The sequence below is a fragment of the Sphingobium lactosutens DS20 genome, from assembly GCF_000445105.1.
GTDB lineage: Bacteria > Pseudomonadota > Alphaproteobacteria > Sphingomonadales > Sphingomonadaceae > Sphingobium > Sphingobium lactosutens.
The window spans coordinates 1-57,097 of the sequence record NZ_ATDP01000036.1; the positions used below are offsets into that span (position 1 = coordinate 1).

52 protein-coding genes (1 of these 52 cut by a window edge) are annotated in these 57,097 nt (G+C 63.0%); 13 read left to right on the forward strand and 39 right to left on the reverse strand.

Annotated features, from left to right (window positions below; genetic code table 11):
- Nucleotides 1-126: 126 nt before the first annotated feature.
- The 4 genes from RLDS_RS29995 to RLDS_RS30010 all read left to right on the forward strand — a co-directional run bounded on the left by RLDS_RS29995 (nt 127) and on the right by RLDS_RS30010 (nt 3,825).
- Nucleotides 127-687, forward strand: coding sequence for a plasmid mobilization protein (locus RLDS_RS29995; RefSeq protein WP_021224351.1), 561 nt, complete (start codon nt 127-129; stop codon nt 685-687).
- Nucleotides 680-1,801: a relaxase/mobilization nuclease domain-containing protein gene (locus tag RLDS_RS30000; RefSeq protein ID WP_031297234.1), complete on the forward strand. Its 1,122-nt coding sequence runs from the start codon at nt 680-682 to the stop codon at nt 1,799-1,801. The genes RLDS_RS29995 and RLDS_RS30000 overlap by 8 nt, the downstream gene beginning before the upstream one ends.
- A gap of 157 nt (nt 1,802-1,958) precedes the next feature.
- Entirely contained in the window at nt 1,959-2,567 is a 609-nt protein-coding gene (locus RLDS_RS30005; protein WP_031297236.1) for a DUF6088 family protein, read from the forward strand.
- A gap of 82 nt (nt 2,568-2,649) precedes the next feature.
- Entirely contained in the window at nt 2,650-3,825 is a 1,176-nt protein-coding gene (locus RLDS_RS30010; protein ID WP_031297237.1) for an AAA family ATPase, read from the forward strand.
- Between the two features lie 134 nt (nt 3,826-3,959).
- Here RLDS_RS30010 and dpdD read toward each other — a convergent pair whose 3' ends face one another.
- From dpdD to RLDS_RS30165, 33 genes are all read right to left on the reverse strand, one after another.
- Nucleotides 3,960-6,092 carry a protein DpdD gene (dpdD, locus tag RLDS_RS30015; RefSeq protein WP_021224355.1) on the reverse strand — a complete coding sequence of 711 codons (2,133 nt, stop codon included), beginning with the start codon at nt 6,090-6,092 and terminating at the stop codon, nt 3,960-3,962.
- Nucleotides 6,089-6,616: a phospholipase D-like domain-containing protein DpdK gene (dpdK, locus tag RLDS_RS30020; protein ID WP_021224356.1), complete on the reverse strand. Its 528-nt coding sequence runs from the start codon at nt 6,614-6,616 to the stop codon at nt 6,089-6,091. The genes dpdD and dpdK overlap by 4 nt, the downstream gene beginning before the upstream one ends.
- Nucleotides 6,616-11,196 (reverse strand): protein DpdJ, encoded by a 4,581-nt coding sequence (gene dpdJ, locus RLDS_RS30025; protein ID WP_021224357.1) that lies wholly within the window; start codon nt 11,194-11,196, stop codon nt 6,616-6,618. The genes dpdK and dpdJ overlap by 1 nt, the downstream gene beginning before the upstream one ends.
- An 8-nt stretch (nt 11,197-11,204) precedes the next feature.
- A complete protein-coding gene (locus RLDS_RS30030) occupies nt 11,205-11,933 on the reverse strand; it encodes a hypothetical protein (protein WP_021224358.1) in 729 nt (242 codons plus the stop codon).
- The gene (gene dpdH, locus RLDS_RS30035) at nt 11,908-14,943 is read right to left on the reverse strand and encodes a protein DpdH (protein WP_021224359.1); all 3,036 of its coding nucleotides are present in this window, start codon (nt 14,941-14,943) and stop codon (nt 11,908-11,910) included. Before dpdH ends, RLDS_RS30030 begins: the two co-directional genes overlap by 26 nt.
- Nucleotides 14,943-15,821, reverse strand: a complete 879-nt coding sequence (dpdG, locus tag RLDS_RS30040) for a protein DpdG (protein WP_021224360.1) — start codon at nt 15,819-15,821, stop codon at nt 14,943-14,945. Before dpdG ends, dpdH begins: the two co-directional genes overlap by 1 nt.
- A gap of 35 nt (nt 15,822-15,856) precedes the next feature.
- The gene (dpdF, locus tag RLDS_RS54395; protein WP_021224361.1) at nt 15,857-18,352 is read right to left on the reverse strand and encodes a protein DpdF; all 2,496 of its coding nucleotides are present in this window, start codon (nt 18,350-18,352) and stop codon (nt 15,857-15,859) included.
- Nucleotides 18,345-21,479, reverse strand: a complete 3,135-nt coding sequence (dpdE, locus tag RLDS_RS30045; RefSeq protein ID WP_084514618.1) for a protein DpdE — start codon at nt 21,477-21,479, stop codon at nt 18,345-18,347. The genes dpdF and dpdE overlap by 8 nt, the downstream gene beginning before the upstream one ends.
- 100 nt (nt 21,480-21,579) lie before the next feature.
- A complete protein-coding gene (gene queC, locus RLDS_RS30050; RefSeq protein ID WP_021224363.1) occupies nt 21,580-22,293 on the reverse strand; it encodes a 7-cyano-7-deazaguanine synthase QueC in 714 nt (237 codons plus the stop codon).
- On the reverse strand, nt 22,290-22,664 hold the full coding sequence (locus tag RLDS_RS30055; RefSeq protein ID WP_021224364.1) for a 6-pyruvoyl trahydropterin synthase family protein: 375 nt from the start codon (nt 22,662-22,664) through the stop codon (nt 22,290-22,292). Before RLDS_RS30055 ends, queC begins: the two co-directional genes overlap by 4 nt.
- Nucleotides 22,664-23,296, reverse strand: a complete 633-nt coding sequence (gene queE, locus RLDS_RS30060) for a 7-carboxy-7-deazaguanine synthase (protein WP_021224365.1) — start codon at nt 23,294-23,296, stop codon at nt 22,664-22,666. The genes RLDS_RS30055 and queE overlap by 1 nt, the downstream gene beginning before the upstream one ends.
- On the reverse strand, nt 23,296-24,399 hold the full coding sequence (gene dbpB, locus RLDS_RS30065) for a DGQHR domain-containing protein DpdB (protein WP_021224366.1): 1,104 nt from the start codon (nt 24,397-24,399) through the stop codon (nt 23,296-23,298). Before dbpB (RLDS_RS30065) ends, queE begins: the two co-directional genes overlap by 1 nt.
- A complete protein-coding gene (gene dpdA, locus RLDS_RS30070) occupies nt 24,386-25,675 on the reverse strand; it encodes a tRNA-guanine transglycosylase DpdA (RefSeq protein ID WP_021224367.1) in 1,290 nt (429 codons plus the stop codon). Before dpdA ends, dbpB (RLDS_RS30065) begins: the two co-directional genes overlap by 14 nt.
- Nucleotides 25,672-26,793 (reverse strand): DGQHR domain-containing protein DpdB, encoded by a 1,122-nt coding sequence (gene dbpB / locus RLDS_RS30075; RefSeq protein WP_021224368.1) that lies wholly within the window; start codon nt 26,791-26,793, stop codon nt 25,672-25,674. Before dbpB (RLDS_RS30075) ends, dpdA begins: the two co-directional genes overlap by 4 nt.
- A complete protein-coding gene (locus RLDS_RS30080) occupies nt 26,790-27,710 on the reverse strand; it encodes a hypothetical protein (RefSeq protein WP_021224369.1) in 921 nt (306 codons plus the stop codon). The genes dbpB (RLDS_RS30075) and RLDS_RS30080 overlap by 4 nt, the downstream gene beginning before the upstream one ends.
- A 232-nt stretch (nt 27,711-27,942) precedes the next feature.
- The gene (locus RLDS_RS30085; protein WP_021224370.1) at nt 27,943-28,827 is read right to left on the reverse strand and encodes an LPD7 domain-containing protein; all 885 of its coding nucleotides are present in this window, start codon (nt 28,825-28,827) and stop codon (nt 27,943-27,945) included.
- On the reverse strand, nt 28,817-30,781 hold the full coding sequence (locus tag RLDS_RS30090) for a type IV secretory system conjugative DNA transfer family protein (RefSeq protein ID WP_021224371.1): 1,965 nt from the start codon (nt 30,779-30,781) through the stop codon (nt 28,817-28,819). The genes RLDS_RS30085 and RLDS_RS30090 overlap by 11 nt, the downstream gene beginning before the upstream one ends.
- Nucleotides 30,765-31,769 carry a P-type DNA transfer ATPase VirB11 gene (virB11, locus tag RLDS_RS30095; protein ID WP_021224372.1) on the reverse strand — a complete coding sequence of 335 codons (1,005 nt, stop codon included), beginning with the start codon at nt 31,767-31,769 and terminating at the stop codon, nt 30,765-30,767. Before virB11 ends, RLDS_RS30090 begins: the two co-directional genes overlap by 17 nt.
- Nucleotides 31,770-31,772: 3 nt before the next feature.
- On the reverse strand, nt 31,773-33,002 hold the full coding sequence (virB10, locus tag RLDS_RS30100; protein WP_021224373.1) for a type IV secretion system protein VirB10: 1,230 nt from the start codon (nt 33,000-33,002) through the stop codon (nt 31,773-31,775).
- Between the two features lie 3 nt (nt 33,003-33,005).
- On the reverse strand, nt 33,006-33,863 hold the full coding sequence (gene virB9, locus RLDS_RS30105; RefSeq protein WP_021224374.1) for a P-type conjugative transfer protein VirB9: 858 nt from the start codon (nt 33,861-33,863) through the stop codon (nt 33,006-33,008).
- On the reverse strand, nt 33,860-34,558 hold the full coding sequence (locus tag RLDS_RS30110; protein WP_021224375.1) for a virB8 family protein: 699 nt from the start codon (nt 34,556-34,558) through the stop codon (nt 33,860-33,862). The genes virB9 and RLDS_RS30110 overlap by 4 nt, the downstream gene beginning before the upstream one ends.
- Before the next feature lie 336 nt (nt 34,559-34,894).
- Nucleotides 34,895-35,839, reverse strand: coding sequence for a type IV secretion system protein (locus RLDS_RS30115; protein WP_021224376.1), 945 nt, complete (start codon nt 35,837-35,839; stop codon nt 34,895-34,897).
- 21 nt (nt 35,840-35,860) lie between these two features.
- Nucleotides 35,861-36,079, reverse strand: a complete 219-nt coding sequence (locus tag RLDS_RS57345) for an EexN family lipoprotein (RefSeq protein ID WP_021224377.1) — start codon at nt 36,077-36,079, stop codon at nt 35,861-35,863.
- Nucleotides 36,076-36,789 (reverse strand): type IV secretion system protein, encoded by a 714-nt coding sequence (locus RLDS_RS30120; protein ID WP_007683402.1) that lies wholly within the window; start codon nt 36,787-36,789, stop codon nt 36,076-36,078. Before RLDS_RS30120 ends, RLDS_RS57345 begins: the two co-directional genes overlap by 4 nt.
- Before the next feature lie 3 nt (nt 36,790-36,792).
- On the reverse strand, nt 36,793-39,204 hold the full coding sequence (locus tag RLDS_RS30125; protein ID WP_021224378.1) for a VirB4 family type IV secretion/conjugal transfer ATPase: 2,412 nt from the start codon (nt 39,202-39,204) through the stop codon (nt 36,793-36,795).
- Nucleotides 39,197-39,547, reverse strand: coding sequence for a type IV secretion system protein VirB3 (locus tag RLDS_RS30130; RefSeq protein ID WP_009823962.1), 351 nt, complete (start codon nt 39,545-39,547; stop codon nt 39,197-39,199). The genes RLDS_RS30125 and RLDS_RS30130 overlap by 8 nt, the downstream gene beginning before the upstream one ends.
- On the reverse strand, nt 39,544-39,882 hold the full coding sequence (locus tag RLDS_RS30135) for a TrbC/VirB2 family protein (RefSeq protein ID WP_021224380.1): 339 nt from the start codon (nt 39,880-39,882) through the stop codon (nt 39,544-39,546). The genes RLDS_RS30130 and RLDS_RS30135 overlap by 4 nt, the downstream gene beginning before the upstream one ends.
- Nucleotides 39,879-40,544 (reverse strand): lytic transglycosylase domain-containing protein, encoded by a 666-nt coding sequence (locus RLDS_RS30140; protein ID WP_021224381.1) that lies wholly within the window; start codon nt 40,542-40,544, stop codon nt 39,879-39,881. The genes RLDS_RS30135 and RLDS_RS30140 overlap by 4 nt, the downstream gene beginning before the upstream one ends.
- Complete coding sequence (locus RLDS_RS30145) at nt 40,541-40,879, reverse strand: hypothetical protein (RefSeq protein ID WP_009823965.1); 339 nt, start codon at nt 40,877-40,879, stop codon at nt 40,541-40,543. The genes RLDS_RS30140 and RLDS_RS30145 overlap by 4 nt, the downstream gene beginning before the upstream one ends.
- A 49-nt stretch (nt 40,880-40,928) precedes the next feature.
- Nucleotides 40,929-41,873: a phytanoyl-CoA dioxygenase family protein gene (locus tag RLDS_RS30150; RefSeq protein WP_021224382.1), complete on the reverse strand. Its 945-nt coding sequence runs from the start codon at nt 41,871-41,873 to the stop codon at nt 40,929-40,931.
- Nucleotides 41,874-41,884: 11 nt separating this feature from the next.
- Complete coding sequence (locus tag RLDS_RS30155; protein ID WP_007683387.1) at nt 41,885-42,496, reverse strand: acyl-homoserine-lactone synthase; 612 nt, start codon at nt 42,494-42,496, stop codon at nt 41,885-41,887.
- Between the two features lie 74 nt (nt 42,497-42,570).
- Complete coding sequence (locus tag RLDS_RS30160; protein WP_007683385.1) at nt 42,571-43,317, reverse strand: LuxR family transcriptional regulator; 747 nt, start codon at nt 43,315-43,317, stop codon at nt 42,571-42,573.
- Between the two features lie 13 nt (nt 43,318-43,330).
- Entirely contained in the window at nt 43,331-44,092 is a 762-nt protein-coding gene (locus RLDS_RS30165) for a helix-turn-helix transcriptional regulator (protein WP_007683383.1), read from the reverse strand.
- Between RLDS_RS30165 and RLDS_RS56445 the strand changes: the two genes are divergently transcribed.
- Entirely contained in the window at nt 44,000-44,242 is a 243-nt protein-coding gene (locus RLDS_RS56445; protein WP_169534101.1) for a hypothetical protein, read from the forward strand. The two genes, RLDS_RS30165 and RLDS_RS56445, sit on opposite strands and share 93 nt — an antisense overlap.
- Before the next feature lie 71 nt (nt 44,243-44,313).
- Entirely contained in the window at nt 44,314-44,883 is a 570-nt protein-coding gene (locus RLDS_RS30170) for a hypothetical protein (RefSeq protein ID WP_009823967.1), read from the forward strand.
- On the opposite strand, the gene RLDS_RS30175 is transcribed toward RLDS_RS30170, so the two are convergent.
- Together RLDS_RS30175 and RLDS_RS30180 are read right to left on the reverse strand one after the other, a co-directional pair.
- Nucleotides 44,875-45,672: a methyltransferase family protein gene (locus RLDS_RS30175; protein WP_009823968.1), complete on the reverse strand. Its 798-nt coding sequence runs from the start codon at nt 45,670-45,672 to the stop codon at nt 44,875-44,877. The two genes, RLDS_RS30170 and RLDS_RS30175, sit on opposite strands and share 9 nt — an antisense overlap.
- On the reverse strand, nt 45,669-45,932 hold the full coding sequence (locus tag RLDS_RS30180) for a DUF2933 domain-containing protein (protein ID WP_007683380.1): 264 nt from the start codon (nt 45,930-45,932) through the stop codon (nt 45,669-45,671). The genes RLDS_RS30175 and RLDS_RS30180 overlap by 4 nt, the downstream gene beginning before the upstream one ends.
- Before the next feature lie 252 nt (nt 45,933-46,184).
- On the opposite strand from RLDS_RS30180, the gene RLDS_RS30185 reads away from it, so the two are divergent.
- The 4 genes from RLDS_RS30185 to RLDS_RS30200 all read left to right on the forward strand — a co-directional run bounded on the left by RLDS_RS30185 (nt 46,185) and on the right by RLDS_RS30200 (nt 51,271).
- Nucleotides 46,185-47,633, forward strand: a complete 1,449-nt coding sequence (locus RLDS_RS30185; RefSeq protein WP_013849921.1) for an MBL fold/beta-CASP domain-containing RNA metallo-hydrolase — start codon at nt 46,185-46,187, stop codon at nt 47,631-47,633.
- Nucleotides 47,630-49,168, forward strand: coding sequence for a thymidine phosphorylase family protein (locus tag RLDS_RS30190; protein WP_007683378.1), 1,539 nt, complete (start codon nt 47,630-47,632; stop codon nt 49,166-49,168). The genes RLDS_RS30185 and RLDS_RS30190 overlap by 4 nt, the downstream gene beginning before the upstream one ends.
- Nucleotides 49,165-50,073: a ribose-phosphate pyrophosphokinase gene (locus tag RLDS_RS30195; protein WP_009823969.1), complete on the forward strand. Its 909-nt coding sequence runs from the start codon at nt 49,165-49,167 to the stop codon at nt 50,071-50,073. Before RLDS_RS30190 ends, RLDS_RS30195 begins: the two co-directional genes overlap by 4 nt.
- A 562-nt stretch (nt 50,074-50,635) precedes the next feature.
- Entirely contained in the window at nt 50,636-51,271 is a 636-nt protein-coding gene (locus RLDS_RS30200; RefSeq protein WP_007683376.1) for a response regulator transcription factor, read from the forward strand.
- A gap of 26 nt (nt 51,272-51,297) precedes the next feature.
- Here the strand turns inward: RLDS_RS30200 and cueR are convergent, their stop codons facing one another.
- The 4 genes from cueR to copC all read right to left on the reverse strand — a co-directional run bounded on the left by cueR (nt 51,298) and on the right by copC (nt 55,771).
- Nucleotides 51,298-51,696 (reverse strand): Cu(I)-responsive transcriptional regulator, encoded by a 399-nt coding sequence (gene cueR / locus RLDS_RS30205; protein WP_004212744.1) that lies wholly within the window; start codon nt 51,694-51,696, stop codon nt 51,298-51,300.
- Nucleotides 51,693-54,050: a heavy metal translocating P-type ATPase gene (locus RLDS_RS30210; protein ID WP_007683374.1), complete on the reverse strand. Its 2,358-nt coding sequence runs from the start codon at nt 54,048-54,050 to the stop codon at nt 51,693-51,695. The genes cueR and RLDS_RS30210 overlap by 4 nt, the downstream gene beginning before the upstream one ends.
- 394 nt (nt 54,051-54,444) lie before the next feature.
- On the reverse strand, nt 54,445-55,389 hold the full coding sequence (gene copD / locus RLDS_RS30215; protein WP_021224383.1) for a copper homeostasis membrane protein CopD: 945 nt from the start codon (nt 55,387-55,389) through the stop codon (nt 54,445-54,447).
- Nucleotides 55,390-55,393: 4 nt separating this feature from the next.
- Complete coding sequence (gene copC / locus RLDS_RS30220) at nt 55,394-55,771, reverse strand: copper homeostasis periplasmic binding protein CopC (protein WP_007683372.1); 378 nt, start codon at nt 55,769-55,771, stop codon at nt 55,394-55,396.
- A 133-nt stretch (nt 55,772-55,904) separates the two neighbouring features.
- Between copC and RLDS_RS30225 the strand changes: the two genes are divergently transcribed.
- The 3 genes in view from RLDS_RS30225 to RLDS_RS30235 are tightly spaced (each overlapping or abutting the next) and all read left to right on the forward strand, a layout consistent with a single transcriptional unit that may run on beyond the window.
- Entirely contained in the window at nt 55,905-56,177 is a 273-nt protein-coding gene (locus tag RLDS_RS30225) for a hypothetical protein (protein ID WP_007683370.1), read from the forward strand.
- Complete coding sequence (locus RLDS_RS30230) at nt 56,177-56,617, forward strand: periplasmic heavy metal sensor (protein WP_007683368.1); 441 nt, start codon at nt 56,177-56,179, stop codon at nt 56,615-56,617. Before RLDS_RS30225 ends, RLDS_RS30230 begins: the two co-directional genes overlap by 1 nt.
- Nucleotides 56,614-57,097, forward strand: partial view of an RNA polymerase sigma factor gene (locus RLDS_RS30235; RefSeq protein ID WP_007683367.1) — the 5' portion only. Its footprint extends 83 nt past the window's final position; the window shows 484 of its 567 coding nt (coding positions 1-484); its start codon is at nt 56,614-56,616; the stop codon falls past the right edge of the window. The genes RLDS_RS30230 and RLDS_RS30235 overlap by 4 nt, the downstream gene beginning before the upstream one ends.

The following is a 57,097-nucleotide window of genomic DNA, read 5'->3' on the forward strand; positions in this document are numbered from 1 at the left end:
CGCCGCCCCTTGCTGCGGACGATCGGTGTTCGAGAGGGGTTCGCTGGCCGAAGAACAATAGTCTGCCCAAGCAGACTATAAGATGAGTTGAGTAAAGATGAGGGCCGGATAGGCTTGGCGCCGGGGATGTATGACAATAGCGTTGGGGACATGCCCGTCCTCACCTTTCGGCTCGACGATGATGTCGCCCAGCGCTTCGCCGCGCTCGCGGCGGTATCGGGCGGCCGCTCGGCGCTGCTGCGCCGCTTGATCGGTGACGCCTTGGCCATGGAGGCGGGGGAGGGGCATCAGGCGCCGCGCGCCCGCCAGCGCGCAACCTGCCGGGTCGAGGTTCGGCTGATCCCGGAAGAGATCGCCGCGCTCGACCGCGCGGCGGATGTGCTGGGGATGAAGCGTACCGACTGGATCACCACGTTGCTGGCGCGGCGCTTGCGTGCAAACGCGCCCTTGCCGCGCGAGGAGCGGGCGGCCATCGCGCAGGCGTGGCGCGAGCTCAATCGGATCGGGATCAACCTCAACCAGGCGACCCGCGCGCTCAACGCCTCGGTGATGGTCGAATCCGGCCTCGACGTCGCGCGGGAAGCGGCCAGGGTCGCAAGCTTTAGGTCCGAGATCGTCGATGCGCTCGCCGGTCTCGGGGCCGCGCTCAAGGGCGATCTTCGCTACTGGGACACGGCCGATGCGTGAGGAGGAGGGGGTTCTCCCGCTTCCCAGCCTGATGGAGGCCTGGCGGTCGCCGGCAGGCGGCAAGCGGACCCTGCGCGGCGCTTATGTTCGGATCAAACCGGGCGGAAGCGGGGGCGGGGCCGCCCGGCCGATGTCGATGGACCAGGCCGAGGCGCGCGCCAAGCTCGAGCGGATCGTGCGCAAGGCGCCCGAGGTGATGGTGAAGGTCTCCGGCAAGCAATATGGCGCTCATCATGTCGCCGAGCATTTCGGCTATGTGGCGCGCCACGGGAAGCTCGCCGTCCGATCGAGCGAGGGCGAGATTGTCACCGAGCCGGATCGGCTCAAGGCCATCGCTCAGGACTGGGCGATGCTCGACGAGGCCATGAACGAACATGGCCGGGAGCGGCCGACGTCGATGTCGCTCGTGCTCTCGATGCCCGGGGGATCGACCGACGCTGAGACGCTTCATGATGCGGCGCAGGCATTCGCGCGGATCCTGTTCGAGGGGAACCATGCCTATATGCTGGCACTCCATACCGACACCGATCATCCCCACGTCCATCTGACGGTGGCGACCGAAGGGGCGGACGGAACCCGCTTCAATCCGCGCAAGGCGGATCTCCATCATATGCGTGAGACCTTCGCGCATGAGCTGCGCGCGCGCGGTGTCGCGGCCGAAGCCACCCCCCGGCGCGCGCGCGGCCATGTCCAGAAGCGGGTCCGTTCGTCCGCGCTCCATCTCGATGCCCGGCTTGGGGGCGAGGGGCGCAGGCTCAATCTCGCGCAGCTCAACGAACTGCGAGCGCAAAGCTTCGTGCGTGCGGCCGACCAGGAGCGCCGGGCAGAAGATGTCATGGCGCTTTCGCGCCAGAAGCAGATCCGCGGCGCCTATGCCGAGGCAGCGGTCGCGCTCGCCGGCACCGGGAAACCGGAAGATCGTGCCTTGGGGCAGGAAATCGCCGGCTTTCTGGCGGCGATGCCGCCGGCGGTGTCGCGGCGGCTCGCGCGCGCACGGGAGATACTGCAATCCGAACGGCCGCCGCAGGAGCGCCGAAACGAGCCGGAGGGCGTTTCGCCGCCCACAGGTGCGGACGAGGGGCGGCCATCGCCTCACCGGGATCGGGAACGATGATGGCCGGCGCTGTCGGCCGGCTTGCCTGTGCGGCTTGGGCATCCTATGTGGATGAAATGTCAAAATACCGCGAAAAATAGCTGATTTAGGCGCTGATGCGCGCTTCTGGCTTGTTAGAAAAAAGCGTGCTATTATCTAACGGGTAGGAGCACAGTCAATGTCTGCGGTAGCCGCTCGGATCATGAAGCGCGTGCGCGGCAAGGGCCGTGGCTGGGTGTTCACGCCCAAGAGCTTCGTCGACTTCGGGACGCGTGGGTCGGTCGACATGGCGCTGTCGCGCCTCGCGACCGCCGGCGACATCCGGCGCATCGGCCGGGGTCTTTATGACTATCCGCGCCAGCATGACAAGCTCGGTGCGCTCAGTCCCGATCCCGCCAATGTCGCCAAGGCCCTCTCGACGCAGAGCGGGGACAAGCTCGCGCCGTCGGGCGCGGCGGCGGCGAACAGGCTCGGGCTATCGACCCAGGTTCCCGCCCGGGCCAGCTATGCCACGACCGGGCGGACCCGGGTCCGACAAGCGGGCGGGCGCAGCCTGACGCTCAAGCACAGCCGCGCACCGGTGCTCGACAATGCGCCTGACTCGGTCAACGCGGTTCTGCAGGCGCTCGCGCATCTGGGGAAGGACAATATCGACAGCGACAAGATCCGGCACTTCGCCGCCCGCCTCGATGATCGCGACATGCGGATGCTCGCCCAGGCCCGGGCCGAGATGCCCGGATGGATGGGCGACCTCGTCTTAAAGATCGGCGCCGCCCGTAATGGATGAGTTCGCGCGCAGACCGGCCGAGGAAGATATCAAGAGAGATTAGTAAGTTTACAGAAAAAACATAAACTGCCATAACCTCGCTATGGACGCTCGTAGGAACCCCTTCGCGCCAGGCGCAGGCACGCCGCCGCCTGAACTCGCGGGACGCGGTGCATTGCTGGAACGCAACGCCGTAGCTCTTGACCGGATCCGCATGGCGCGCGCAGCCCGACCGAGCATCCTGTACGGTTTGCGAGGGGTAGGAAAAACCGTTCTTCTCGCCACCATGCGGGATGCTGCGGAGCGCGAAGGGATGGCCGTAGTCGCGATAGAAGCTCCTGAAAACCGATCGTTGCCGGGGATATTGGTTCCTGCGTTACGGGCGGCGCTGCTGCGCCTCGATCGGTTAAAACAAGCTTCGGCCGGCGTGAAGCGCGCTCTGCAGGCGCTGGCGGGATTCGCGAAGCTCAAGGTCAAATATGATGACCTTGAGGTCGCGCTGGATTTCGAACCCGAGCCGGGCCTTGCGGATAGTGGCGACCTCGAGGCGGACTTGGCCGATCTGATTGTCGCCGTGGGAGAGGCCGCCCAGGAACGAAAAACTGCGGTCGTCCTGGTGATCGACGAATTGCAATATGTGCCAGAGGAACAGCTCGCGGCATTGATTAGCGCGCTCCATCGAGCCAGTCAGAGACAGCTACCGGTAACCATGCTGGCAGCTGGCTTGCCTCAGCTTCTGGGGCAAATGGGGCGAGCAAAATCCTATGCAGAGCGTCTGTTTGAATTCATCGCCGTAGGTCCGCTGGATGACGAGGCGGCGCGGGACGCCATCCGTCTGCCAATCGCGCGCGAAAAGGAGTCCATCGAAAATGCGGCTTTGGATGCAATTTTGGCGCAAACCCAGGGGTATCCGTATTTCCTTCAGGAGTGGGGAAAGCATGGGTGGGATGTTGCTGATGCTTCACCGATCACCGCCGCCGATATCGCAGTTGCTACAAAAAGCGCACTGGCTGAACTGGACGCGAGCTTCTTCCGTGTGCGATTTGACAGGCTGACGCCGGCAGAAAAGCGATATCTTCGCGCCATGGCAAGCTTGGGTCCTGGTCCGCATCGATCAGGCGATGTCGCTGAAGCTATGGGGGTGAAAGTCTCGAGCGTCGCACCGACCCGCAACAGTCTGATTGCAAAGGGGATGCTCTATAGTCCTGCTCATGGGGACACGGCGTTCACAGTGCCGTTATTCGATACCTACATGAAAAGAGTGATGCCTGAAGCTTAGTCTTGGCAGATGATGGCTACCTGCTTGTGGAGGTGCGGCCATAAGTGATTGTTATACAACGATAAAAATCTGATAATAAGGATTATGTTAAATCGTAAGTGATATGAACTCTGGGTTGTCAGCGCGGGCGCTCATCACGAGCGGAGAAAATCCTCAATTGCTCGAAGCATGCTCGAGAAGCCTTTACCCTGTGAGTAGATCAATGGCCGATTGCCGCGATGCGTGCGTATGAAATCGGTGGCGGCGTGCTTCGCCGACAACCATGTCATCACAAACAGATCGCTGTTTTCCGCAAGCGCACGCAATCGGGCGCTGCCGCTATGGTCGGCATTGATATCGACCGTCACGGACGACGAGATTTCCTCGAGCGCTGCCTTGGCCTGTCGGCTCGAAGACTCTGTCAGCGAATAAATAGTTATGCGCATGCCAGCCAATCGACTCGCGAGACCATCGTCCGTCGGCGCGACATCGCTTGTCGGCGATACCGGCAATTCCCAGCCAAGCTCGCGCGACAACAGGGTGACGGCGATCCGCTGCAGGCGGGTCAAACGCCCGATTATGGGCGCGATGCGGGCTAGGATACGGTGAAGGAATGCCTCGCGCGCGTCCGCATCAGGCGTCGCGGAATTCATGAAGTTCTCGACGAGTTCTAGGACCCAATAGATCATGTCAACGCCGAAGCCGTCGCCCGCGATCTCGTCGGTGTCGGCAATCAGGTCACGATAGGCCTTTTGGTCAAGTCCACCCGCGAGAAGCGCTCCGACCAGCACCTGGCTCGATTCATAGACGGTCGCGCCTCGCGCGCTGCCAAGCGCAAACAGGGTTAGCAATTCGCCATAGATCGGTGACAGCGCAGCGCATGGGAAGTCCTTGTCGCGCTGCAGCCAAGCGACAAGGTATGGCAGGGCTTGGGTCGTGCGCTCTGCGGCGAGCGGATCGCCTTGCACTTTCTCGAGTGCTGCGACGAGGGTGTGTACCGCGACCGGGTCAGCCGTCGAAGCCCCGATCGCCCATTCGTCCTTTCCGCGCCGCGCGATCTCGAGTGCATCAGCGAACGCCGGTTCGGCCGTGCGGTCGAGCCACGCCACCCAAGAAGTTGGCGGCGCGATGCTGGCCAGGTTGTCGGTTACCTGCACGATTGGCCGGAACGGCATCGTTTCGCGTAGAAGCTCAAGTTCTTCAGGACTGAGGCGCGCCATCGCCGCCATTGCATCCGCCAGAAGGTCGACGCTGTCGACCGCCCCCGCTTGGATCAACGCGCCTCGAGCGACATCGATCGGCGCCGCGACCTCTACCTGTTGCGGCTCGATGGAGGCTTGAACCGGCAGAAGGTCTGCTATCCAGCCAAGGTCCGGCGCCTGGTCTGATAAGGCGGCGCGCCAGTCCTGACGGCCGGGATCGTCAAGGATCTCCAGACCAAGCAGGCGCCATCCCCCCGCCCCCAACGCTGGTGGCGGCGCAGTAATTCCCATCGACTGTACGAAGCCCTGAACGTCTCGCGTATATGACGTGCGCGTACCTGTGGCATCTCCATTGTCGAATGGACCAGCAATGTAAGTTCGATACAGCGCCTCGAGGAGTATCGCTGTGATCGCTGGGGTGCGCCGTGCGACGCATAAACTCGGAAATTCAGGAAGTGCGACGATCGACCTCCAATCCTCGAACGCCGCGAGCAATTGGACTTCGAGGAATTTAACGTTGAGCGCATCAAGTCGGAGTTCGCTGCGCAGCCGTTCGAGTATCCCGGTGGCACCGTCGCGGCGTCCGACATTGAGAAAATCTTGGAACCGTGCCAGCAGCCAAGAGGTAGGGACTGGGGCTGAGCGCTGTAATTCGGGAGCACGGGCCAGCGTATCGCGTGCGCGTAAGACGGCACGCAAGGCCGCAACGCGAGCACGGTCATCGCCCGGCAGGCGCATGATTGCGGTGACGGCTGGCGCGGCAAGTTGAAGACGGGCACCTACGGGATCGGAGGCGGCAAACGATTCCGGCAAGCCGTCGAACCCGGTGAGCGTCGGCCCGGCAAAGGCCAGCAGGACTGGCTTAAGCCGGCGCCAGTCCGACATGGTCGCCGCCGCAACGTCAATCTGCATTGCCCCGGCGCTATCGATGACGGGAACCAATGCACCGGGGAACGTCTCGGATATCACTGACTGGGATACATCCGCGCAAAGCGCCGCAATGTCCGAAGGCACGCCCGCGCATGGCCGAAGCGCGGTCAGATCTTCAAGCACGGTCCGCGCCGCATCAAGGTCCGTGCCGATCATGCCATCTGGCCTTCCCAGCGCGTCTCGAGTTCGATCGATTGCTCGGCGATCGCTGCCGGGTCCGTCCTCAACACAAGATGCTCGCCATTGATCGAGATGCCATTGAGGGTGAGGTTCATCGAACCGCTTAGGAAATAGTCGGCGCCGAGCAGACCCTTAGCGTGGAAGCTCTTCTCAACGGTCCATTTGATCTGGTCGCCGTAGCGCGCCTTAAGCATCTGAAGGCGGGCGATAAAATAGTCGTTGTGGCCATCCGCGCGGATCACCAGCCGAATCTCGACACCGCGCGCGAGTAGGGCACGCAAGGCTTGAGACAAGCGGATCGGCGCGGCCGGCCAGTCGGGTTCGAGTGCCGCGAACTCTCGCGCCGAATTGTCGATGATCTCGACATCGCTGATCCAGGCAAAGAAAAGCCACAGCTTCGGACTGGGATGGATGAGTTCGGCAACGAACAGACTCTGAAACAGGTCGCGGACCGCGCGCGACTGCGCTGGACCATGAAGATCGCGTGAGGGATAATGCATCAGACCTGCTCCCTCAGTGTCAGCGTAGCGAAGATTCTGCCGTCGGCGCGTTCGACGCGCTCGATGGCGGGAAAAAATTGGAGGACGCCGACACTAACGGGTGCCGCCGAAAGCCTGACGAGTGCCGCGCGGAACAGTCGTGCCTCGCCGGCATCGGCGACAAGCCGGGCTGTCCCCTGGGCTTCAAACGCGGTCGCAAGCTGCCTTTCCCAATCGGGATCGCCAAAGGCAATTGTCGCAATTGCCCGGCAAAGCAGTAGATGACGCACGACCGCAGGATCGGTCGAGCGTGTCTGGCGGAACGGATTGTAAGACTGAAGGACGCGTTGGCGTACTTCGTTGGCGCGGGGCCACATCAGGCTGGTAATCGCCGACAGGACTGTCACATGCGCGATCGCGGCCGCAGGTAGCGTCGCGGCAAGGAACGCGCGAACGGCGCTGGACAAAGTTGCGTCGCAACTCGCGATATAGGCATATTCGCGCAATCCGATGGCGATGCCGAACCGGCCCTGGGTCGCGTCCCAATGAGTCTGCAGGTCGAGCAGCAACTGATCGAGTTGGGGGCCGGAACCGGCGCGAAGCAAGCGATTGTTGAGTGAAACTGAAAGCGCGTGGCTCAGATCGATGCCGCCGCGCTGTGCGAGGCTGTGCGACAGTGCCCGCCATAAGGCCGCACGCTCGCTGTGCGAGCTTGTCGCACGCAGTAGCGCGACTTGGTCACCGATCGCGACATCGTTGATGCTGAGCGCCAGGATCTCGCGCAAACTACTGTCGACGAGTTCGAGGTCGCTGGGCGCCAACGCCGCATCGAGGGCGGAAAAAAACAGGCGTGGTTCGGAAGCAAAGCGGTCGGCAAAGGCTTCGAGCACACCAGCGCCGCCTAGCGTCGTTTCGCTGATCCAGACGCTTGCAACATCGGAAGTCGCATCATCGCGGATATCAACGAGGAGCGTCTCGACGGTCGCTTGCTTCGGTGCCGCTGCAATGCATGCCTGCAGCATCGCCTCACCGAGCGTTTCAAGGATCAGGCGCCGAAGCCACAGGCTGAACATCGCGGGATCCACCGCGACCAGTTGCGCGGCGAGTGCGCGCAATCGGTCCCGGACGATTGGACGGCCGATCTGCTGGAGCAGCGCTTGCTGCAAGCGCCCTCCCCCGGTTGCACCACCCGCGCCAACCGGCCCCCCGGAAGGGTACCCGCCATCGGCAACGTCGTCGGCATCGCTGTCTTGGGTATCATCGCTATCGGGCTGCGTCGGGGGCATCGCACCGAACACCTCGTCCATGACAGCACGGAACACGCCTTCGATCCGGTCGTCGTCGAGCAGATCGGCAATCGTCTCGGCAAGCGGCCGATCGTGGGCCGCGGCATCAGCCAGCAACGCCGACAACAGGAACTGGACCAGCCACTCACGCTGAAACTGGTTCAGGTCGTCGGGCAGTTCCGGGTCGAGTCGGATCTGATCGCGAATATAAGCCAGCCTGTTGGCGGCTAGGACATCGGGAGGCAAGCGGTCGCCGCTCAGCATTTCTGCTTGCGGCAGGGCGAGATCGAGCCGGAAACCGTCAACCTCGAGTTCGAACCCGACTGCGGCAGGTCGATCGTCGTCGCTAGTGAATGCCAGCTTGACGGGAAAATCGTCCTGCAGCGTTCGGATATTCGCCTGAGCGATCCCGGCAAAGCGGCGCACGCTGACGCTCGAGCGAAACCGGTGCAGATGAAAGTCGATCGCGCGGACGTAGTGGCGCCACTCCGATCGCGTCGGGACCGGCACGCCCAGCGCATCGCCATTGGCGATGATGTCGGATTGCCAGAGGAGTCGGGCATTGCTGCTCGGTAGCGCTTCGGTTCGGGTGGCGCGCTCGAGGCGAACGGCCCAAGGTCGAAAGACTAGCAGCGGCGGTCCGCCGACATGATCATTGAGGCTGCCGGAAAAGACGCCGACGAACTCATGCTCGAGCGCATAGTCGCTGATACGACGGTCCTGCTCCGGAAGAGCCGGATCGACCGGAATCCAGTGCGACAGCGCGCCACGTTCATGCGCGAAGCGGCGGGTCACGCGCCCCGGCGCGAACTGATTAAGCGCCTGGAGGATCGGCATTTGCTCGACCCGTTCCTCGTGATTTACCGTCGCAGGCGGAATGATGACCCGCACTTCGGGTAGACTCAGGTCGCTGAACAGGTTGCGTGGGACGAAGTCTGGCAGCGGGTGATGATCGACCTGCAGATCGAGTGTCGCGCCGGCGTTGGGAATTGCAAGTTGCCAGCCCCGGAACAGCCGCCGGACCAAGGTCGGCACCGCCTCGAGTAGAAGCGAGCGCGGGGCTTCCCACAACAATGTCTCAGCCGCCGAGTGATCGATCCCGAGCGCGCCCATGAGGTAGTTGCGCAGGTCGTCGATGGTCGCGGCGTCGCCCTGCACCAGTTGGGTCAGCTTGGCTCGGGTGCGGTCGAGGACGGCGCGCTCGGCGGGGCTTGCCTGCGGCAACGGACGGCTCAGCAAATTCCACTGCCAGGCCTTTTCATAGCCGGCGGTGGTCGCCGCGAGCCAGTCGAAGAGCGCGAACACTGCCTGAATCTTCATCACATAGGGATTGCGGATCGGGAGATATTGCGGCTCGAGCGATGGATCGAACAGGTGCTCGAACGCCTGGTAGAAGGCGCGGTCGCGGCCATAATCCGACAGGACGGTCAGCGTGATCGGGCGCATCGCGCGGTCGCGGCCGGCACGTCCCTTGCGTTGCAGGAACGATGCCATGCCGCGCGGTGCCTTGTGCTGGATGACCGCACCGACGAGCGGATCGTTGAACCCGACCTCAAGCGCCGCGGTCGCAACCACGATATTGGCAGATTGATTGACGCCGGCATCCTGCGAGGTCGTACGACCAACGATCAGGCGGCGATCGAGCGGATGGCCGATATCCTCGCAGATCCGCCACCGCTGGCCTTCGACATCGCGAACCGCGGCGTCGGGCCCGGCACGACGAATATTCGCCAGCGGCATGCGCGCCGCATCGGGCCGACCAAAAATCGTGAAGGCCTCGGCGTCGCGCAGATCGTCATAGAGGCGATTGGTGACATCGAGGTCGTCGGTGAATAGGAAGGCGCGTCGGCCGAAGGTGCCGGACGCGTTGCTCGCGCCGGGCGGATCGAGCAGCCGGGGCAGTAGCATCGAGGTCTGGATCGTGGTCGAGAGTAGCGACGCGCGCGACGCCGGATCACCGCGGAGCAGGATCTGATATTCAGCGCCTTGTTCCTCGAACTCCTCGATCGTTGGCGTGATCTCGACTACATCGTCGAGCGCTGCACCGGTGAGATCCGAGAAGAAGCGCGCGGCATCGCCGAGCGTGGCCGAAAGGCCTACCCAGGAGATCGGCGCCGCCAGCAAGTGCCGCCACCGGCGTAGGGTGAGCGCAGCTTGCGCGCCTGTTCCGCCCTCATAGGTGTGCACTTCGTCGAGCAGGGCGAGCAAGGGTTTGCGCGCCGCCGTGACCCCGACGCCGAACAGGGCGCGCATCCAGTGATCGGACAGGCGTTGGTTCAAGATCTCGGTCGTGGTGAACAGGATGTCGGGCGGATTGCGCTGTAGCCGGGTCCGGGTCAGCACGATCAGGTCGTCGCCGATGGTCTGGCCGCAGCTTGGTTGGACGCAGGCAAGCCGTTCGGTGCCCGACGCGATATCGGCACCGCGCCAGACGAGTTCACCCTCGCAGCGCGGACAGCGCATCCACGGGCAGACGAAGTCCTCACCGCGTCGAACCCAACTCTTTTCTGTCAATTCCTGGCGGGTCGCACGGGTCGGTGTCTTTCCGAACAAAGCGCCGATGATCAGCGGCCGGCGCCCATGCGCGGCAAGTGTCTGATCGATTGTTCGCGCCATGCGAAACGCTTCAGCGAACTGGTCCTTGAGCAGTTCGATTCGCGGGTAGATCGCGATCGCCTTGACCCAATGATCGGCGCCGATCGCTTCGCCGATACGGATCATGCCGGGCAGGTAGAAGGCGATGGTCTTGCCGCTGCCGGTGCCCGCGGTGACGATCGTGCCGCCATCGTCGGTTGCGGCCGACAGACGCAGCGCGGCGCGCTCCTGAAAGCCTGCGAGTTTCATGCCGTCGCGCGAGGTCAATGCCCGCCACAAGTCCAGGCGCAGTTGTGACCCGCCCAGTGCCGACGCATGCTCGGCGAGGATATCGGCGGGCAAACGCTGTCGTTTGGGGAAGCGTCGCGGTCGGCAGTCGACTCGAAAGTCGGCGACGAGCGACGGCGCACCTTGCCAGGGCTTGTTGGGGAAGAGTTGACGGTTGGCAGCCAGGAGCCGCATCATTTCGGCAAAGCGCGACCGGATCCGGACGTCGCCGCCGACGCTGGCCATCTCGAAGATCAGCTTGGCATCGATGAGTTCCTCGACGAGGTCCTGCCCGTCAGTGCTACTGACTCCTGCCGCAGCGCATACCTGATCGCCGAGTTCGAAGGCTTCATCCTCGCTCAGCGAGCCATCGGTGAATCCCCATTCGAGGGAGCGCATTTCAATGGCTTCGATGCGGTCGAGCACCGCGAGGGCGTGGTTAGACACGGGCATGTTTGTGCCTACCTCAGCTTGATGCGGAACGCGCCCAGCAAATTGCGGCTTTCGAGCCACGTCTGCACTTCGGACGTATAAGCACTTAAGAGAGCCTCGCTATTGGCTGCGGAGCGAATGAAAGCGACGACGCTTGAGGGGATATCGGACGCCGCCAGGGTGTTCCATGCCGCCTCGTGCTGACTGACGAGCGCGTCGAGACTGGTAATCGCCGCCTTGGGGTCCGCGGGCAGGCTAGCACCAGAGGCTGCTACCTCGCTTCGAATCTGCCGTATCTTGGCGACGCTCATCCGGAACTGCGGAACCTGGCCGAGAGCGCTCAAGACATCATCGGCGCCAAAGGCAGCGCGCTTGTCGACATAGGTTTTCCACGCAGCGCTCGCGGCTTTGTGACCTGCGCTGGCGATACCGTTGAGGCGGTCGGTAAAGGCGTGTTTGATGTCGAACGGCGGATCGTTGACCTTTGCCGGATCCTCCTTGATCGCTTCGCGCAATGTGCGCGCCTTGTCGGCATAGCCGAGACCGTCGCTTGGTTCGAAATCGACCGGAACACCGGCTTCCGCTAGGGCGGTCAGTGTCTCGCGCAGTCCAGCTATGAGCAGCGATGCGGTCTCGAACTGCTTCGCGCGCGTAGCGAACAGTTCGGCTTCGGCGGCGCTGTTCTTGAGCTTCTGATAGGTGTTGATCTTGGTCGTGAGCGTGGCGGCGCGGTCAAGCAGCATCGGCTTGCTCCCCATCAGTTGTCGCCATCGCGGTCAAATCAGCTTCGATCGCGGTCAGCGAACTGTCGATCTGATCGAGACTGGTCGCCACCGCGCCCTGCTTGGCGTCCAGACTCTGACTGGTCGCGCCGATATTGTCGTCAACGGTATCGAGAAAGGCCTGCGCCGCGGCGACCAGAGCGGTCCCCGCATCGACCGCGCCGCGTCGACCTCGACCAAAGTGGGGAAGCGCGGCAACCGCATCGCCTTCGCTGCCAAGTGCCCGTGCGGCAGCTAGCGAATCATCGAAATAGACGGTCCTGAAGCGGTCGAGCGCTTCGACCAAAATGCGTCCCGTGGAACTGGTGCCAATGCCAGCGTCAGCCACGGCCTGCCGCGCTGCATCAAGCGCTGTTATGATAGCGGCGCGCGTCGCGTTCGGGCCGAACGCATCTTGCATCGTATCGAGCCAGGATTTGCGGGCTGCCATCTCCGAGCCCGCAGCCGTGGGGAGCGCAGCCCCGACCTCCCGATAGAGCTTGGCGGGCTCTTGAGCCTCACCATCGGGGGGCTCCAAGCGCAACTGCCATTTCGCCTGACGAAATTCGCGGATAGGCCCGATGATGCGGCCGGGATTGAGCATCGCACCAGCGCGGCCGCCCTTCATGCTCGACATCTGAGATTGCGCGATCCCCACCAGCTTTTCGCGTTGCCTTATCAGCTTGTCGTACAGCGCCTTCATCTCAGGCGCCGTGCTTGCGCACTCGCTTGACCATTGAGAGCTGAACGCTGCGTCGATCATGTCGGCGATCTTCGCATCGGGTTTGATCTTGCCCCCGATCGCCGCGCCGACACAGAGGAGTTCGACCGCAGCCGCTGCCTGATTCCATTGTGGCGTCGGCTGGCAGATGCCGCGCAATTGCGCCTCGACGTCCTTTGCCCAGATCTCGACGCAATCGAGGAAGGCTCCCAACATCTTCTCGCCGTTGGGGAACTCCCAGCGGAACTGATCTTTGCTGGCGCGCAACACGCCCTGGAGAGCCGCTGCTGCTGTTTCAGGCTGCACTAGGTTGCCTGGGATGACGAGCTTGACCTGCAGGTCGGCACGCACCTGCGTCGTTTGCCGATCGAAGCTGATGCTCGCAGTCTGGAACGCTTTACCGGTTCGACCGACGAAACTCGCCTTGGCCAGTCCGACCATGTCCCAATCGATGGCATTGGAGACGGCCGAAAAGACCAGCAACCTGAGATTGTTTGCAACGGATTGGTCGAGTCCCTGACCGCTGATCCATTGCTCGATCAGGAGATCTTCCTTGCTGGCAGTGTTACGCGGCGGTTCGGGCGTCGGCGTGTCGGTGGTTGGCTCGCTCGGCTTTGCCGCGTCGGCACCCGGTATCTCCGGGACCTCGAACGCCGCGCGAAGGCGATCGTCGAGATTAGCGATCGTGCCGGTGCCGTCATAGAGTTCGAGAAAAGCTGCCCAACGCTGGTAATTTTGGGGATTACGGTTGCGCAGTTCGGCTTGAGCGACGGCCGGCAGCGCTGTGATGCCGCCGAGTTTCTCAAGCAGCTTGAACGGCGGGAATGTACCGGTCGCGATCTCCGGCCCGAAGTTATCGAGTACTTCGACTAGGAGGTCGTTCTGAAGGACGCGGGGGTTGAGCCGTTCCGGCATCGAAGCATCGGCGCGCGACGCCGCGTTCCACAAGGCCTGCGAGGTGAACGGATACAAGCCATAGCCGTCGACCTCGCCGAATATGGCGTGGCACTCGGTCTGGTGGATGCAGGTGTCGCATTTGGAGAGCGGATTGTCGCCGGGCGCCGCGGCATCGCTCCACTGGATGATGCCGTCACGGCCAAGTCGTACAGCGTTTAGGTAGCGCGCGGTGAACTGATTGAGCGAGGTCTTGGTGACCGACCGGCCCTCGGCCCTGCCGGCGGACCGATTCATATCGACGATATGGGTCGTGCGCATATAGGCGGTCTCGGCCACGCTCTGGAAAAAACCCGTGGTGACAGCGATCGCCGTGCGCATCTTGCACTGGCGCTCGTCGCCCTGCGAGGTAATCGCCTGCAGCAGTGCCCGATCGATGCCCTGCAGACGCGCGAATTCCTCGACGAGCAGGATGAGTTCCTGACCCTGCGACTTAAGGTAAGTGCGCAGGCGGGTCATCAACTCCTCGATCCGGTCGCCAGAGAAACTCAAGGTGCGCGCGACGGCGCGATCGAGATTGCGGTTGATAATCCGTATCGCGAGTGGAAGGTGAACTGCCGGGTCCAGTTCGATGAGGTCGATCGCATCGCGCGCGAGGCGCGAGGCGTGCGCGAAGTCCATGCCGCCAAGGGGCAAGTCGCCCTCGACGAACACGCGGCGCTTATCGGGACGATCCTTGGCGTTGGACGGCGCGAAGATGTGATCGACAATCTCGGCGATGACGGTGTTGTCGCCCAGGAAATGCGCTTTGCGCATATGTGGATCTTGGAACAGGTCGGGCAGGCTGCTCGCGAGCCCTTCCTCGATCTCGTCGGCGTCGGTCGGCAGGACCTCCTCGCGGATCACCTGCGCAAGGTCGTTGAGCAATTGCTGCTTCTGGTCTTCCCGGCTCTGCGTGCCATCGCCCGCCGATTGCAGCGTTTCGAGAAAACTCGCCTGCTGTTCGGTGGGCAATTCGGCGATGATCATTTTGACGATGTTGCGCAGAGAGGTGCCCGACTTGCGCACCACCAGGACGACGCGATCCTTCGTCGGCTTGATGTTGAGCCGCATCCAGTGAACGAGATGCGATTTGCCCGAGCCAGTCTCGCCAAGAATCGCCGCCAGGGCATGCGGTCGGTCCTCGCGCAGGAAATCCGAGAGAAACGCCGAGGGCGTCATGTCGGCCCACGAGGCCTCGCCGATCTCCTGGAACGACTTGCCGACCTGCGGGCTGACCTTGAGATCCCAGTCGCTATGAACCGCACGGAACAGGCTGTCGCTGATATGCTCGGCAAACGGATTGATCACCTGGCGGACGGCACCGGGGTCCCAGCAGAGAACGTTGCGCATTATGCCGCCTCTCGCAGCGCGATACGACTGACGCGACCTTCGCGCGGTCCAAAATCGAGGATGCGGCCGGGTGCGTCAGCGACGCTCGCCATGCTCAGGCGCTGGCGGTCAACAAGCCGCTGTAGCGCGAGGCTCGTGGTGATCGACAGTCGCTTATCGCTGTCCGTCACCGGGGTGAGCTGCATAGCCTCATAGTCCTGGCGAACGCTGCCGGTCTCGAAGACTGGAAAGATTGCTGCCAATCGCGTCATGAATTGCTCGATCGGCATGTCATTGCTTTCGGAAAAGACGGCGGGGAGCGCGCTTTCGATGGCCTTGACCGGATCGGGAATCACGCGGCGCGAGGTGAGGTCCTCGGCATCGCTACCGCCACCGACGATGGTCGCGAAGCCGAGATAGCGGGCCCAGTACAGGAAGTTCTGGTAGCGATTTAGCGAGGTCAATTCGGTTTTCGACGCGTGGTCGCCGATCTGCGCTTTCAGACTGTTTTGAGGCGGCTCGGAGAAATTCATCGGCCGGAGCGGGCTCGAACTCAGAAACCAGGACAGGGCAACCATGAAGCCGGCTTGTTGGGTTTCGGCGGCTCGCGTCGGATCGAATAGGGTGCGCCGCATGAACGCCAAGAAGAACATCTCGCTGCCCTTGCCCTTTTTCCCGCCGCCGCGCGCATCGGTAGTCAAACGCAACTTGTCCTCAATCTCTTCGACCAGACCGATCCGCCGTGCTTCGGCAAGCGTGTTGCTGAACAATGTTGTGGTTGACTCGCCATCATCATCGCCGCCGCGGCCGTTGAGCGACGGCGGCGTTGCCCAGGCCTCGATCCGGTCTTTAACTTCGCCATTCTCGCTGTCGAACAAGGCCGCGTAGATCGCGAACAATCGGCTTGGAACAGCTTGGGCAGTTGTAACTATACTCATTGCGCTACTCTTGCATTAAACTCGTCGAGCGTCAGCGTTCGACCACCAAATACATCTTTCAACCTGCGTCCATCGGGGGCCAGCTGGCCGATCGGTGTCAGGAAGATACGGGGATTGTCGGCGCGCGGCGCGAGGTTCTGCGGCTCCAGCGTTTGCTTGTCGCCGACCATCACAAGTTCGGGACCGCGCGGTAGGCGCGACAACGCAAGCGACGATAGATCACTGACGAAGAATGCGCACTTTTCCGCGAATTTGAGCACTCGACTCATGTCAAACGGTTGCGGGCCCATCGTGATCAGTTTGGCGAGACGCGCTTGTGCCAAACGTTGCAGTGTGTCGCCGAGACGGCGCGACGCGTTGCGGGCGAGGTCGCCTGGGTCGTAGCTGACTAGCAGCCGGAGATCGCGGTCGAGAAGATTCGCGACCAGCGGATGGAGATCCTCGGTCCACGGTCCCCGCGGTTCGCCGACCGCCACACTGTTAAGGCGGCACGTGTCGTCCGAACGGCATCGACTGCATCGGCTGCAGGTTCGTCCGACCCTGTTCGCGCCATAGAGTTCCTCAAGGATCGCGGCCGGACAGCGATCGTTGCGCAGATACTCGCGCATGAGATCGAGATTGCGCTTGGCGGCAAGCCAACCGACCCGGCGCACGGGTTCGACACGCGACCGCCAGAGCTCCAAGTCGAGATGGTGGTCGTCGATGATCTCGATCTCGAGCCAGTCCCCCTCCTGTTCGATCCGTGGATAGGGTGTGCCGAGCAGCCGCAAAATGCCCGCACGCGCCATCAGGGCGACGGTGCGCAAGTTCCAGTCGGTATTGGCATCGCCGAACATGTCGATGTCGCGTTCATCAGTGCCGGGCCGGCCGTCAATCCGTACGGCGAAGCGCCCGTTTCCGAGGCTGGTCTTGCGGGCGAACATCGTGGACCAGCGATGGTAGCCGCGATCGATGCTGATGACCTGCTGGGCGTTGATGCGTTCGGCGATCCCCATGTCCTTGCCTGTCGGCACGATCAGCGAAAGCGCGGCCTTGCCGTCACGCCCGCCGCGCCCGACCTCTTGATAGAAGCGATCGAGCGTCTCGGGGACGCAGGCATGGATCACGCTGCGGGCATGGCCATAATCGATGCCGAGCCCGAACGCCGAGGTTCCGACGACGATATCAAGAGCGCCGTCGCGCCGCTGGCCGACAATCTCTTCGCGCTCGGCTCGGCCGGTCTTGCCGTGAAGCTTGCGCACCCGGTGAAATCCCGCCTCGATTAGTCGCGCATACCAGGCGTTGGCGGCTGCAACTTCGGTGACATAAAGCACCGCCGGCCGGGGCACGTGATGAAGCGCCTCGAGAACTTGGGCCACGCGGTTGGCCTCGTTTGTCGACGGCGCTATCCAATAGTCCGGTTCGGGCCGCAGTTGGACCGCCGCAAGGCTTTCGAAATTGCTTTCGGCGCCGAACAGCGAGCGCAACGTTTCGAGCGAGGAGTCGGTAAGTGTCGCCGACAACATGATGGTGCGCAGCGCCTGGCCAGGAGGAGCCGCCGACAGCAGTTCGCGCCGCAGGCCGCTCAATTCCTGGAACTCGGTCCGGAAGCCCGTGCCCCATTGATCGACGAGATGAGCTTCGTCGATCACCAGCGCGCGCAGCAGACCAGCTTCTGCCGCGCGGCGCAAGGGATCGCGTAGACGATTGCACGCCGCCTCGGGCGACACAAAGCACAGGCCCTGGGTGCCGTCGGCGATCCGCTCGGCAATGATATTGTTCTGGACGTCGTTGCCGCCCTGGAACGCGAGCGGTGGCGATAGGCCGCAAACATCGACCGCTTCGCGTTCGTGATTGACCCCGAGCGCGACAGTCGGAACGATCACCAGGGTGACGCCGCGGTTTTCCGCTTGATCGGCCCCGACAAAGCCGACCGTCTGGATCAACTGGAAGATCATGCTCTTGCCCTCGCCGGTGGGCAAAGCAACGACGAGGCTACCGCCGGCAGGGGTCGAGAGTGCGGCACGCACGGCGGCGCGCTGCCCGCGGCTACGATAGGAGGTCCGCCCAACAGCGGCGAGCAAGGGATCCCCTTGGCAGTCGGCGCTATTGAACTCGCGGCGCGTCCTCTCAGAAGCGGCGAAAGCATCGACGCTGTCGCTAATGCCGGAGAGCCATGTCGGTTTCCAAGGCTGGAGCGTTACCAAACGCGCTTCACCGGCAGCGGTGCTGCGCAGTCCAACGGCATCCCATCCGGCAAACCCGTCGAAGCGCGGGTGCGACACGGGCACCGCAGGCGACACCATCGCGCCGCGTCGAACATGTTCGTGGCTCATTGCCTGACGGAGCAGGACTGCCAGATCGAGACCACTCGCCTGGCGAGCAGGGTCGACCAGCGCTTTGCGCAACCGTTCGATCGCAGGTGACCGGGCTCGCCAGTCTGCCCCGCTATCGGTGCGGTCGAGCAAATGGCCCAGTGCTACAAAGGCATCATGGCCATCCCGGTCAGCCATGAACGGTCCTGGTGATTGCCGGACCGAGGATGAAACATCCCATGGCGTCGAGCCGGATCGTGGGGGATTCGATGCTGGGTAGGATCGATTCAATTAGCGCGATATCCTCGCGGGCCATCGTATCACCGGCCGATTGGCGGCGCTGGAGGCGGTTCCGGCGTCGCTGCAGGTCGCTTGCGGCAAGGGTCGTGGCCGCGGTGATCGCGTCAAGTACCGCGGGTTGCTCGGATAGGGTTTGCCGTGCACCGTCCCGCACGCGGCGGCATACCACTGGGAACACAGAGGGATCGATGTAGTCGGCGAGGATGTGCGGCCGACTCCCTAGATTGATGTCGGCGCTCGGGCCTTTCCCATGGCTGTTATAGGGTTTGGACAGCACGGCGAGCAGGGCAGGATCGGTGACCGCCTCGCCATTGATGTCGAGGAACAAGGTCTGCTCGCTTTGCGCGAAATAGCGCTGTGCGCGGCGTGACGCGGCAAGCTCGGCGCGTGACGGCGCGAGCAGATCGGCCATGTCGAGACTGGGCTCGATCGTAAAGCAGAGCTTGAACCCGATCCACGCATCGCCCTGCCAGTCTGAAACGGGGCGATAAGTAACAAAGGCGGTCCCGCGATCGTCCCAGCGGGTGAATCGCGTCAGCACGTCGATAAGCGGCGTGCCCGGACGCAGCAAAGTTACAGCGGTGCGTCGTGTCGCGATCCGGCGTTTCCAACTCAGCGGCTGGCTATCGTCCAGTTCGAGTTGCTGCTGCCACGGCAAGCGCGGGATCAAGGTCTCTTTGGTGATGGCGAGTTTGAACGGATCTTCTACCGGCCAGGCGAAGGGCCGCTTCTTGAGTTGTAGCGTGCCAATCAGCCATTGGTCGACGCCGGCTTCGAGGGCCGCCTCATCGGCTTCGGCGTCGTCTAACGCCTGGATGAAGGTCTCGACGGGTTCCTCCGCGAGCGCGATCCGATCAAGCGCATATTGTTCGTCCTGCGACTTGCGTTCGTCGGCGATCTGGCTGCGGATTTCCTCGGCCAACGAGACCAATGCATGGGGTCCGGTCAACAGTAGCGCATGGAGTGCGCGGGTCTCGAAATCCTCAAGGAGGAACTGCACATCGCTTATCGAGCGGTGGAAGATCGAAAGACCATCAGCAAGCAAGGTTTGCCACGCGGCAAAGGGGCTTTCGTCTTCGTCCGAGGGCAGCAGGATCCGGTGACGGATGATCCCCTGCCGTCGGCCATAGCGATCGAGACGGCCGATACGTTGTTCGATCCGAGCAGCGCTCATCGGGAGATCGAGATGCACGATCGCGTCGGCGAAGCTGAGGTTGAGGCCCTCTTCGGCCGAACGATCAACGATGAGAACGGCTGTATCGGGCGTTTGCGCGAACGCCCCGAGGCCGTCTTCGTCATCCTCCCCTGCTTTGCCGCCTTCGACGAGCAGCAGACACGGCGTGTCATTGAGCCCGTTTTCGAGGGCTTCGTGAAACGCGACCGCCAGCGCAGTCGTGGTCGCGAACACCACGATTTTGGGATGATCGACGTCGGTCCGCAGCGTCTTGATCAGTCGCCGCACGCTTTCGACCATGGTCTCGATGCGATCGGCATCGTCATACTCCTCTGCCTGGTCGCGCAGCGCATTGAGGATTTCGGCTTCGCCGGCAAAGATCGGCGTGGCGGCTGCCAGCCAGGCACGAAACGCGTCGGCACCTTCGGACAACGCGCCCAGCAGGTCACGGTAGCGCGTTGAGAGCAGTGGCGCCCCGTCACCGCCATCGACCAGTGAATCGACGGCGGCCGATCGCCAATCCTCGAGCGTGCCGAGCAGCACCGCCAGGTCGTCGCTCGGATCGCCTTCGGTGCGCACGTGGGACATGGCGCCGCCATCGGGGCCGCGCGGTCGAAACTCCCATCCCTGGGCATCAGCCCGGCGTGAACGGATCAGGCGCTGGTGAATGCGATAGCTGTCGGCGACGTGCTCTTTGAGCGCGCCGCACAGGTCGACAAGTCGGTCGGGAGCTTCTCGCGTCGCAGCAATCATCTGTGGCGCCAGGTCCTGGACGACGGGATCGTCGGGAAAGCTGCGGACAAGCTCGGCACCGCGCTGGCGCAGAACGATCCCGGAAGCGTCGGGATCTAGACTGAGCAGCAAGCGGCCGATCGCACGGCGCTGCTCGAGTTTCAGGCGGAATCCGTCGAGGTCGTCGAGCGGATGGGTCAGCGGATCGAGCAGGTTGAGCAGCGCTAAGAACCGGGCCTCTTCCCCCAGCGGCGGCGTGGCGGACAGCAGCAGCAGCACTGGCACATCGCGGGCGAGTTCACGCAGCCGTGCCGCCGAAGCAGCCAGCGGGCCATCGTCAAGTCCGACCAGGTGATGCGCTTCATCGATTACCAGAACATCGGGTGTCCGCGAGATCTGCGCGATATCGGCATGCGAGCAGCATTCGAAGGGTTCGCCGAACTGATCGAGGCGGAGCTTATCGGAAAGTTCATGCCGCCACTGCTCACATAGCGCCGACGGGGTAGCGATGAGCACTTCCGTATCGGGATTGTCGATAAGATGCTGTCGGATGATCAGGCCGGCCTCGATCGTTTTGCCAAGCCCTACCTCATCAGCTAGCAGATAACGCTGCACAGGGTCGCTTAAGACACGGCGAACGGCAGCAACTTGGTGTGGTACGAAGTCGATCCCGGCTGACAGCAGTGCGGTCAGGCCTTGTGCAGCGCTGGTCAACCCGCGCAGCGGCGTCAACGCCGCTTGGCGCCGGTCGTGAAGAAACTGGCTTTCAGCGCCGCCCGCCGCCAGCATCTCAGCTGGATCTTCGGGGGCATTCCATGGGCGGACGAACAAATCGAGTTCACTGAAATCATCCTGCTTTCCGTTGGGAAAGCGGATTTCATAGGTGACGAGCCCGTTTTCATGCTGGAGATAATCCCTGACGCGACCAACCCGCATGTGATCGCCATCAAGGACATAGGCTCGGGTTTGCGGACTTAGGTAAGCACGTCCTATCTCAGAAGCATAGCATTCGATCGTTTCTCTTCGATTGAGCGAGTAGAAAACAGAGATGGAGCAGCAACCATCAGTCGCCGCTTCTAATTTCCCGACACCCTTGTGCCCAGGTAGCCCTACTAACATCCCCTGAAACAGATTAGATCCCCCGTGAGCGAATCCCCCTTATCGCTCTCGAGGTTACTCTAATAAGGTCGCACTGGCTGCCAAGCTCAAATCTGCCGTCCTAAGTGTCCAATCTGGCGGAAAATTCCTGCCAACCAGCCCGCCGTAATTCGCAAGCCGGGCAGTGGCCGCAGCCCGCACCCCACTCATGCGTCGTTCCCCGATCGCCGAGATAGCAGGTGTGCGATTCTACACGCACAAGATTGACCAAGTCCGGTCCACCCAGCGCGTGGGCAAGCGACCAAGTCGCCGCCTTGTCGATCCACATGAGCGGCGTATGAAGCACGGAACGCTGTTCCATGCCCAGGTTGAGAGCCACTTGGAGAGCCTTGATCGTATCATCGCGGCAATCCGGATACCCAGAGTAGTCGGTTTCGCAGACCCCTGTGACGATGTGCTTGATGCCGCGGCGATATGCGACCGCAGCCGCAAATGTAAGGAACAGCAGGTTTCGGCCAGGAACGAAGGTGTTCGGCAGACCGCTCGCTGCCATTGCAATCTCGACGCCGGTCGTGAGTGAAGTGTCGCTGATCTGCCCAAGCGCAGCGAGTGCGATCATGTGATCGGTCCCGAGCTTGGTTCGCCAGTCAGCCTGTAGCTCCATCATACCCGCGCGCAACCGGTCTCGGACTTCGAGTTCGACACGGTGGCGCTGGCCGTAGTCAAAGCCGATTGTTTCGACGTGGTTGAAGCGGTCGAGGGCCCAAGCCAAACACGTAGCGCTGTCCTGCCCGCCGGAGAACAAGACCAGTGCGCTGCCGTCTGCACTGCTCATGCTACCACCTCCTCACCCCAGTAGGAACATGCCTCCCCGCTGCTGTCGCGATAGACAGTGACCTTGTGGAGGTTGCCGATCACCGGCGACAGTCGCTTCCAGATCCACCGGCTAAGATTCTCCATGGTCGCCGGACCAAGGTCGTTGATCTCGTCCAGGAAGCGATGATCAAGAGCGTCGCGTGCTCCCTCCATCGTCCGCTGCAGTAGGCCCAGGTCCACGACCATGCCTGTCGTCGGGTCGGGCAGCCCCCTTACAAACACCTCCGCCCGATAGCTGTGGCCATGGATCCGCCGGCTGGACTCGGTCTCGATCACTCGGTCGAGCGTATGGGCCGCGTCGAAGCGAAACTGCTTGCTCAGTTCGAACATCAGCGAATTCCGATCATCTTGTGAGACTGGATGGAGAGGCGCCATTGCGGGTTTTCGGTGCAGAAGCTGATGGCGGCTTCGAGGTTGGCCGATGCCATGGGTGAATCCATGGGCTGAAGAAAAAAATGCTCGAATTCGAGGCCGGCAAAGTGCTCGGGCCTCGCCTCGGCCTGAGGATAAACCAGCTTCAGCTCATGGCCCGTCCGCAGAACAAGTTCAGCCCGCCCTTTTGGGCTGACACAAATCCAATCAATCCCTTCGGGCGCGGGTTGCGTGCCGTTGGTTTCGACGCCGATTTCGAAGCTACGCCCATGGAGCGCGGCAACGAGGGTTTCATCGACCTGCAAAAGAGGTTCCCCACCCGTCAACACGACATACCGCTTGTGAGCGGGCCCAGCCCACTCTCGTTCGATCGCTACCGCAAGCGCCTCCGCGTCGACAAATCGCCCACCGCCCGTCCCGTCCATTCCAACGAAGTCAGTGTCGCAGAAAGTGCAGGCAGCACCCGCCCGGTCCTCTTCGCGTCCCGACCAAAGGTTGCAGCCAGCGAAGCGGCAGAAGACCGCCGCACGGCCGGACTGCGCCCCCTCCCCTTGAAGCGTTTTGAATATCTCCTTGACGGCGTAGGCCATCAAGCTCCCTCCGCTTGTTCGAACAGAGGCGTGGGGGCGATGCGCGCGCGCTTCCGTAGGTCCGCTTTCACGATCGAAACGAGATAGTGCTTTAGCAACGCGATATCGCGATTGACGTTCTGCAAGCTATTCCAACGGCGAATCTCGCCGCCGATTTCCCACTCGCCGCCGGTCCAGGCTGTTCGTCCCTTCAGGCACTCGAGACCTTCACGGAAATCCTCCACCGACTTTGCGTCCATGCGAGCGGCAAGCACTTCCATAACATCGCCCATCGCCTGGATGCCCGCCCCATGGAGAAGGCGCGAGGTAGCGGGCTTCTGCCCGTGCCACGCTTCCGGGAACACCTTCTTCACGGCCTCGAAGAAGTTCGAGACCAGCCGAACACACCGATCGCGACCGCGTGGCGTGTCGATGAGTTCGCGCATCACCCCATTGGTCAGCGATTCCATGATAATCTTTTGCACGACGGTGTCGGCGATAATGCCGTCCGGCTGGGTATGCTGCTTGATGTAGCCCTGCAGCGCTGTGTGCTCAAAGTTCAGACGAGCAGTTAAGTCGGCGGCAACCGACCTGCGGCTCAGCCGCGGGGGCAGATCATTGACCGACGGCAGGAGCTCGTAAATGAGCGACTTCGGCAACGGTTTAGTGTTGTTTATCAGAACGAACTGCCGCCGGAGTTCAGCTTCGTCGCGGCAAATAAGGGCCGAGACGAAGACCTGGAAATCCCGATCGACCTCCGACAGAGCGGTGAGACGTTGCTGGCCGTCAACCACAAGGCCGGGGACACCTTGGCTCATGTCGATCGTCAGGCGCACCGTCCCGTTCCCGAGGTCCTCGACGTTCGTTTGTTCGGTGAAAGCCACCACGATGGGGTTTGGGAGCACCGCGTCAGGCTTTTCGAGATAGTCCCGGATTTCACGGATATGCGCCGCGACCTGCGGCCGCTGGAAGCCGCTCAGTTCACCCTGGGCATCGCGACCGATGCGATCGATCAATGCAAAGCGCAGGACGTCAGCCGCTCGGGCCGCGAACGTCAGCACGGTGTGCTCGCTGCTTTGCTTCGCCTGGACTGCGAAGAAGGAAAGAGAGTCAGTCGACGGCACGCTTTAGGTCCAATCGTTCAATGTGGTCCTGATAGACAGCGAGGTTATGGATTCCCCGCCGCTTGTTGCGGTTGCTACCGCGGAAGATGATCACGTCGATCGCAGCGTCCCGACAGATCTTGCAGGAGCATTGCTTCCACGGCTGCTCGGCGAGGGTCGCGCGGTAACGCTGGGCAAGCCGTGTTAACGATACGCTGCCCTTGCAGTCCTCGTAGGGCTTCTCCTCTACGAGAGGAGCGCTGTAGACGAGGACATTGTGCAACGTGTCTTCGAGTGCCGCTTCGCCCCGGTCGAAAGCCCGCAACGATTCCAGTGCCAGAGCCTCGAGGCGAATGAGTTCTTCCGCCCGGAACATGCCCTTCTTCACGCCCCGCTGTAATTTTGGATTCTCGATCGCCTGCGGCACCCGGATCGAGGTGAAGTAACGCAGGCCCAGGCCCTCGCCGGGCAGATAATAGTTTTGCTTGGCGTCCTTGAAAGCACGTATCAACGGAGAAGTTGTATCGAAACTGGCAATATCATAGCCGTGGAAGCTATCGATATCGTCCGCCTTCGCGAAGCCTAGGATATGCAGGCGGGTGGCCGAAGGCACGGCTGCTCGAATTGCCTCTAGGCAGAGTTTGATCTCCGGCGATTTGAGCGGCACCATGCCACCTAGCGCTAGGTAATCGTAGCCCATTGCGACAAGGCGCCTAGCTGCTTCTGCCATGCTTCCGGGAGACCATCCCTGAATCACGCCAAGCGGGGTGAAGCCAGCATCGATTGCCCTCGCCTCGCGAAAGAAGGCATCCGCGTTCTCAAGGGTGATATCGAACCGGGTCTTGGCATTATCGGAGCCACCCTCGAGCGCCTTCCCGCCCGGATCGAAATCGAAAATGATATGGTCGACGGAGCAGCCGTGCGTGAAGCCGCATTCATCATAAAATTCAACCATTTCAGCCGGCGAATAGGGCGGTCGCTCTTCCTGAACATAGGTGAATGCGCCGCAGTCACCGAATATATCGAGATGGGCAAACTCTGGCTTATCTAGGCGCAAAAATTTCCGAACGCCGACCAGATGAAAACGCCGAGCCTGGCTCGCTGTGTACTTCCCCTTCACGCGATGATCGCCCACGATGCCACGGGACACGAGAACCCCGTCATATGGCGCATAACCCAGGATCTCATGGGGATATGCGTCATCCCAATAGGGTTGACGCTCGGCTGGGCTACGGTCGGCGATAAAGTCGAACGCTGGGTCAACATAGTCCAGGCTGTCGGCGAAGATGAACTTCATGCCGGCATCCTCGCCAATTCCCGCTCCATCCGGATGAGATGCTCGCTCAGTTTGTTGATATGCTGCGGTGTGGACTGCAGTTCATTCCACGCAAGGCCGAGGCCCTCCCAGCGGCCTGCAGTCCAGCGGCATTGCGGCGCAAGGCGCCTGAGGATGTCCCGCACAACGGACGCCTTGTCAGCAATGCCGTCGGCGCGAAACATGATCATGTCCATCAAGGCCCCCATTGCCCTGATTCCCACGGAGTGCATGAGACGACTCTCTTTTGGTGGCTTACCCCATGCATCGGGGAAGGTGTCCCGAACCGCCGTCCAGAACGTGATAAGCGTTTCGTACATGGCGGTTGTGTCGTTGCCGTCACCATTCTGCTTGAACTGGCCCAAAGCGCCGGCGGTCGTGCGGAGGCTTGCCTTCATCGCCTCGATCAGAGCGTTATCGCTCACGATCCCTGTGCCATTCTTGGGATCGGATTCCCGCTTGATGAGGCCATGGAACGGCGACTTCGGATCGCTGTTCAACGCATTGCAGAGCTCGCTCGGGAGTTGGCGTGCCGCGAGATTTCTGGGAAGCTGAACCGAGACCTCTGGCAGCAATTCGTCGATGAGACCCGTGGGCAGCTTCTTCGACTTATTGACGAGGATGAACTGCTCTCGTTGCGTTGCAACCTCATCTGAGACGAAACCGATAACCGGCACGGCAATCTGCCGGTTCTTGGCCGCAGCCAGAGCAAGCGAGCGCTGTTGCCCATCGACAATCCAAGCCGCCCTTTCTCCCTCGGGATAAAGGGGGATGCTAAGGGTGCCAGCGTCGCCAACTTCGCACATGTTCCCCGGCGCACGACCACGCGCTGACGCGAAATCGACTTCTGGCGAAAGCGCCAGGATGATGGCGTTCGGAAACAGGACCGGGCCGCTGTCCAGAAAGCTCGTGATTTCCTTGACGTGCTCGCGGATCTCGCGGCGTTGAAACCCCTTCAACTCTTGATCTTCTCGACGGACACGGCTGATATCCGCGATGCGGTCTATATCGGCGCCGTAGAGGAAGAATGCGAAGACGCCAGTACCCTGACCCTGCTCCGCTTTCACGGCTCGAACTCTGAGATATTCGCGTGCAGTCATGCTCGCTCACTCCGAATGATACGAGCCAGGCCGACGTAGCGGCCTTGCTCGCATGCGACATTGAATTCACCCCGAAGTCGGGGAAGAGACATCCCCTTGGCATCATCCCAATGGGCACGCAGGATTTCGAGGATCGCAGGATCTTCCAGGCGCAAGCGCGCTGGACGCTCGGGCTTTCGCCAAGCGCCGACGATATTCCGCACCTCGCGCGCATGCTCCGCTGGCGAACGGGTGTCGTTCGGCAATAAAATTACATCCGAGAAATGTCGCGCGGCGCGGCTAGAGAAGTCGCTTATTGTGCCGGGGATCGGACTGTCGGGGCCGTCCAATCTCTCATCGTAAGGCATTACTGACGAGCGAAGGCCCGGATTTATCCGGCCCATCGGAGCACGCGTAAACAACCGCAAGCGAGCGCGAACCGCTTCGGGTAATGTCAGCATGTCGTCCGCGATCATCTCGATATAGGCGTCCGAGAGAGCCGCGAGAATAAGGCCTTTGGTATTTCGGAGAGCCTCGAGAAGGCTTGTCCCGAACGGCGAGACCTTGTTGAGCGCAGACCACCACTGTGGTGAGGAAAACGCCCCGCGCACTCTCGATGCTACGCTATCGGTCGAGCCAGGTACGATCGTGCAAGCATAAGAAGGCACCTGCGTCGTGGCGTCCACCAATCCAAGGCCGGCCGAAACGATAAGCAGACGCGCTTCGAGCACGCCAGCGACGCTCCGAGCCTCTTGGAAGCCTCTTCCGCCGTAGATCGCGGCAGGCAAATAGCACTCTCCCGCCGAAGCCAGTCGCTTTGCCCATTGCCCGGCCACTTCCGTAAGCGACGCTGTTTCCACCGCGCAAATGCGGAGGTCGGGAGCGACCTCTTTTCGCTTCCGGTTCGTACAAGTGGTTATGATCACGGCCACAGCCAAGCGCGTCTCCCTCGCATTTATCGCTATATCAGCGAGGGACCTTTTTCCACATTTAATTCACCAATCACTGCCGAATAAATGGCAATAAATGATGGAAACCGCGGGGCAAGTGGATATCTGTTTATGGCCTTACATGGCCACAAGGCGAGCATATAGCGTTGTTGCACCCGGTTAGGCGATGCCGTTTATGCGGCACGCCGCGCTGCGCATTGCCAGGCTCGGTGCTTCTCGATCAGCGGCCGCGCGATCGTTGCAGCGGCGGCCGTTCCTTGCCTACGTCCTGCCGCTTGCGGCCGGATGGCTCAACTGTCCGGACGGATGTGTCCCGCACTTTCGCGGCCTGAAACTGCCGCCCCGCCTGCAGATGCGTTTGTACCTTGTCGTTCGCGACCTTCATGACCCTGGCGACCGCTTCCGGATTGTCGAACAGCGCCGTGCGCACCACTGCCTCGATCACACGGAGCTGGCTCTGGGCCGCGCGCGAATTCTTCTCACGGGCTTGTGCTGAAGACGGTCGCCTCAATCCTTCCGGCGCCTGACGGCGGCTGCGATCGGGTTCGCGCGAGGCCGGCGCAGTGACGGTGGGCGCGATGCTGTTGCGGCTAGCCTCGCGCCGGATGCGGTCCAGCTCCTGCAAATCCCGTTCGCTCGGCCGATATCCCCGTACTTCCAAACCCTGGCGACCGGCTTCGAGCCACGCGGCCCTTCGGAACGTCTCGCTGCCCGTGACATGAACGTGCGACCACCCGCGGTAGCGAGCGATGGCAACGAGATCGCGCACGACCTCCTCACTTTCGCTCGAGGTGACAAGACGCCGTCCTTGGTCCCGAAATGCAGGCTCCTTCGCCTGGGCCGTCGTGAAGTAAGCCGGTTCCCCCGACCATTTGCCGGTCGACGAAAAGTAGCGCTTTTGCAGGGGCTCCGGTATGTCGCCGGCAGAAATTGATCGTGGCTGAACCCCCGCCCGCTCCTTGCCTTTGTTAGAGGTGCCGGGATCCTTGGGAATGTCGTCACGCGTGTCTTTCCCAGAACGCGGTACGGACTGACCTTCACCAATCGAAATGGCATTGGCGCGCTTCCTGGCGCCCCGCGAATTCTCGGGCTTCTCAGCGGACATGAGCTGTCCTTTCCTGGATAATGGATGTGGATGGCTGCCCGACCGGTGGCAAAAGTGCCCGCTCGACCATCGCCGACACGAAGGCGATCGCGGCGGCCTCGTCGCCCGGGGGCGGCAGGTCGGCCAGGTCGCCCAGAACCAGCATGTCATCCGTGATCTTGGCCGCACCTGCCAGCTCGGCGTCGGTCATTTCCCGCATCGCAATTTCCTCCTGTATGGTCCCGCCCGAGCTTGTCACCGGTTGCTGTGGGGCGCCGCTCAGACCGGATGTGCCAGCGCCCCACAGCGCTGAAGCCGACGTAGGTGGGGAAAGCATTGCCGCGATTGGACGGGCGGACAGCACAGGCGGAGCAACCACCCGTCGCGTGAAGCGTGGCATCCGGTAGTAGGCGATCTTGCGCCCTCGAATTGGTGGGATGCCGGCGCGAAGGAGCAGGAGTTCGTTCTTCGGCAGCTGCATGAGCTCTTGCGGCAGCAGGAGCGCGCGGCGCTGATCAGATTCCGAGATGCTCCGGTTCGCCAGCAGCCCGTGGATGGTACGGCTGCGGGATTTCACGTTCATCGTGAAAAAACCGAGCCGTTCGGAAAGTTCGTTCGCGACCTTTAGCTCCTTGGGCGTGAAGACCACCTCAAGGCCGCAATTGGCGATGATCTCGTCGGTGACATCGGGACCATAGATTGCGCGAAGCTGGGATCGGCTCTGAATGACCGGGACCAGGCGTAGGCCATAGCCGGCGACATAGGAGAAGCCGCTCGCAATCACCGAGGCTTTGCCGAGCCTGGCGAACTCGTCGAGCAGGACCAGGACCGGGACATTGGTCGCGCCCTCAGGAAGATCGCGGGTGTTGAGATCCACGAGTTGCTGTAGGAACAGGCTGTAGATCGGCGCGATGCGGTCGATATTGTCGGGCGACACGCCAAGGTAAATCGACATACGCCGACGCCGCACCTCGCGCAGGTCGAAGTCGCTTTCCGAGGTGGCGGCATCCACCATGGGGTTGAGCCAGAGATTGAGCCGCGCGGTGATGGTCTGCTTGATCCCGGAAAAGGTGTTGTCCGAGGCCGAGGTGAAATCCTGGATCGCGGACACGCAGGCTTGGCTGAGGCGCTGGCCCACCCTGCGGGCTTCCTGAAGCGCTGCGGGAAGGTCGCTCTTGGGATCGCCAGTCGTGAGGCGGCGGTATATCTCGCCGATGGTGAAGGGCAGGCCCGGGTTGGATGCGACCAGGGCGCCGACGCCGACAAAGGCCGCTCGCGCAGCTTCCGCCCAGAATGGATCGGATCGCTCCGGCGCGGGGAAAAGCATGACCGCGATCTTCTGCAGCTCGTTGACGACTTCGATGTCATCAGTCCGTCTGATGTGCGCCAAGGGGTTGTACCGCGCCGTCCGCCCCTCCGCATCGAGCGGATCGAACAGGTGCACGGCCTGGCCGGCCCGCGCACGATACCCCGCGCTTGCGCCCCAGTTCTCCCGTTTCACGTCGAGCACGACCACCGAATCTGGCCAGGTCAGCAGATTGGGAATGACGACGCCCACGCCCTTGCCCGCGCGTGTGGGCGCCTCGAGCAGAACATGTTCGCTCCCGCCGAATATCAGGAAACGCCCAGCCTTGCGGCCGACAACGATGCCGGCAGCGGCGCGAAGGCCCTCCCGCCGGATCTCGCCTTCGCGCGCAAACCGGGCGGTGCCGTGCAATGCCGGCCCGCGGCGCAAAATCCCGATTGCGAGGAGCCCAACCACAACAGCGCCCGCCAGCGCCCCGCGCTTTAGCCAAATAATAAGCAGCGGGTCCGCCCGATAGTACCACAACCATGCGGGCAAGGCCGTGATGTCAGTATTCGGGCCGATCTGGCCCATCCCAAAGAGGGCAACCAGCACTGCGATGGCGCAGCACAATAAGGTGCCGCCGGCAACGGACAGGCCGATGATCCAGAAGTTACGCTGCACCGGCATCGCCCAGCTTCGGGTGGAAGTAGACCTCTTCGACCTCGAAGCGACCGCCATGGCGCCGGGTCTGGACGACCACATCGATGAGCATGCGCAAAAGTCCGCGGATATCATCGCGCGCGAGATCGCGGCCGCCCTCGGATTCCTTGACGAGCAATGTCAGCTGCTCGAAGGCGCCCGCCGCAGAGCCAGCATGGACGGTGGTGATCGACCCAGGGTGCCCCGAGTTTACGTTGCGCAGGTAGAAGAAGGCGGTGCCGTCGCGCAGCTCCTGCAGCAGGATGCGATCGGGGCGCATACGCAGCGCGCTCTCGAGCAGCTGCTTGGGACCGACCTTCGCACGGCCCTGCCCTTCGCTCGAATAGACCATGTGAACGACATTGCGATGGGGCACGATGAGTTCGCGCGTGTCCTCGATCGTAAGCAGTCGCTCGTCGGGCGGGATGAGCTGGATAAGCGCTTTCGCCAAGGTCGTCTTGCCGGACCCAGTTGCACCGCTGACCAGGATATTCTTGCGCGCGGCGACCGCGACCTTGAAGAAGGCCGGCCAGTCCCCCGCGTCGCGAAGTGCCACCAACTCGGCGTCGGTTTCCGTAAGGCCCCGGGCGCTCGCGCGCGTCGTGTCAAAGAGGCCAGCGCGTGCGAGCTGGTCGATCGGCAGGGTTACGGTCGAGGGCTTGCGTATCGTAAAGGACGGGCAGCCGCTCGGCGTCACCGACGGGATCACGATCTGGCAGCGCTCGCCGCCTGGAAGGACGGTCGAACAGATCGGCGTCTGCCCATCGATGTCCTGGTGCGTGAAGCTTGCCGCGGCGACGGCGAGCGTTCCAAGCCACTCGCTGTCCAGTTCAGGCAACTCATGCCATCGCCACCCCTGCCGGTCCTCGATCCCCGCCTCGCCCGGGCGGTTGATGACCAGCTCGGTTACATCATCCGGCTCCAGCAACGGAAGAAGCGGTTCAAGATAATGGCGAAGGACGGCGGTATCGCGCATGGCTTACCGCCGCAGTTCCAGATTGTAGACATCGGCGAAGTTGAAGTCCTTGGCGACGAAGATACCGACTTCCTCACCCTGGTTCTTTTTCAGCACCGGCCGGATGTTGATGTTGTTCTGGAGCGCGATCGCGGCCCCTTCGCTCGGCGCGCGCGTGACATTGTTGAAATTGCCGTTGCCGCTCGAGACGGCTTGCCCGGCAATATAGGCGGCGTCATCGACGAGCGAGAGGAGCAGTGCGCCGCCGAACCGTGCCCAGAAGAAGCTGTCGACCACCCCGGCGAGCCCGGCGCGGCCGAGCGCGTCTGACCCAGGCGAGGCAAGGTCGATGCGGACGCCTTGCGGCGTCACCGCCCGGGTCCAAAGTACAAAGAGGCGGTTCTGCCCCTGTTGGATGCCTCCGCGATACTCGCCGAGCACGCGCGTGCCCTTTTCCATGAGCACGACCCGGCCATTCTCGGAATACACGTCCCGTGGAATCAGGCAGGACGTGTATCCAGGCTGCGCGGAATTGATGGCCGTCTGAAGGGTGCAGGGGATCAATGTCCCTGCGGTGATCAGAAAATTGCGATTGGGGAGCATCGAGGCTCGCGCTTCGCCTACGGCTGAGCTTTGTCGCAGCAAGTCCAGCGCATTGGGCGCACCGCCCTCAGCCCTCCCTAGCGTTCCTGAATTTTCGGTCGGTTGCGCGCCCGAGGGCGCCGCCGCCGGGCCTTGCGAGGCCTCGCCACCGAGATCGCGCCCGCCATAGGCGATGAGAGTAGATCGTCGCGCCTGGTCGGCCAGGTTCGGCCGGGCGCCCGTCCCTCCGGTCGGTCCTGGCGCCGCACCGGGCTGCATGGCAGGGACGATCTGACCGTCGGGGCCAGGAACCCCTGCTGCGGGATTGAGCACCGGTGCGTTGGGGTCGCTCCCGCCTGCGCCCAGCGGTCTCGGCTGCGGCGCGACCGCCGCGTAATCGACGGTTTCCCGCGCCACGATATCGCGCCGCTCTTGGGCCGCCCCGCCCGGGGCAGTGAGGTCACGATTGGAGGCCTGTTGGCTCGTTCCGGAATTAACCCACAGGATGCCGAGTACCATCGCCGTGCCGGCAAAGATGAGGGCGGTATTACGCTTGGAAGGCGTCATCCCCCCGATCGGCTCGATACCGCGCTCGTGCAGGATCTCGTCTTTTTCCGGCGTGAGATCGGCGCTCGGCAGAGGGCGCGAAACGGAGGATGGATCTTCAACCATGGCTCATTCCTGCGGATGTGTGATGGTGCGCTCGACATGGGGCGACCCGGTGTTCGTCCCGTGATCGACCCCATAGGGTTCTGGTGCCTGATTATAGATGCACAGCACCTCGCCGCCTCGCCGAAGGCGAAGCTGACGCGCCACCAAATGGACGACGACGAATTCGTCGCGGACATCGAAGGGAACCAGCGTCTCAGACCCGTCCGGTCGCACCAGATAAATGGCCGGGACCTCGCGGTTTGCCGGGAAACGCAACACCGTGAACTGACCGTTGTCGGAGACCTCCGACGGCTGAAGGTCGCCGGAGCCCTGCACCTTGTAGTTCATGTTGCGAGGCCCCTCGACGACCGCATGATCGAGGGCGCCGCGAACGGCCCGGCCCTCCAAGGCCGCTGCCTGCATGGCAAGCTGTGCCGTCCTGAGACGCTCGGCGCGGTCGGCGTCGTCCCTGGGATACCGGAACCGCACCTGAAAATAGGCTTGGCCGTTGCGGCCCGTGATCGGACCGCTGCGAGCGGTCAGCTCGAACGCATAGCTGCGCAATTCGCCTCCGCGCGACGTGGTGACGATGAGATTAGTCGGTCCGGCACGCTCCCGCGGCTTGAGGAACAGGATGTGTCCGGCGACGGCGACCTCCCAAGATATGGTGTCGCCCAGCGCGACGTGCTGGATCGTCTCATCGTCGCTCAGGACAATCTGTGTTGCGGTCCGGAACGTGCCGACGATCCGATAGACCTCGGCCTCTTCATATTCGACGAACTTGACGCGCGGGTCGGACGGACCACCTCGCGGAACTTCGACAGCGTGCGCCGCCGGCACAGGCACCAGCGCGCAAATGATGGCGGCGGAGAGCGCCCTCATCGGATCACCTCCGGATCGGCACGATAGTTTTCGACCTGGAATCCCAGCGGGTTCCGGTAGCGATCGCCTTCCGCCATGGGCGCGTTGGCGTAGGCGAACGTGATCGTGGCGATCCAATCGCTGTTCTGAGTGTCGGTCTCGGTCTGGACTGTCCGCGTGAACCGCACATTGGCGACGCGATCGTTGATGAAGGCGATGTTGCGCACACGCGCCTGCACGACCGCATTCTTGCCCCAGACATTCTGGGGACTCGCACCATTGTTGCTGCTGTAGAAGCGCGCCCAGCGCTGCTGTTCGGTCGGTTGCGAAAGGATCGTCACGAACCGAAAATTTTCTTCGGCTGCTGCCGGGATCCAGCTTTCGCGGGTTCTCACATACTGGGCGAGGAAGTATTTGGTGACCGCCTCATCGTAGCGCATCGGCCGCTGGGTGAGCGCGGTCTGGACATCTACCGCGCCGGTGGTCTGGTTGACGCGAATAACATAGGGCACGACAGTCTTGAGAGGCGTCAGAGCCGCAACTGCGAAGATCGATGCCGCGGCCAGGAGTGAGGCGATGGCCGCGATGCTCCAAGCGATGCGGGTCGAGCGCAACGCGTTCCGAATCCTGTCCTGATCCCAGCTTCGCGCGTCCCGGAAATAGCTCTGCAGCCCCGACGCCGGCACCGCCTCCGAGCGGTCATCAGCAGCTCGCATTGTGCGGTCCCCTTGGTGTGAACGAGACCTTGTCGTCCGAGGTAGACGGCGACGGTACGGCGGGCGGCGGGGGCGGATCGCCGTCTCGTGGATGGGACAGGGGCGGTATGGGCGGCGCTGCTCTCGGCGCCGTGGTCGCAGGCACAGGTGAGCCCGGTAAGACGCTTCCATAGATGTTCACGTCGCGCAGGTGATGGCCATTGCAAACCGCGAGCTTCTTTGGACCCGATGCACAGCCGACGACGCCGAGCGCAGCCAGAACAACGCCCAGGCAGGTGACGCTACGGCGGAAGCTAGGCGCGAGTATTGGTGAAGAAAAAGCCATGAGATGCCTCGCTACGCCGCTTCGATGGTGCCGCCGCGATGAGCGGCGCGCTCCAAGTTGCGGCTGTTGCGCATGACGCGACGCTGTCGGAAGGGAGATGCCATTGTGCCCCAGGCCGTTCCGGCGAAGGCACCCACGCCGGCAGCGGCTCCCCCGGCTATTCCCGTTGCAATGGCTGGAGCCTGGAAGAAGAAGATCGTGCCCAAAAATATGTACGCTGCAAACAGGACAGCACCGAAAGCCGTATCCACGACGCCTTCAGATGCTGCTGTTGCAGCCGCTCCGAGGTCTGTGATTAGGGTCGTGATGGCTATGATTACAGCAAGGAGAACGATATAGTTGAATACTTGGCCCAGCCAGCCGTGGAAAAAACGCCTCGTTGGCTCGAAGAGAGCTAGGGCGATGAAGATTGGGCCAAGTGCGATAATAATCGCCAACGCAACTTTGGCAAATATGGTAATAGCAAATCCAACCGCTGCCGAGAGCCCAGCTGATGCCTTCAGCCCCAGGCTCAGCGCATAGAGGACCAGTTTATATGGGTTAATGTCGCTGTACGTTGCGGCTTCAGTCTCTATCCGTGCAACTATAGCATCACTTTGAGTGTAATAGTCGTCGAAGGCCTCTCCTACTGTGTCGATCGTCTTACCGGCGAGAGCTTGGGAGATCGCATCGGGCATTCCGTGGAAGAGCGGCGTCGTGATCCAATCGGAATAGGCGACCGTCGTCGCAGCAACATACAGCAGACAGAGCTTCACCATCCGATAGAATAGCTCACCCCATGGTTCGCTGATGATGCCCCGCATCACCATGTAGCCGAACAGGGCGATGTAGATAACCAGCCCGACAGCGAGCGGACCACGGACAACCTCTACGACGTTTTGGAGACGCTCGTTGAGGAAAAGATCAAGCTTCCCATCAACGTTCGCGTAAAGTGAATTGAACATGTCCGTGGCCATGCGAGGCTCCAAGGCGCTGGATTATTTCGAAAGCGACCGCATCTTGTTGTCGAGGATCCGGAGGCTTTCAGCGTTGGAACACTCCTGTTCGTTGGGATGTGATCCGTCGGCACAGGCCTTGGCGAGTCCTCTGAGCTCTTCGGGGTGAGAGGCTAGATAGTCCTTCCCGCGCGGTGCCCGCTCGCATCCTGCGAGCATTCCCGCTGCGGCAAACCCAAGCAGCAAAGCTCTCGCGGTCATTGCGACAAGCTTTCTAGCTTCGTCGCCAGTATCGCTTCGCTTTCGCGCTGTGATCGCAACTGGACGTCTGCTTCTTGCCGCATTCGCAGCGCCTGCAATTGCAAGGCGTCGTTCTGGATATGGGCATTCTCGACCCCTACCCTCGCCTGGATATCCATGACCTGCTTGGCGTCCGAAGCCGTATCCAGCGAGGTTCTCAGTTCTTCGAGCCCGGCGGTACGCTGGGCCGACACGCCATAGGCCGCCTCCGCGATCGCGGCGTCGCGCGCTGCGAGGTCGCCGTTCCGCAAGAGGTTGTCGCGGGACGCGCGCTCATACGCCGACGCACCTGGCCGCAATTCCGGCAAGGCGATGCGGTTGGCGTCCCGGATACGGGTCGCGGAGCTCCCAAGCGAGCCCAGGCTGGCATTGTCCGACGACATCAGCCGGCTGATGTCACGGGCCTCCCGCGGCAGAAGATGGCGCATGGCATCGGTGGAAAGAGATGATGCGATGCCGTTGACGTCGGTGACCTGGTTGAAGCTGCCATAGAGCTGCTTCGCTTCTGCGATCTGCTCCTTCCCCTGATCGATCATCGACAGCGTGTTCTTCACCGTGGCCAGCGCCTGCAGATAACCGGAGCTGTCGTAGACGGGGATACCTTGCGCGACTGCAGGCCCCGCCATTCCTAGGGCGATGGCGCCAAGTGCTGCGTATATGCCCTTACCCATAGCTCATCCTTTCCTGATCGATGCAGACCGACGCTGCTGGTGAAAAAGAGGCAGCCATTTCGCCGGGTCGTCGCCGACATCAGCGCGAATGGCATCGAGGAGCGTCACGGTTTCCGTGGTGCCCGAGAGCACCGCGAGCTCGTCGGAGAGGCCGCCCAGGTCCAGTTCCACCACGATCGAGTCATGACCCTGCTTGATGAGGAAGCGGCGAGATTCCGGGTTCAGGTCGTGACGGACGAGCTTGAATTCCGCCTGGGTCAGGCCCAGCCCGTCGATATAATCCGTTTCACGCCCATAGGGGTTGGGCAGCAGGATCTTGGTCGCGACCTGCTCCATGATACTGTGCGAGATATCCGAGCGCAGCGCATCGGCCGGGCTCTGCGTGCCGAAAACCAGGAAGGCGTTCTGCTTGCGGTAGGTCTTCAGGCCATCCTGGGCAAAGGCGCGGAAAGCGTCATCACCCAGCGCCTTCCAGAACTCATCGATGTCGATCACCAGTCGGCGGCCATCCAGCAGGCCGTCGATGCGATGGAACATGTACATCATGATCGGCGTGCGAACTTCCGGATTGTCGAGGAAATCGGTCATGTCGAAGCCGAGGAACGGCGCATCGAGCGACAAAGCATCGATCTCGTTGTCGAACACCCACCCCAGCGATCCGCCTCGCGCCCATTTCTCAAGCCGAGCGCCGATGCCTTCCGGATCGCGCTGGCCGAGCAGCTGGCGCAGGGCCAGAATGGATCGGTTCTCCGGTGCGAGCCGCCCGAGCGACGCCAAGCCTTCGTCGATCATGCGTTCCTGGGTGACGCCCAGCGTGCTGCCGGGCGGCGTCACCAGCTGCCGGATCAGACGACCGAGAAAGACGAGGTTGCGCGGCCCATATTCGAGCGCCCGCAGCGGCGCGAAGCCGGTTGGTTCCCCGTTCTTCAGCGTCAGATAGATCCCGCCAGCAGACCGCACATAGATCTCGGCACCGCGATCCTTGTCGATGAAGATCTGCTGAGCGCCCGTTTTCTCGAGCTGCGCCATCAGGAAGTTCTGAACGACCGTTTTGCCCGCGCCCGAGGGACCGATGATGAGCGTGTGGCCGAGATCCCCGACATGGAAGTTGAAATAGTAGGGCGATTGCGCGGCCGTCTTCATCAGCGCGATCGCCGGACCCCAATGATTTCCGCTCGGCCGGCCTGCGGGGTAGGTATGAAAAGGCGCCAATGCGGCGAAATTCCGCGATGTGATTGCCGCCGGCCGCGCCCGCCAGGCGAAGTTACCGGGAAGCTGAGCCCAGAAGGCCGCTTCGAGCGCCGGCCCTTCCCTCGCTGATACCAGGCCAGCGTCCGCGAGCGCCGCCCGCGCGGCCGACAGATTATCGGCGAGCCGCCTCTGGCTTTCGGCAAACACCCCAAGCGAGAAATGATGTTCGCCAAGGACGAACCGATTGCTTTGAAGATCGTCGGCGGCGTCTTCGAGGTCGAGCGCCTGGCTTGCTGCCGCGTCCTCGGTCGAAGCCATCTGGTTCTGCCGCCGGCGCAGCCTTTCGGCCGCGCGCGCCTTCCCCATGAAGGTGAAGGATTGCGACACGACGAACGCGAAATCCTGGCCGAGCAGAGCGTTCATCTGACCGGGACGGGTGAGCGCGGGATATTCCCGGATGCCGAAAATGCCCAACCAGCGGCTCGCATCATGGGCGCGGATCTCGACCGTCTCGCGTCCGAAGATCACCCGCTCGCCGTAAAGGGCTGAGCCAAGATGGCCTCGGACCAGCGGCACCTTGGCCTTGGCACCCATCATGACCTGCTCGAGCACTTCGAGCGGCCTGGAGAATAGGAGGCCATTTTGCTGATAAAGAGCGAGCCGCGCGGGGCTGCACCGCCGGAGGAGCTTTTCGATATCGCGCGCCTTCTCCTCGAAGCGGGCCAACTCGTCGGGGTCGACCTCCTCATCGGCCACCCTGGCCTTGGCGATGCGTTTGAGGATCAAGCCGGTCCGATCGGCCGAGCCGACCGCCGGGCGCATGATCAGCGTCAGATAATGCTCGTTGACGAACATGCGCTTGGCAGTCACCCGCGCGCGATATTTTTCGTCCAGATCGGCCGCGAAGTCCGAGCGGAATTGGCCTTCGGGATAGTCATCGACCGGGCGGCGAACGATGTGGGTCCAGAGCGCGAGCCGGTCGTCGGCAATGTTGCGCCAGGTGCCGTTGAGCTTCTCATGCCAGTCGTTGAGGTGGATCGGATCCGCGGTTTCGAAGGCGAGCCCCTCGAGGCGGAACATCATCATGAGGTCGCCGCTATCGAGCGCGATCACCTCCGACGTCACGTGGCGCGCATAGGGCAGATAGCGCCCAGGCTCGGCCTCTTGCCGCAATATGCGCCACGGCGTCTTGCGCGGCGGGAGCTGGGCAGCCGCGCTAGCCACGCGCAAAGCCCTTGCGTTTCAGCCCCGCGACCGGGAGCGGCGAATAGGAACTGCCGCCCCACCAGACGCGGTTCCGGCTTCGCGCCTTGGTCATGGTCCACAGCCACAGCAGCCGGAAGGCGTTGGCATCATGCCGCACGATGAGCCGTGCAACAGCAAGACAGGCGCCTCCGATGGCGCCGGCATAGAGCGGGTTGCCGCTGACGATCAAAGTGAGACAGGCGGCAAGCGCGATCGGCAACGAGGCTTCGAGCGGCACGCCGAGCCACATCGTCGGGCGCGTGACCGCGAGAAACAACGTCTCCTCGCGCAGCCGCTCGTCCAAGGCGGCGCTCTCCTTCACGCGCCACCCGTGATGGTGTCGACGATCCACTGCGCGCTGAAGACGATGAAGATGCCAACAATGACCGTCACCAGAAGGCCGAGGCTGGCGCGCCCGGTGAAAAACATGAACCCAACGATCACGACCGCGATCACCGCGATGGTCTTGGCGAAAGTCCCAGTGAGCCAGGTCTTGATGTTCTCCGCCATGGACGTGATGCCGTCGGCACCTTGCGCGTGTGCAGGATCGCTCAGCAGCATCGAGACAAGTAGCGCCAATGCCATCACGCCGATGACGCGCAGCAGAAGTCGCGCCCATTGGGGTCGTCCGCCCAGGTGGGCGGTGATTGCTGTCATGGATGCTGTCCTTTCTGAGATGCGGCCCCGTCGCCGAACACCATGAGCGAGGCCTGGCTCGCCCTCGCCGCTGTTTTCCACCCGGCTGCGGCCGGGGGCGAAACAGGGGTATCGGGTGGCGGAGCGAAGGCCGGAGCCGCTGGGGCAACGACCGAGTTTCTGGTTGCCGGCGCCGTACTCCGGATCAACGGAATGACGGCCGACGCGCTGGCATAGACCCTGGCGACATAGCCGTTGCGAAAGCCGCGCTGCCGGTCGCCGGTATTGTACAGCGACAGGGCGGTCGCGATCGCGTGATCGCGGCTCGGGGCAAGGCGCGCGACCGCCTGGTAGTTGGTCGCTAGGACACGCGCGGCGGCGGCTAGGTTGGAGCAGGGCTCGAATGCATTTTCCACCGAAAGCCCCAGCCAGCCGAGATTGGCGCTGTTGATCTGCCCCAGGCCGAGATCGATGTTGTAGCCTCGACCAATCAGGCTGCGCGCCGCAGCGATTGCCTGCGCCTTGGTCGCGGGCTTTGGCGCGCGCACGCCGGGACTATTGACCCCGATGGCGAGACTGTTGAACCGGCTCTCCGTGTGGACGATCGAAATGAGCGTCTCAGGCGCCACCGTCGGTGCGCAAGCTCCTGCAAGCGAAAGAAGGGTGGCGACATCGAGGATCATCGGCGGCCGCCGTCCAAACGCTCGATGCCGGCCAGCGAGAAGGTCTGGCTGCGGCCGTCGTTGAACGTGATGACCACCCGGCGGCGAGTTGTGGAATCGCGATCATAGACCTTCGTGCGGGCGACGCCGCCGCTACAGCCGGGAAAGGCGCCGCCGGTGGCCAAGCGTTGCCATAGCTTGGTCATCGGCGACACGCATTGCGCGTATTGGGTCGCGCCACCGGGATTGGAAAGACACAGGAGAACCTGGCAGCCCAGGTCATTCGCCGCTGCCGGTGCGCTTGGAAGGGCTGTGGCGAGGGCGAGCATCGCCATGCCGAATATTGCACGTTGCATCGGGTCTTCCCCCGCGAGAGACAGCTCCCGCGTCGGGAAATGCCGTCAGCTATCCGTTGGATTTCACCTCTCTTTTGTTCCGACCGCGCTCGATTTCGGCAATCCCCCCAGCCGGGGGGAGTTGATCGGTTTGCTGTCGCAGGAATTCGGTCAGAGCGCCTTCCTGGTCGGGTCGGAGAGCATCGATTGCGGCGAGATGGTCCGGCGGATCGCCGCCGAGCAGGATGGACGGGCATTGCCCGTCATAGTTGCCGAGATTGGGGCGGTGCTGCTGGTAGCCGACCAGCGCGGCAAGCGCGGGGGCAAATGCGCTGGCCACCTCGGGCGGATAGGTCAGCCACTGGTTTTCATAGGGCTTCAGCCAGCCGAGGCAGTAGCTGACGATGATGCCTCGGCGCACCGCGTTTGAATGATTCGAGCCGGCGCCATGAAGGGTCGATCCCAGAAATATGATCGCCGATCCAGGATTGGCTTCGATCGCGACCGGCTCCGCGCCGTCGTCACCCTGCCCGCCATTGTGGCTCCCCGGCCAGACCAGCGTGGCCCCATTTTCGGCCGTGAACGGCGAAATCGGCCACATCACGTTGACGAGATATTCGAGCTCGCCGGTCGGACCGCGCCACATGTCCTGGTCCCGGTGCGGAAATTGCGCGGGCGCCCCCGGGTGCAGCTCGAGCGCTTGCGTGAGGTTGAGCTGGACCGTGTCGCACCAGGGCTCGAGGATAGCGTGGACGAGGCGCATGACGGCAGGGTTTTGGACAAGACTTTCCACCACCGGCGCGCGCTTCAGCAGGCCACCGAAGCGTTTTGTCCGAGGGCCGTAGAATCCGCCCTGGCAGAAAGGCGTGGCGGCAAAACGCGGATGGAGGGATCGATTGATCTCCTCGATGCGTGACCGAGACTCGACATCCGGCAGGATGCAGAAGCCGTGCTGCCGCAGATTTTCGTCGGCTTTGGTCGCGGCGGAGACGCCGCGCCGTGCGATCGTGGCCATGATCGCCCTCCTCATGCTGCGGCGGGAAGATCGGCAAGGCCGACAGGGCGGAAAATGCCGCTCGCGCGCAGCTGCTCGCGCGTTCGGTCGTCCACATCGATTTGCAAGGCGACGAGACTTCGCCCTTGCTCGGACGTGGGAAGACCCAATGGTCGGCAAGTCCAGCCGAAACCCAGGATCTGCTGGAACCACGGCCACTCGGCGACCCCGGTGAAGCTGTGGATCTGGTTGGCGAGGGCATATTCGACGAGCGCGGTGACCAGCTGATTGCGCAGCTCGAGACGCTCCCGGGCGCGCAATTTTCGCGCAAGGCAAAAGCGGGTGATTTCCAGGATAGCACTGCCGCGCGGCGGCGCTTCCTCGCAAAGATCCGGGAAGATCGTGCCGAGAATATGCTCGTGCGTGGTCGGCAGAAGCCGTGCGGAGGCCCGGTGTTCCCCGTCGTCCCCGGTAACAACGATGTAGACGGCGCGATCATTGTCGAACTGATCGATCTCGTAGCGACCGGCGATGACCGGAACGTCCCAGCGAAGAAGATCGACGAAGACCCGCTTGCGCTCCTCGAACATGGAGCGAAACAGGCGGTGTTCCATGGCTTGCGAAAAGCCGGTCCCGATGTGCATGACAGCCTCCTTTTGGTGAGGCCTGTCAGTCGATCAGAGGCGGCTTTTTTGCGTTATCCCCAGTTCTGGGGAGATCATCGGCCGAACACATCGGCAAAGCTGATTTGCCCTTCGAACAAGGCGCGAATGGCGAGGAGGGTGCGCTTGGTGACGCCATAGCGGTCGCGCGCATCCTTCACATGCTGGATCACCGTTTCCTGGCCGATGCCGAGGATCTGGCTGATCTCCCAATCGGTCTTGCCCCGCGCGACCAGCGCCACGCATTCGGCCTGCCTTTCGGTCAGGCTCGGGCATTCGGATTGCGGCGCGTGGATCCGGGAAATCTTGCGTGCCGCTTCGAACGCGAAGCTGCCGACGAGCTGCACGAACGGCAGCTGCCGATGGTCGAGCATCTCGCCCGCCGCCATCGCGAAGGAACAGGATCCATTGAGCTCGCCAGGAATATGGGCCGGAACGGTGAAGCCGTCGCCCAGCCCGGCCTCGTAGGCTTCTGCCAGGATCGAGCGATCGGCGGCCGTCAGAGAGATGATCGACTGAACCGCCGACCAGGCAAAGCCCACATTGGTGCGATGGCTGGCGCGGTGGATCGGGTCGCTCGCATAGAGGCGTCTCGCCTGGAAGCGCTCCACCCAGTCTTGCGGATAGTCGACGATGTGGACCGAGCGAACCGCAGGCTTCAGGTCGACATGATGGACCAGGGCATAGTGCCGAAAGCCCATGGCCTTCGTGATTTCGGCCATCAGGTCAGACAAGGCCGTAGCGTCCTTGATCGCGCCAGCGACAGCGCAGAAATCCTGAACTTGCCCAAGCCCGATCATCATATGGCCGGCGAGATCAGAGCAGCGCTTCCATGTTGAGATGACCATCGCGAACCGCGCGCAGCACCAGCTGCGTGCGTCGTCGCACGCCATAACGCCTGCGGGCCGATTCAACATATTCGTGCACGGTATCGCGGCTGAGGCCGAGGATCTGGCCGATCTCCCAGTCGCTTTTGCCTTGCGCGACGAGCGCGATGCATTCGACCTGGCGAGGACTGAGAGGGACGCAGGCCAATGGCCCTGCCCTTTCGCCAAGCAGCTCGCGCGCCCGATCATAAGCGACCGAGCCGAGCAGACGGGCGGTCAGAACCTCTTCTGCACTCAGCGGCTCGTCGCGTGATCGGGCCGCAGTGAAGATCGCCTCGGGCTCGCCCGGGGTCCGGATCGGCAAACTGTAGCCCGATGCAAGGTCATGATCCCGGGCGCGGTCAAGGATGCCTCGCTGGCGCGGCGTGAGCTCCAGCACGTCGCCGACACGGTCCCAGGCCAGTCCAGAGGGCGTACGTGCGCAGGCCGCATGGATGGGATCTTCGAGATAATGGCGCTCTTCGAGCACTTCCTCGAGCCAGGCCGAGGGATAGGTTGTGAGGAACAGGCTTTGCTCGTCGCCGCGCCGAAGGTCGATATTGTGAAGCAGCGTGAACCAGCGGAAGCCAAGATCGCGCACGGCGGCATCGATCGTGCCATGCAGATCGCCAAGGGTTTCAGCACGCTGACAGTCCGTCGCAAAGCGCGTGAGATCATCAAGGCGGCCGCAGTCTTTTATCCTGTTCGCCATAGGCGACGGAAGCTCGTTCGCGAGGAGACGGCTCGTCCACACCTAAGCGGCGAGCGCCATGATTATCAGGATGAGTTGAGAACGATTCGCAACAATCTACAATCAGAATGGATCGCCTATGACACTTTATCCGCCGGCAAAGTGTCATAGCTGACAACCCGTCTGTGGCCGCCGATTTGGGATTCACATTGATCCTGCTTTGTGCTTGATTCCATCATGTTATGTTTCATGCAGGCAAGCCTCTTGAACCCTCCATTGGCTGTGATGTCGCGGCCGTGCTCGAGACGCTGGCGACCGTATCGAGCCGGCCCCGTTATGCCTTCATGCTGCTCAACCTGATCGCCCAGGTGGCGGGGCCAGATGGAAGCGCCGGTCCCTGGGTCAGGCGGAACGATGGGCTCGTTTCCCTGCGCGATTGGCTATGCGACGCATTGACCCCGATGGCCCAGCGTGGTCCGCGCAGCATTACGCTGGCCAAGCGGGTCGAGAGCGACCTCGCTAGAAACGGACTGCTCCCCGGCGATCCGGAGAAAAGGCGCGGCGTGATCGCGGAGGAAATGCGGGCACGCATTCGCACAGCCGGCAAGAGCAATCTCAGCCGCGCCGTTTCCGAACTTGTGAACGCCGGTCTGCTCCGCCGACATTATCAGGGCTATCGCGTCGACCATCGGAACCGTGGCGGCCAGCGCCACGCCGTCTATACCTTGATCGGCGATGCTCTGCGTCTAGTGCCGGGCATCAGCTCCACACCGAATCTGCCCGTGCAAGGCGAACTTGCCCTCTCAAGATGATTGCGCAGTCGAACCGGGATTGCTGCAGTAGTGTGCTGTGAGGTCGGGTAACGATGTCCGAATAATAAGGCCAGTCAGAACGTCAGCATTGACCTTGCCGGCAATTACATCAGCCATTCCCGTCAAGGATCGCCATGGCCTTCTTCGACGCGAATGGATTGTCAGATTCGGAATGAAGCCGGGCACGCGAGCCATATAATCGCGGTAAACCTCGCCGAAGTTGGCTAGCGCCTCCTTTTCCTCATGCCGAGCCAGCCGAATATACATCACGACGAGCACCGGAAACATAGCAAGGGTCAAAAGGGTCGGCCATTGTAGCAAAAAGCCGAGCATGACGAGAATGAAGCCGACATATTGCGGGTGCCGGATCCGGGCATAAATCCCAGTAAGGGCCAATTGGTGTTTGCGCTGACTCAAGTGAAGGGCCGTCCATGCAACCGAGATCAGCCAGTAACCCACGCCGATCAGCACAAAGCTGGCGATGTGGAATGGACCGTAATGGGGATTAACTCGCCAGCCGAACATCATCTCCAGGAGATGTCCAGCATCGTGGCTCCACCAGTCGACAGCGGGGAAATACGACTGGAGCCACCCCGAAAGCACGAAGATCGTGAGCGGGAAGCCATACATTTCCGCGAAGAGCGCTATGATGAAAGCGCTGAACGCCCCCAAACTGCGCCAGTCTCGTTTAGTTGCCGGCTTGAAGAAGCTGAACGCAAAGAGGATGAAAACGGCGGCGTTAACCAGCGCGAGCCCCCACAGACCATAGCCATAGTCGGCGTGCGTCATCGCGACTCTCCTTCGATGCGGCCGTTGGGATTGGCCGGTAAGCCGGCGGGTGCCTGACCGGGCTCATGGCCATGCTGATGCCCACCATGGCCGCGGTGCATGAACAGGTGCATGAGCGGGCAGGCGAGCAGGATGAGATAGGGCAGCACACCCAGGAAGTGCGCGGTATGCTCGGTGAGGAGGAAGAAGCTAGCGACGAGCAGGAAGCCGATCAGAACGATCTTGCCGCGCTTGCGCATGCGATGGTCATGTTCGCCCATATGCCGTCCTCTTCTGGTCAACGTCCGGGCAGCATAGGCTCGAGTCCAAGGAGCAAGGTATAAGTAGAGACCGAAGTCCCCCGGGCATCGCGCAGGCATGGGTAAGGCGATCGATGGGATCGGCCATCGGCGTTCGGGCGACGCAGCTGTCGGGGAGCAGCAGTCGTGCTGCGGATTTTGCGTATAGGCGTGCGGCGTCCGCGAACCAATGCTGCGCTCACGAACATAATCGTGAGAGGCAGGCCCGCGTCCATGCAAAAGAGAAAGAAACGGCACCATTCCCGCGTGACCATCTTCGAGCGTGAAGCAAGGATCGATCTGGCCAAGCGCCCGGCCGATGGTCTCGGCGTTGCCTTTCTCGGCGCATCGGGAACGGTCACAGGGTCGCGTTATCTGGTGGACGATGGTGAAACTCAGATCGTGGTCGATTCCGGCCTGTTTCAGGGACCCAGGGATCTGCGCCGCCTTAATTGGGCATCGATCCCACCCGAAGTCGCGGATGTCGGCCAGGTGCTGCTGACCCACGCCCATCTCGATCACTCGGGCGCACTACCGCGCATGGCGCGCCTGGGCTGGGACGGGACCGTCCTTGCCACGCGGGCGACCGCGGCCCTGTGCGAGCTCCTTCTTCCCGACAGCGGCCATCTGCAGGAAAAGGATGCGGAGTTCGCCAACCAGCACGGCTTCTCCAGGCACCAGCCGGCGCTGCCCCTCTACACCCAGGCCGACGCGCGTCTGGCATTGCAGCTCTTCCGCCCGATCGAGTTCGGAGCGTGGCATGCAGTCACGGACGGCATCAGGGTGCGCTACCATCGCGCCGGCCACATCCTCGGCGCGGCGTCGATCGAGATCGACTGGAAGGGGCGGACAATCCTCTTCTCAGGCGATATCGGCCGTTACGGCGATGCGGTGATGAAGGATCCCGAGCCGCCCGCGCGCGCCGACTATGTCCTGGTGGAATCGACCTATGGCGATCGGCGCCACGAGCAGGTCGATCCGACAAAGACGCTTGGAGATCATGTCGAGCGATGCGTCGAGAGAGGCGGGACGGTGGTGATCCCGGCCTTCGCCGTGGGACGGGTTCAGTCGCTTCTCTATCATTTCTCGCGTCTGCGCGCGCAGGGACGCCTCCGCGACATCCCGATCTTCCTCGACAGCCCGATGGCGATCAACGCGAGCGGGCTGATGTGCGATTTCATGGACGAGCATCGCCTGGCTCGCGCCGAGTGCGAAGCGGCGTGCAGCGTCGCGCACTATGTGCGCGAAGTGGAGGAATCCAAGGAACTCACCGCCAACCCCACCCCCAAGGTCATCATCTCGGCCAGTGGAATGGCAACGGGCGGCCGCGTGCTCCACCATCTCAAGCGCTTCGCGCCGGATGGGAAGAACCTCATCCTCTTCTCGGGCTTCCAGGCGGCGGGCACCCGCGGCGCCGCCATGATCGGCGGCGCCCGGACGATCAAGATCCACGGCGAGTATATCCCGGTCGAAGCCGAGGTCGCCAACCTGACGATGCTCTCGGCGCATGCCGACAGCGACGAACTCATGCGCTGGCTCGGGTCGCTGCACGAGGCCCCGCGCCACGTCTATGTCACCCATGGCGAGCCGACCGGCGCCCAGGTCCTGGCGAAGCGTGTCTCGGAGGAACTGGGTTGGGCATGCAGCGTACCGGCGCTGGGTAGCTGGGGCATGCTCGCGTGAAGCCCGGGATCATCGAGGACGCCGAAGCAGAGCCTGTCGCGACGACGCTGCGGGCACGCCGCATCGGCCTGTCGGCTGCCGGAAGCGATCTGATCGCGGTCATGCGCCACGACTGTCCCGTCTGCCGCTCGGAAGGTCTTGCGTCCCGCGCGCAGGTCGCGCTGCGCGCCGGCGGGCGGGAAATCGTCGTCTCGCTGCTGCACAGCTCCGCGGAGACTCCAGCGCCCGGCGAGATCGGCCTCTCCGAATCCGCATGGCAGCGGCTCGGCGTCAGCGATGGCGATCCGGTCGAGATCGCGCACGCCCAGCCTCTCGCCTCGCTCGCCGAAGTGCGTCGGCGCATCTATGGCAATCGTCTCAGTGACGGGGCTTTTTCAGCGATCATCACCGACATCGCCGAGCGACGCTATAGCGATGTCCATCTCTCGGCGTTCGTCACGGCCTGCTCAGCGGTCCCGCTCGATACGGACGAAACGATCAGCCTGACCAGGGCGATGGTCGATGTCGGCGAGCGATTGCAGTGGCCCGGAACGGTCATCGTCGACAAGCATAGCGTCGGTGGCTTGCCGGGCAATCGCACCACGCCGATCATCGTCTCGATCATGGCCGCGGAGGGCCTGATCATGCCCAAGACATCGTCGCGGGCGATCACCTCACCGGCCGGCACGGCGGACACGATGGAGGTGCTGGCACCTGTCGACCTCGACGTTTCCGCAATCCGCAAGGTGGTCGAGCGCGAAGGCGGCTGCATCGCCTGGGGCGGCGCCGTCAACCTCAGCCCTGCCGACGATGTGATCATCGGCGTGGAACGGGTGCTCGATATCGATGCCGTCGGGCAGATGGTCGCCTCGGTGCTGTCCAAGAAAATCGCGGCCGGTGCGACCCATCTGGTCATCGACATCCCGGTCGGGCCGACCGCCAAGGTACGCGGCGCCGATGCCGCCGACACGCTCGAGCGGGCGCTGAGCTCTGTCGCCCAAGCCTTCGGGCTTCGCACGCGCGTGATGCGCGGCCCCGGCGCCGAGCCGATCGGACGGGGCATCGGTCCGGCGCTCGAGGCGCAGGATATCCTTGCCGTGCTCCAGGGGCAGCCGGGCGCCGAGGATCTCGCCCACCGGGCCTGCGAGCTGGCGGGAGGACTGCTTGAGCTCGCGGACGCAGCCCCGGCCCGCGAAGGTTATGCGCGTGCGCGGGCGTGCCTCGAAAGCGGCCGGGCCTGGGCCAAGTTCCAACGTATCTGCGAAGCGCAGGGCGGCATGCGGGCTCCACCGGTCGCCCGGTTCCAACAGGATATGATCGCTCCCTATAGCGGCCGCCTGGTGAGTATCGACAATCGCAAGCTCGCGACGGTCGCGAAGCTTGCCGGCGCGCCGATGGCCAAGGCCGCCGGCGTCGCGCTGCAGTGTCGGCTGAACCAGATGGTGGATGCCGGGGCTCCCTTGTGTAGCATTCATGCCGAGAGCCCGGGCGAGCTCGACTATGCGGCGGCCTATGCGGTGAGCGACGGGCCGATCTTCGGGATTGAAGCGCTATGAACCGTCCCGTGCTGTTCGCGCTGTCTGGCAGCGAGGCCCTGGCACAGCCGCTATCCGCCGCGCTCGATGCAGAGGTCGGCACGATCGAGCATCGTCAGTTTCCTGACGGGGAAACCTATCTCAGGGTCGGAAACGACGTCAGCGACCGCGAGGTCATCCTGCTGTCCAGTCTCGATCATCCGGACGCCAAGCTGTTGCCGCTGCTGTTCGCAGCCGACACCGCGCGCGATCTTGGCGCTCGCAGGATCGGGCTCGTCGCCCCTTACCTCGCTTACATGCGCCAGGACATACGCTTCCATGCCGGCGAGGCGGTGACGTCGCGAACCTTTGCTGCGATCCTGTCTCGCCATCTCGACTGGCTGGTGACGGTCGATCCGCATCTCCATCGCTACCATGAATTGTCGGAAATCTACCGCATCCCAACCCAGGTTGTTCATGCCGCGCCGTTTTTGGCCTCGTGGATCAAGCGCAATGTCGCTCGCCCGCTGATCATCGGTCCGGACCTGGAAAGCGAACAGTGGGTCTCGCAGGTGGCGGCCGATGCCGATGCTCCGTTTCTCGTGTGCGAGAAAATCCGATCCGGCGACCGTCACGTCACCATCTCGATTCCGAATGCCCCAGCGTTTCTCGATCGCCAGCCGGTGCTGGTCGACGATATCGCCTCATCCGGTCGGACCCTCACCGAGGCGGCGCGCCAACTGGTCGGCATGGGGTTCGCGCGACCGGATTGCGTGGTCGTGCATCCGCTTTTTGCCGGCGATGCAGCGCAGGTTCTGGGTGGGCTTGTCGAAAGGATCGTCAGCACGAACGCGGTTGCACATGCGTCGAATGATATAGACGTCATGCCAGCGATCGCGGAGGCCGTTCGCCACCGGATTGAATGGCGTGCTGCGCGTCAGTTCTAAGACGGAAATGAACGCCCGGCAAACGCTGTGCGCGTCCTCATCCATTGACCCTAAACGAGTCCGAACCAATCTCCTGAGATCTCCCTTTCGGAGAAAATCGCGGCAGGGAAGGAGGATATGTCGTGTCGCACACACGCTCGTTCATCGATCCCCTCGACGTTGTTGGGCACCTGAAGCTTGAGCCCGAAGTAAAGCGCGCCACCCTGCTATCCTGGGCGTCCGATCGCGCAGCCGTCAAGGGCCAACCCGCCCCCCTCGCCCGCCGGGCGCCAGTAACCCGCTGCCGGTCGACGATGTGATGGAAGCGTAGCGATGGCTCGATCGCGCCGAGGGCGGCGCGGGCAACTCGCATGCATCGTCCGGAGCAGAGACCCGGCAATGAGCCGCAGCGACCGCGGCATTGGTGTGAGCGGAGTAGCCGAACCCTCACAGTTTCGCTGTCCTTCGCCGTTTTGCCTCGCCAAATTTTTACTCTTGACCTGGGACCATAGTCCAACGTGCAGAGAAGTATCCCTTGAAGCGCTGCCCTCGCGGCACTGCGTATTGATCGATCTCGGGGGCTATGGGGAACAAGCGCGTCGTGCATATCGTCGATGACGAAGAGACAATACGAAAAGCACTAAGTTTCACGTTGCGGACCGCAGGGTTTGCCGTAGAAGCCTACGCTTCGGGGCCGGAGTTTCTGTTGAGCGCAGAGGACGCCGAGAAAGGCTGCGTGGTTCTCGACATGCACATGCCCGACATGGACGGCCTGCAGGTTCAGGCGGAGCTGACGCGACGCGGTATCGACATGCCCGTCGTGGTGCTGACGGGCAATGGCGATCCTACGCTCGCCGTACAGGCGATGAAGGCGGGCGCTGCCGACTTTCTCGCCAAACCGGTCGAGAAGGCCGCATTGCTCGGCGCGATCGACCGCGGCTTCAGCTGGCTTGAGAGTATAGCCCGTCGTGCCTCCGAACAGGCCGACGCTCTTTCGAAAGCCGCGAGACTGACGCAGCGCGAACGGGCCGTTCTGAGAGGAATTTCGCGAGGCTATCCAAATAGCCTTATCGCAGATGAACTCGGCGTCACGTCGCGCACGGTCGAGCTGCATCGGGCCAGTCTGATGATCAAACTCAACGCGCAAAGCCTGCCCGACCTGTTGCGGATCGCTTTCGCCGTCGACCTGCACGAATCGACCGAAAACGGGCACCCCTAAAATTCTCGGCCGTGCGATGCCGGATGCTATGCGGATCGGGCCGCGGCCAGTTCGGCGATGATCGGACAATCCGGCCGCTCGTCGCCTTGGCAGCGCTCAGCCAGGTCGATTAGCGTGTCGCGCAGCGCCGTCAACGCCTCGGCTTTGCGCTGAAACTCATCGGCGCGGGCAAGGGCAAGCCGCTTCACCTCCGCGCTGGCACGGCCGGTATTGGCCCAAAGGCTGAGCAACGTGCGGATCTCCTCGATCGGGAAGCCGAGATCGCGGGCATTGGCGATAAACCGGAGGCGATGGAGGTCGCGCTCGCCATAGTCACGATAGCCAGCACCCCGACGCGCCGGCGCCGGGATGAGGCCGATCTTTTCATAATGGCGGATCATCCGCTCAGAGACGCCGCTCTGCCGTGACGTCTCGCCGATGTTCACAGTGCTTTCCGGTTGAGGCGCAGCGCGTTGGTGACCACGCTCACCGAAGAGAGCGCCATCGCCGCCGCCGCGATAATGGGCGAGAGCAGAATACCGAACAGCGGATAGAGCGCACCCGCCGCTACGGGCACGCCCGCGACATTGTAGATGAAGGCGAAGACGAGATTCTGGCGGATGTTCGACATGGTCGCTTGGCTGAGCCGCCGCGCCCGGACGATGCCAGTCAGGTCGCCCTTGAGCAGCGTGACGCCAGCGCTCTCGATCGCGACGTCGGTGCCGGAACCCATGGCGATGCCGACGTCGGCGGCGGCCAACGCGGGGGCGTCGTTGACACCGTCGCCGGCCATGGCGACGACCCGCCCCTCGCGCTTGAACCTGGCGACCACGGCGCTCTTCTGATCGGGCAGCACCTCGGCTTCGACCTCGTCGATGCCCAGGCGTCGGGCGACCGCTTCCGCGGTCGTGCGGTTGTCGCCGGTCAGCATGACCACGCGAATGCCCTCCGCCTTGAGCGCGGCGAGCGCTTCTGGTGTCGTGGCCTTCACCGGATCGGCGATCGCGAAGGCGCCGCCGACTGTGCCGTCGACCCCGATGAAGATCGCGGTGGCGCCATCCCGGCGCAGCGCGTCGGCCTGGCTGGCGAGCGCATCGGTCGCAACCCCTTCGTCGGCAAGGAACTGCGCATTGCCGAGGACGATGCGCCGCCCTTCGACCGTGCCGAGCGCGCCGCGCCCGGTCGGCGAGTCGAAGTCGATGACGTCGCTCGTGACGATGCCGCGATCCTTCGCGGCCTCGACGATTGCCAACGCGAGCGGATGCTCGGACGCCCGCTCGACCGAGGCGGCAAGACGCAGCAGCTCGGCTTCGTCGAAGCCGGGCGCCGGCACGACCTGGGTGACGGCAGGCCGGCCTTCGGTCAGCGTGCCTGTCTTGTCGACGACGAGAGTGTCGACCTTCTCCATATGCTCGAGTGCTTCGGCATTTTTGATGAGGACACCGAGCCCGGCGCCGCGGCCGACCCCGACCATGATCGACATCGGCGTTGCCAGCCCCAGTGCGCAGGGACAGGCGATGATCAGCACGGCGACCGCCGCCACCAGCCCATAGGCGAAGCGCGGCTCGGGACCCCAGATGCCCCAGGCGATGAACGCGACGGCCGCGACCGCGATGACCACGGGCACAAACCAGCCCGACACCTGATCGGCCATGCGCTGGATCGGCGCGCGCGAGCGCTGCGCCTCAGCGACCATCTGGACGATGCGTGCGAGCATGGTATCGCGGCCGACCTTGTCGGCGACGATCACCAGCGCACCGGTCTGGTTGAGCGTGCCGCCGATCACTGTGTCGGCCTTTGCCTTGGTGACGGGCATGGATTCGCCGGTGACCATCGACTCGTCGAGCGAGGAGCGGCCGTCCTCGACTACGCCGTCGACCGGCACCTTCTCGCCCGGCCGCACCCGCAGGCGGTCGCCCACCGCAACCAGATCAAGGCTGATTTCCTCTTCGTTCCCATCAGAACCGATCCGGCGCGCGGTCTTTGGTGCAAGGTTGAGCAGCGCCTTGATCGCGCCCGAGGTGCGTTCCCGCGCGCGCAGTTCGAGCATCTGGCCGAGCAGCACGAGGACGGTGATCACCGCGGCCGCCTCGAAATAGACGGCAACCATGCCGTCCTCGCCGCGGAAGGCCGGCGGGAACAGCTGAGGCGCGAGCGTCGCGATGACGCTGTAGATCCAGGCGACCCCGGTCCCCATCGCGATCAGGGTGAACATGTTGAAGTTGCGGGTCTTGAGCGAGGCCCAGCCACGCTCGAAGAACGGCCAGCCCGCCCACAGCACGACGGGTGTCGCCAGCACGAACTGGATCCATACCGAGATAGACATCGGCACGAGGCGATGGATCGCGGGAAAGACATGCGCGCCCATCTCGAGGATCAGCACCGGGAGAGCCAGCACGAGGCCGACCCAGAAGCGCCGCGTGAAATCGACTAGCTCGTGGCTGGGGCCGCTGTCGGCGGTCACGGTCGCGGGTTCGAGCGCCATGCCGCAGATCGGACAGGACCCGGGATGGTCCTGGCGGATCTCGGGATGCATCGGGCAGGTCCAGATCGTGCCTTCGGGCGCCGCGACCGGCGGCGTCGGCGGGCCGAGATAGCGCTCGGGATCGGCGATGAATTTGGTCCGGCAGCCCGCGCTGCAGAAATGATAGCTTTCACCGCTATGCTCGGCGTGATGCGCCGTGGTCGCCGGGTCGACGGTCATGCCGCAGACCGGGTCCTTGACGCCGGTCGCCGCTTTAGCGGTGCCGTGGCCGCCGCAGCAACCGCCGCCATGCGCCGCTCCATGTGTCTCGTTCATCGCCTCGCTCCTTTCGACGCCTGACGATCTAGGGTCTGACACCGTGTCAGGGTCAATACGTAATCGCCTAAGTGGCCAAATCGGCGGGCCCGTTCGCTTGGCCGCCATCAGGCCGGGGAGCACGCCGTCGGCATTGGGCTGGGTATCGTCGATGCCATCGAGCCGCTGAACGGTCAGGCGGAAGGCGAGCCGCATGAGACCCGTGCTGGCGGCCATAATCGGCGATTACCAGGCGCCAATCCGGGCGCAGCATGGCAAGCATGGCGGCACGCCACCGCTTCTCCCGCGCCCACAGGCGGATCGCGCGATCATAGTCTTTCGTCGATCCAGTCCCGCGCGGCGGGGTGTACGATTGCATTGGCTTCTCCCAACGCGAGGCGTTCGAAACGATAAACTACATCGACATGGGTGGCGACAGTGTCCCCAGCCAGGCGACCAGCCCGAGAATGACGATCGCAAGACTGCCTTCGACGACGAGGCTCGCGCGCAGCAGCGCCTGCGCCCGTGGCGCGTCCTCTTCCTCGATCGCCTGCGCAAGTGCCGGGGTCAGGCGATAACGGTTGAGCGCGGCCAGGCCCAGCATGCCGGCGAAGAGCAGCAGCTTGGCGATGAGCAGCAGGCCGTAGGTCGACTGCCCGAGAGACGCGATGTTGCCCGGGCCGACCAGGAACCAGCCGTTCACCGTCCCGGTCAGGATCAGCAGGGCGACGATGATCGTGCCGACGAAGGAGAAGCCCCGCAGCGCTTCCTCGGCGAGCATGACCCGGTCCATGTCTTCAGTGGCGAGATCATCGGTTGCGAGCCTGGTAAGAACCAGCGCAAGGAATGCGGCAAGCGCGCCGACCCAGGCGCCCGCGGCGAGCAGATGGATGAGATCGGCCCCCAGTTGCAGCCAGCCCGCCTCGCCTTCGCCGGCCGCGCCATGCCCGCTCCAGGCGAGGGTCGCGAGTGCGACCGCGCCTGCCAGAGTGGAGGCGATGAAGGCAGGACGGGATTGCCGGCGATAGAAGGGGATGGAGAGCAGAAGAACGAGGAGCGCGACGAGGCGCGCCTTCAGCGCCGTTCCCATGGACGTGCCGTTGAACAGCTCTGCGACCATGGAAAGATCAGGCTGGGTGAGCGGCAGCCCGGTCATGGCCGCTGCCTGCAACGCGAACCCCAGCGCCGACAGCAGGAGGGCGAGACAGGCGAGACCGGCCACCATTGCTACCATCGGCAGATGCCGCTGTACCATCCGGCCGCCGCCGGGCGCATAGAGCGCGAACAGCGGCAGGCCGAACAACAGGCCGAGATCGACGTAGAGCGCCCAGCGGACGGCGACGAGTGCCACGTCGTTCATGGCGTCACTTGACGGTAAAGGCGAGATTGCCCTGGATGCGGTGCGTGTCGGTCGAGACGACGTGCCAGGCGACCTGATAGCTGCCCGCCATGAGCGGCTTGGCGAGCGTCAGCACGAGCGTCTTGTCGCCTTCGACGGACGTCTTGAAGCCGGTTACCGCCATGCGGTGGTTGGGCATGCCGGGCATGCCGGTCATCACGATCTCGGCGCCCGACAGCTTCGGCATCAGACCTTCACTGAAGGTGAGCGTTATACGCGACGGCGCCGAGACGCTGGCGTTCGCGGCGGGCGTCGAGGACACAAGCTTGGGATGCGCGTAGGCCGGAGCAGAAACACTCAGGCCGACGGCGGCGATAACTGCGAGAGGCGAAAAGAAACGCATTGGAACATTCTCCTGTAGATCCCATGAGACAATACGCAGCCCGAGCCCCCACCCCTCGCAATCATTCTTTTCAATCTACAGCAAGGGTTCCTGGACCATCGTGCGTATTGATGGATGAAGACGGAGAAGCACCATGGATGAACTTGACCACCTGCTCTCGCGGTTGCGCGATGCGCCTCTCGATCCCAGGCTCGGCGGCCTGGAAAGCCGGGTCATGGCGGAAATAGCGCGCATCCGGGCCATACCAAGCCTTGGCGCTATGACGTTCGGCATCGCGGCCGCAACCGCGCTGTTCATCGGAATTGCCGGCTCGGCAGTTTCGACACGGTCTGCTGATGCCAAACCGCTATCGCCCTTCGATGCTCGGCTCGCGCTTGCGCCCTCGACGCTGCTGAGCTCGCAGTGATGCGCGACCGCCGCCGGCTCCTGCTCCTCGTCCTGGTGACCTTCGCCGCGGCGATCGCTGGCGTTGTCATTGGCCGCGTCTATGTGGTTCCAGTGCGCCCGGTCGAAAATGAGCTGCACGAGCTGCTCCATCGCGATCTGAAGCTGAATTCAGCGCAACACAGCCGACTCGAGACAATCGAGAAGAACTACGCGATCCGGCGTCAAGCGCTGGAGGCCGAATTGCGCGCCGACAATGCGCGTCTCGCGGAAGCGATCGAAGCGGAGCATGGCTATGGCCCGCAAGTCGCAACTGCGGTGGATCGCTCGCACCAGGCCATGGGCGCGCTGCAGAAAGAAACACTTGAGCATATCTTCGCGATGCGGGCCGTGCTGCGCCCGGATCAGACGGACAAATTCGACGACGCCGTGGTGAAAGCGCTGACGGCCAAATCCGAATGACCGCGTGCCTCCCCGACTGCTCGGACGGGGAGCTCGCGGCTCTGGCGCTTGGAGGCCGGCAAGCGGCCTATGGCGAGCTGGTCCGCCGGCATCAAGGTTGGGTTCACCGGCTCGTGCGCAGCCATGTCGGATCTATGGATGAGGCATTGGATGTCACCCAGGCGAGCTTCGTCGCGGCCTTTGCCGCACTCAACCGCTATGACGTAACCCGACCCTTCCAGGTCTGGATGTCCCGGATTGTCATCAACAAATGCCATGACTGGCGGCGTCGGCGAGCGGTTCGAAATTTCTTTGCCCTAGCCCTACCGCTCGGCGAGGCGGACGGCGTCGCCGACGACGCACCGCTGCCCGATCAGGCGATCGGGGCCGAACAGCAGCTCGCGCAAGCAATGAAAGCGATTGCTGCCCTGCCGTCTTCCCTCAAGGACACGCTTATTTTGCGTACGATCGACGAGAAATCGGAAGCTGAAACCGCCGAAA

Excerpts from the sequence above, each read along its gene's own strand:
- RLDS_RS30085 (WP_021224370.1), bottom strand. The coding sequence starts at position 28,827 with ATGTCCGCTGAGAAGCCCGAGAATTCGCGGGGCGCCAGGAAGCGCGCC.
- RLDS_RS30110 (WP_021224375.1), bottom strand. The coding sequence starts at position 34,558 with ATGCGAGCTGCTGATGACCGCTCGGAGGCGGTGCCGGCGTCGGGGCTG.
- RLDS_RS30230 (WP_007683368.1), top strand. The coding sequence starts at position 56,177 with ATGCGCGACCGCCGCCGGCTCCTGCTCCTCGTCCTGGTGACCTTCGCC.
- dpdF (WP_021224361.1), bottom strand. The coding sequence starts at position 18,352 with ATGGCTGACCGGGATGGCCATGATGCCTTTGTAGCACTGGGCCATTTG.
- RLDS_RS29995 (WP_021224351.1), top strand. The coding sequence starts at position 127 with ATGTATGACAATAGCGTTGGGGACATGCCCGTCCTCACCTTTCGGCTC.
- RLDS_RS30165 (WP_007683383.1), bottom strand. The coding sequence starts at position 44,092 with ATGGCGAACAGGATAAAAGACTGCGGCCGCCTTGATGATCTCACGCGC.
- RLDS_RS30000 (WP_031297234.1), top strand. The coding sequence starts at position 680 with ATGCGTGAGGAGGAGGGGGTTCTCCCGCTTCCCAGCCTGATGGAGGCC.
- RLDS_RS30150 (WP_021224382.1), bottom strand. The coding sequence starts at position 41,873 with ATGGCCACGATCGCACGGCGCGGCGTCTCCGCCGCGACCAAAGCCGAC.
- dpdA (WP_021224367.1), bottom strand. The coding sequence starts at position 25,675 with ATGAAGTTCATCTTCGCCGACAGCCTGGACTATGTTGACCCAGCGTTC.
- RLDS_RS30160 (WP_007683385.1), bottom strand. The coding sequence starts at position 43,317 with ATGATGATCGGGCTTGGGCAAGTTCAGGATTTCTGCGCTGTCGCTGGC.
- dpdD (WP_021224355.1), bottom strand. The coding sequence starts at position 6,092 with ATGATCGGCACGGACCTTGATGCGGCGCGGACCGTGCTTGAAGATCTG.
- virB10 (WP_021224373.1), bottom strand. The coding sequence starts at position 33,002 with ATGGTTGAAGATCCATCCTCCGTTTCGCGCCCTCTGCCGAGCGCCGAT.
- RLDS_RS30175 (WP_009823968.1), bottom strand. The coding sequence starts at position 45,672 with ATGACGCACGCCGACTATGGCTATGGTCTGTGGGGGCTCGCGCTGGTT.
- RLDS_RS30210 (WP_007683374.1), bottom strand. The coding sequence starts at position 54,050 with ATGAACGAGACACATGGAGCGGCGCATGGCGGCGGTTGCTGCGGCGGC.
- queE (WP_021224365.1), bottom strand. The coding sequence starts at position 23,296 with ATGGCCTACGCCGTCAAGGAGATATTCAAAACGCTTCAAGGGGAGGGG.
- dpdH (WP_021224359.1), bottom strand. The coding sequence starts at position 14,943 with ATGCGCAACGTTCTCTGCTGGGACCCCGGTGCCGTCCGCCAGGTGATC.
- RLDS_RS30145 (WP_009823965.1), bottom strand. The coding sequence starts at position 40,879 with ATGCAACGTGCAATATTCGGCATGGCGATGCTCGCCCTCGCCACAGCC.
- RLDS_RS30115 (WP_021224376.1), bottom strand. The coding sequence starts at position 35,839 with ATGGCCACGGACATGTTCAATTCACTTTACGCGAACGTTGATGGGAAG.
- dpdK (WP_021224356.1), bottom strand. The coding sequence starts at position 6,616 with ATGCATTATCCCTCACGCGATCTTCATGGTCCAGCGCAGTCGCGCGCG.
- RLDS_RS30195 (WP_009823969.1), top strand. The coding sequence starts at position 49,165 with ATGAACCGTCCCGTGCTGTTCGCGCTGTCTGGCAGCGAGGCCCTGGCA.
- RLDS_RS30055 (WP_021224364.1), bottom strand. The coding sequence starts at position 22,664 with ATGTTCGAACTGAGCAAGCAGTTTCGCTTCGACGCGGCCCATACGCTC.
- RLDS_RS30180 (WP_007683380.1), bottom strand. The coding sequence starts at position 45,932 with ATGGGCGAACATGACCATCGCATGCGCAAGCGCGGCAAGATCGTTCTG.
- RLDS_RS30010 (WP_031297237.1), top strand. The coding sequence starts at position 2,650 with ATGGACGCTCGTAGGAACCCCTTCGCGCCAGGCGCAGGCACGCCGCCG.
- RLDS_RS30155 (WP_007683387.1), bottom strand. The coding sequence starts at position 42,496 with ATGCACATCGGGACCGGCTTTTCGCAAGCCATGGAACACCGCCTGTTT.
- RLDS_RS30090 (WP_021224371.1), bottom strand. The coding sequence starts at position 30,781 with ATGCCGGTGCAGCGTAACTTCTGGATCATCGGCCTGTCCGTTGCCGGC.
- RLDS_RS57345 (WP_021224377.1), bottom strand. The coding sequence starts at position 36,079 with ATGACCGCGAGAGCTTTGCTGCTTGGGTTTGCCGCAGCGGGAATGCTC.
- RLDS_RS30135 (WP_021224380.1), bottom strand. The coding sequence starts at position 39,882 with ATGACAGCAATCACCGCCCACCTGGGCGGACGACCCCAATGGGCGCGA.
- RLDS_RS56445 (WP_169534101.1), top strand. The coding sequence starts at position 44,000 with ATGCAGATCGCCAAGGGTTTCAGCACGCTGACAGTCCGTCGCAAAGCG.
- RLDS_RS30200 (WP_007683376.1), top strand. The coding sequence starts at position 50,636 with ATGGGGAACAAGCGCGTCGTGCATATCGTCGATGACGAAGAGACAATA.
- dpdJ (WP_021224357.1), bottom strand. The coding sequence starts at position 11,196 with ATGCCCGTGTCTAACCACGCCCTCGCGGTGCTCGACCGCATCGAAGCC.
- RLDS_RS30005 (WP_031297236.1), top strand. The coding sequence starts at position 1,959 with ATGTCTGCGGTAGCCGCTCGGATCATGAAGCGCGTGCGCGGCAAGGGC.
- RLDS_RS30030 (WP_021224358.1), bottom strand. The coding sequence starts at position 11,933 with ATGGGGAGCAAGCCGATGCTGCTTGACCGCGCCGCCACGCTCACGACC.
- virB11 (WP_021224372.1), bottom strand. The coding sequence starts at position 31,769 with ATGCGCGATACCGCCGTCCTTCGCCATTATCTTGAACCGCTTCTTCCG.
- RLDS_RS30170 (WP_009823967.1), top strand. The coding sequence starts at position 44,314 with ATGTTTCATGCAGGCAAGCCTCTTGAACCCTCCATTGGCTGTGATGTC.
- copD (WP_021224383.1), bottom strand. The coding sequence starts at position 55,389 with ATGAACGACGTGGCACTCGTCGCCGTCCGCTGGGCGCTCTACGTCGAT.
- RLDS_RS30185 (WP_013849921.1), top strand. The coding sequence starts at position 46,185 with ATGCAAAAGAGAAAGAAACGGCACCATTCCCGCGTGACCATCTTCGAG.
- RLDS_RS30140 (WP_021224381.1), bottom strand. The coding sequence starts at position 40,544 with ATGATCCTCGATGTCGCCACCCTTCTTTCGCTTGCAGGAGCTTGCGCA.
- dpdE (WP_084514618.1), bottom strand. The coding sequence starts at position 21,479 with ATGTTAGTAGGGCTACCTGGGCACAAGGGTGTCGGGAAATTAGAAGCG.
- virB9 (WP_021224374.1), bottom strand. The coding sequence starts at position 33,863 with ATGAGGGCGCTCTCCGCCGCCATCATTTGCGCGCTGGTGCCTGTGCCG.
- dbpB (WP_021224368.1), bottom strand. The coding sequence starts at position 26,793 with ATGACTGCACGCGAATATCTCAGAGTTCGAGCCGTGAAAGCGGAGCAG.
- copC (WP_007683372.1), bottom strand. The coding sequence starts at position 55,771 with ATGCGTTTCTTTTCGCCTCTCGCAGTTATCGCCGCCGTCGGCCTGAGT.
- RLDS_RS30225 (WP_007683370.1), top strand. The coding sequence starts at position 55,905 with ATGGATGAACTTGACCACCTGCTCTCGCGGTTGCGCGATGCGCCTCTC.
- RLDS_RS30120 (WP_007683402.1), bottom strand. The coding sequence starts at position 36,789 with ATGGGTAAGGGCATATACGCAGCACTTGGCGCCATCGCCCTAGGAATG.
- queC (WP_021224363.1), bottom strand. The coding sequence starts at position 22,293 with ATGAGCAGTGCAGACGGCAGCGCACTGGTCTTGTTCTCCGGCGGGCAG.